This window comes from Cellulomonas sp. Y8, assembly GCF_008033115.1.
Classification (GTDB): domain Bacteria; phylum Actinomycetota; class Actinomycetes; order Actinomycetales; family Cellulomonadaceae; genus Cellulomonas.
The window spans coordinates 3890207-3947397 of the sequence record NZ_CP041203.1 but is presented as its reverse complement, the minus strand read 5'-3'; the positions used below and the strand labels follow the sequence as shown (position 1 = coordinate 3947397).

50 protein-coding genes and 1 other RNA gene (2 of these 51 running past the window's edge) are annotated in these 57191 nt (G+C 75.2%); 32 read left to right on the top strand and 19 right to left on the bottom strand.

From position 1 onward, the window contains the following. Positions 1–1052, top strand: the 3' portion of a protein-coding gene (locus tag FKM96_RS17885; RefSeq protein WP_147797208.1) for a MalY/PatB family protein. The gene continues 103 nt to the left of window position 1, outside the view; only the last 1052 of its 1155 coding nucleotides appear in the window; its start codon lies beyond the left edge, outside the window; the stop codon is at positions 1050–1052. A 15-nt stretch (positions 1053–1067) separates the two neighbouring features. Here FKM96_RS17885 and FKM96_RS17880 read toward each other — a convergent pair whose 3' ends face one another. Continuing rightward, positions 1068–3374: an alpha-L-rhamnosidase gene (locus tag FKM96_RS17880; RefSeq protein WP_147796385.1), complete on the bottom strand. Its 2307-nt coding sequence runs from the start codon at positions 3372–3374 to the stop codon at positions 1068–1070. Between the two features lie 259 nt (positions 3375–3633). On the opposite strand from FKM96_RS17880, the gene FKM96_RS17875 reads away from it, so the two are divergent. From FKM96_RS17875 to FKM96_RS17865, 3 genes are read left to right on the top strand one after another with little or no spacing between them, the layout of a single operon-like run. Next, positions 3634–4944 carry an ABC transporter substrate-binding protein gene (locus tag FKM96_RS17875; protein ID WP_147796384.1) on the top strand — a complete coding sequence of 437 codons (1311 nt, stop codon included), beginning with the start codon at positions 3634–3636 and terminating at the stop codon, positions 4942–4944. A gap of 4 nt (positions 4945–4948) precedes the next feature. Beyond that, entirely contained in the window at positions 4949–5875 is a 927-nt protein-coding gene (locus FKM96_RS17870; RefSeq protein ID WP_147796383.1) for a carbohydrate ABC transporter permease, read from the top strand. Beyond that, positions 5872–6696, top strand: coding sequence for a carbohydrate ABC transporter permease (locus FKM96_RS17865; protein WP_147796382.1), 825 nt, complete (start codon positions 5872–5874; stop codon positions 6694–6696). The genes FKM96_RS17870 and FKM96_RS17865 overlap by 4 nt, the downstream gene beginning before the upstream one ends. 15 nt (positions 6697–6711) lie before the next feature. Here FKM96_RS17865 and FKM96_RS17860 read toward each other — a convergent pair whose 3' ends face one another. Continuing rightward, a complete protein-coding gene (locus tag FKM96_RS17860; protein WP_147796381.1) occupies positions 6712–7737 on the bottom strand; it encodes a LacI family DNA-binding transcriptional regulator in 1026 nt (341 codons plus the stop codon). Positions 7738–7913: 176 nt separating this feature from the next. Here FKM96_RS17860 and rhaI point away from each other — a divergent pair, with 176 nt between their 5' ends. From rhaI to FKM96_RS17825, 7 genes are all read left to right on the top strand, one after another. After that, entirely contained in the window at positions 7914–9080 is a 1167-nt protein-coding gene (gene rhaI, locus FKM96_RS17855; protein WP_147796380.1) for an L-rhamnose isomerase, read from the top strand. 3 nt (positions 9081–9083) lie between these two features. After that, complete coding sequence (locus FKM96_RS17850) at positions 9084–10565, top strand: rhamnulokinase family protein (protein ID WP_147796379.1); 1482 nt, start codon at positions 9084–9086, stop codon at positions 10563–10565. Positions 10566–10815: 250 nt separating this feature from the next. Continuing rightward, on the top strand, positions 10816–12792 hold the full coding sequence (locus tag FKM96_RS21140; protein WP_210417302.1) for a DUF222 domain-containing protein: 1977 nt from the start codon (positions 10816–10818) through the stop codon (positions 12790–12792). Between the two features lie 228 nt (positions 12793–13020). Next, positions 13021–15063, top strand: a complete 2043-nt coding sequence (locus FKM96_RS17840; protein ID WP_147796378.1) for a bifunctional aldolase/short-chain dehydrogenase — start codon at positions 13021–13023, stop codon at positions 15061–15063. Between the two features lie 27 nt (positions 15064–15090). Continuing rightward, positions 15091–16302 (top strand): alpha-hydroxy acid oxidase, encoded by a 1212-nt coding sequence (locus FKM96_RS17835; RefSeq protein WP_147796377.1) that lies wholly within the window; start codon positions 15091–15093, stop codon positions 16300–16302. 224 nt (positions 16303–16526) lie between these two features. Beyond that, positions 16527–17669, top strand: coding sequence for a GNAT family N-acetyltransferase (locus FKM96_RS17830; protein ID WP_147796376.1), 1143 nt, complete (start codon positions 16527–16529; stop codon positions 17667–17669). A 58-nt stretch (positions 17670–17727) separates the two neighbouring features. After that, the gene (locus FKM96_RS17825) at positions 17728–18339 is read left to right on the top strand and encodes an N-acetyltransferase (protein ID WP_147796375.1); all 612 of its coding nucleotides are present in this window, start codon (positions 17728–17730) and stop codon (positions 18337–18339) included. Between the two features lie 16 nt (positions 18340–18355). Here the strand turns inward: FKM96_RS17825 and FKM96_RS17820 are convergent, their stop codons facing one another. Then, positions 18356–18763 carry a PPOX class F420-dependent oxidoreductase gene (locus tag FKM96_RS17820; RefSeq protein WP_147796374.1) on the bottom strand — a complete coding sequence of 136 codons (408 nt, stop codon included), beginning with the start codon at positions 18761–18763 and terminating at the stop codon, positions 18356–18358. A 180-nt stretch (positions 18764–18943) separates the two neighbouring features. On the opposite strand from FKM96_RS17820, the gene FKM96_RS17815 reads away from it, so the two are divergent. The 3 genes from FKM96_RS17815 to solA all read left to right on the top strand — a co-directional run bounded on the left by FKM96_RS17815 (position 18944) and on the right by solA (position 23413). After that, positions 18944–20785: an alpha/beta-hydrolase family protein gene (locus FKM96_RS17815; protein WP_147796373.1), complete on the top strand. Its 1842-nt coding sequence runs from the start codon at positions 18944–18946 to the stop codon at positions 20783–20785. Between the two features lie 90 nt (positions 20786–20875). Beyond that, positions 20876–22093 carry a S9 family peptidase gene (locus tag FKM96_RS17810; RefSeq protein ID WP_147796372.1) on the top strand — a complete coding sequence of 406 codons (1218 nt, stop codon included), beginning with the start codon at positions 20876–20878 and terminating at the stop codon, positions 22091–22093. Between the two features lie 141 nt (positions 22094–22234). Continuing rightward, positions 22235–23413 (top strand): N-methyl-L-tryptophan oxidase, encoded by a 1179-nt coding sequence (gene solA, locus FKM96_RS17805; RefSeq protein ID WP_168217034.1) that lies wholly within the window; start codon positions 22235–22237, stop codon positions 23411–23413. Between the two features lie 19 nt (positions 23414–23432). Here the strand turns inward: solA and FKM96_RS17800 are convergent, their stop codons facing one another. Next, complete coding sequence (locus FKM96_RS17800; RefSeq protein ID WP_147796370.1) at positions 23433–23630, bottom strand: hypothetical protein; 198 nt, start codon at positions 23628–23630, stop codon at positions 23433–23435. Positions 23631–23729: 99 nt separating this feature from the next. Beyond that, positions 23730–24296, bottom strand: a complete 567-nt coding sequence (locus tag FKM96_RS17795; RefSeq protein ID WP_147796369.1) for a dihydrofolate reductase family protein — start codon at positions 24294–24296, stop codon at positions 23730–23732. A 108-nt stretch (positions 24297–24404) separates the two neighbouring features. Between FKM96_RS17795 and FKM96_RS17790 the strand changes: the two genes are divergently transcribed. Further along, the gene (locus FKM96_RS17790) at positions 24405–26696 is read left to right on the top strand and encodes a bifunctional diguanylate cyclase/phosphodiesterase (protein WP_147796368.1); all 2292 of its coding nucleotides are present in this window, start codon (positions 24405–24407) and stop codon (positions 26694–26696) included. A 139-nt stretch (positions 26697–26835) separates the two neighbouring features. Here the strand turns inward: FKM96_RS17790 and FKM96_RS17785 are convergent, their stop codons facing one another. The 6 genes from FKM96_RS17785 to FKM96_RS17760 form a co-directional block, all read right to left on the bottom strand. Beyond that, positions 26836–27930, bottom strand: a complete 1095-nt coding sequence (locus tag FKM96_RS17785) for a hemolysin family protein (protein ID WP_147796367.1) — start codon at positions 27928–27930, stop codon at positions 26836–26838. Next, the gene (locus FKM96_RS17780; protein WP_210417301.1) at positions 27927–29330 is read right to left on the bottom strand and encodes a hemolysin family protein; all 1404 of its coding nucleotides are present in this window, start codon (positions 29328–29330) and stop codon (positions 27927–27929) included. The genes FKM96_RS17785 and FKM96_RS17780 overlap by 4 nt, the downstream gene beginning before the upstream one ends. A 164-nt stretch (positions 29331–29494) precedes the next feature. Then, positions 29495–30478: a glycosyltransferase family A protein gene (locus tag FKM96_RS17775; protein ID WP_168217033.1), complete on the bottom strand. Its 984-nt coding sequence runs from the start codon at positions 30476–30478 to the stop codon at positions 29495–29497. A 105-nt stretch (positions 30479–30583) separates the two neighbouring features. Continuing rightward, positions 30584–33172: a SpoIIE family protein phosphatase gene (locus tag FKM96_RS17770; protein ID WP_210417300.1), complete on the bottom strand. Its 2589-nt coding sequence runs from the start codon at positions 33170–33172 to the stop codon at positions 30584–30586. 128 nt (positions 33173–33300) lie between these two features. Next, positions 33301–34638, bottom strand: a complete 1338-nt coding sequence (locus FKM96_RS17765) for an oligosaccharide MFS transporter (protein ID WP_147796363.1) — start codon at positions 34636–34638, stop codon at positions 33301–33303. Then, positions 34635–35714, bottom strand: a complete 1080-nt coding sequence (locus tag FKM96_RS17760; RefSeq protein WP_147796362.1) for a family 43 glycosylhydrolase — start codon at positions 35712–35714, stop codon at positions 34635–34637. Before FKM96_RS17760 ends, FKM96_RS17765 begins: the two co-directional genes overlap by 4 nt. 141 nt (positions 35715–35855) lie before the next feature. On the opposite strand from FKM96_RS17760, the gene FKM96_RS17755 reads away from it, so the two are divergent. Then, positions 35856–37073 carry an AI-2E family transporter gene (locus tag FKM96_RS17755; protein ID WP_147796361.1) on the top strand — a complete coding sequence of 406 codons (1218 nt, stop codon included), beginning with the start codon at positions 35856–35858 and terminating at the stop codon, positions 37071–37073. Between the two features lie 52 nt (positions 37074–37125). Next, entirely contained in the window at positions 37126–37311 is a 186-nt protein-coding gene (locus FKM96_RS17750; RefSeq protein ID WP_147796360.1) for a hypothetical protein, read from the top strand. Positions 37312–37449: 138 nt separating this feature from the next. Here FKM96_RS17750 and FKM96_RS17745 read toward each other — a convergent pair whose 3' ends face one another. Both FKM96_RS17745 and FKM96_RS17740 read right to left on the bottom strand, forming a co-directional pair. Continuing rightward, positions 37450–40578: a bifunctional [glutamine synthetase] adenylyltransferase/[glutamine synthetase]-adenylyl-L-tyrosine phosphorylase gene (locus FKM96_RS17745; protein ID WP_147796359.1), complete on the bottom strand. Its 3129-nt coding sequence runs from the start codon at positions 40576–40578 to the stop codon at positions 37450–37452. 112 nt (positions 40579–40690) lie between these two features. Further along, a complete protein-coding gene (locus FKM96_RS17740) occupies positions 40691–42028 on the bottom strand; it encodes a glutamine synthetase family protein (RefSeq protein WP_147796358.1) in 1338 nt (445 codons plus the stop codon). A gap of 95 nt (positions 42029–42123) precedes the next feature. Here FKM96_RS17740 and FKM96_RS17735 point away from each other — a divergent pair, with 95 nt between their 5' ends. From FKM96_RS17735 to FKM96_RS17720, 4 genes are all read left to right on the top strand, one after another. Continuing rightward, positions 42124–43860 (top strand): NAD+ synthase, encoded by a 1737-nt coding sequence (locus tag FKM96_RS17735; RefSeq protein WP_147796357.1) that lies wholly within the window; start codon positions 42124–42126, stop codon positions 43858–43860. Beyond that, on the top strand, positions 43860–44702 hold the full coding sequence (gene panB / locus FKM96_RS17730; RefSeq protein WP_147796356.1) for a 3-methyl-2-oxobutanoate hydroxymethyltransferase: 843 nt from the start codon (positions 43860–43862) through the stop codon (positions 44700–44702). Before FKM96_RS17735 ends, panB begins: the two co-directional genes overlap by 1 nt. Positions 44703–44809: 107 nt before the next feature. Beyond that, a complete protein-coding gene (locus FKM96_RS21715; protein WP_246855052.1) occupies positions 44810–46228 on the top strand; it encodes an endonuclease/exonuclease/phosphatase family protein in 1419 nt (472 codons plus the stop codon). A 128-nt stretch (positions 46229–46356) separates the two neighbouring features. Then, positions 46357–47136 (top strand): M15 family metallopeptidase, encoded by a 780-nt coding sequence (locus FKM96_RS17720; protein ID WP_147796354.1) that lies wholly within the window; start codon positions 46357–46359, stop codon positions 47134–47136. A gap of 49 nt (positions 47137–47185) precedes the next feature. Here the strand turns inward: FKM96_RS17720 and FKM96_RS17715 are convergent, their stop codons facing one another. Next, on the bottom strand, positions 47186–47395 hold the full coding sequence (locus FKM96_RS17715) for an SPOR domain-containing protein (RefSeq protein WP_371300446.1): 210 nt from the start codon (positions 47393–47395) through the stop codon (positions 47186–47188). A gap of 33 nt (positions 47396–47428) precedes the next feature. On the opposite strand from FKM96_RS17715, the gene map reads away from it, so the two are divergent. From map to FKM96_RS17695, 4 genes are all read left to right on the top strand, one after another. Next, a complete protein-coding gene (gene map / locus FKM96_RS17710; RefSeq protein ID WP_210417299.1) occupies positions 47429–48301 on the top strand; it encodes a type I methionyl aminopeptidase in 873 nt (290 codons plus the stop codon). Beyond that, the gene (ppgK, locus tag FKM96_RS17705; RefSeq protein ID WP_147796352.1) at positions 48298–49095 is read left to right on the top strand and encodes a polyphosphate--glucose phosphotransferase; all 798 of its coding nucleotides are present in this window, start codon (positions 48298–48300) and stop codon (positions 49093–49095) included. Before map ends, ppgK begins: the two co-directional genes overlap by 4 nt. 93 nt (positions 49096–49188) lie before the next feature. After that, positions 49189–49614: a VOC family protein gene (locus tag FKM96_RS17700; RefSeq protein ID WP_147796351.1), complete on the top strand. Its 426-nt coding sequence runs from the start codon at positions 49189–49191 to the stop codon at positions 49612–49614. Positions 49615–49717: 103 nt separating this feature from the next. Beyond that, positions 49718–49891, top strand: coding sequence for a CsbD family protein (locus FKM96_RS17695; RefSeq protein ID WP_147796350.1), 174 nt, complete (start codon positions 49718–49720; stop codon positions 49889–49891). A 74-nt stretch (positions 49892–49965) separates the two neighbouring features. Here FKM96_RS17695 and FKM96_RS17690 read toward each other — a convergent pair whose 3' ends face one another. Further along, on the bottom strand, positions 49966–50286 hold the full coding sequence (locus FKM96_RS17690) for a hypothetical protein (RefSeq protein WP_147796349.1): 321 nt from the start codon (positions 50284–50286) through the stop codon (positions 49966–49968). Positions 50287–50399: 113 nt separating this feature from the next. Beyond that, positions 50400–50927 (bottom strand): GNAT family N-acetyltransferase, encoded by a 528-nt coding sequence (locus FKM96_RS17685; RefSeq protein WP_210417298.1) that lies wholly within the window; start codon positions 50925–50927, stop codon positions 50400–50402. An 81-nt stretch (positions 50928–51008) separates the two neighbouring features. On the opposite strand from FKM96_RS17685, the gene FKM96_RS17680 reads away from it, so the two are divergent. After that, positions 51009–51287: a hypothetical protein gene (locus tag FKM96_RS17680; protein WP_147796348.1), complete on the top strand. Its 279-nt coding sequence runs from the start codon at positions 51009–51011 to the stop codon at positions 51285–51287. Between the two features lie 15 nt (positions 51288–51302). Here the strand turns inward: FKM96_RS17680 and FKM96_RS20855 are convergent, their stop codons facing one another. Then, complete coding sequence (locus FKM96_RS20855) at positions 51303–51530, bottom strand: hypothetical protein (protein WP_168217032.1); 228 nt, start codon at positions 51528–51530, stop codon at positions 51303–51305. A gap of 297 nt (positions 51531–51827) precedes the next feature. Between FKM96_RS20855 and FKM96_RS17675 the strand changes: the two genes are divergently transcribed. The 4 genes from FKM96_RS17675 (at position 51828) to FKM96_RS17660 (ending at position 54222) form a co-directional block, all read left to right on the top strand. Then, positions 51828–52337, top strand: a complete 510-nt coding sequence (locus FKM96_RS17675) for a CAP domain-containing protein (RefSeq protein WP_147796347.1) — start codon at positions 51828–51830, stop codon at positions 52335–52337. Between the two features lie 101 nt (positions 52338–52438). Further along, positions 52439–53497 carry a type I restriction endonuclease gene (locus FKM96_RS17670; protein WP_246855051.1) on the top strand — a complete coding sequence of 353 codons (1059 nt, stop codon included), beginning with the start codon at positions 52439–52441 and terminating at the stop codon, positions 53495–53497. Positions 53498–53642: 145 nt separating this feature from the next. Next, positions 53643–54047: a hypothetical protein gene (locus tag FKM96_RS17665; RefSeq protein ID WP_147796346.1), complete on the top strand. Its 405-nt coding sequence runs from the start codon at positions 53643–53645 to the stop codon at positions 54045–54047. Then, entirely contained in the window at positions 54037–54222 is a 186-nt protein-coding gene (locus FKM96_RS17660; RefSeq protein ID WP_147796345.1) for a hypothetical protein, read from the top strand. The genes FKM96_RS17665 and FKM96_RS17660 overlap by 11 nt, the downstream gene beginning before the upstream one ends. 39 nt (positions 54223–54261) lie before the next feature. On the opposite strand, the gene rnpB is transcribed toward FKM96_RS17660, so the two are convergent. Next, positions 54262–54648: RNase P RNA component class A (gene rnpB, locus FKM96_RS17655), an RNA gene on the bottom strand. Between the two features lie 18 nt (positions 54649–54666). Further along, complete coding sequence (locus FKM96_RS17650) at positions 54667–55554, bottom strand: hypothetical protein (RefSeq protein WP_210417297.1); 888 nt, start codon at positions 55552–55554, stop codon at positions 54667–54669. A gap of 127 nt (positions 55555–55681) precedes the next feature. Between FKM96_RS17650 and FKM96_RS17645 the strand changes: the two genes are divergently transcribed. After that, entirely contained in the window at positions 55682–56467 is a 786-nt protein-coding gene (locus FKM96_RS17645) for a YaaA family protein (RefSeq protein WP_147796344.1), read from the top strand. Between the two features lie 169 nt (positions 56468–56636). Next, positions 56637–57191, top strand: the start of a protein-coding gene (locus FKM96_RS17640; protein WP_147796343.1) for a threonine/serine exporter ThrE family protein. Its footprint extends 1395 nt past the window's final position; the window shows 555 of its 1950 coding nt (coding positions 1–555); it begins with the start codon at positions 56637–56639; its stop codon lies beyond the right edge, outside the window.

The window sequence follows — 57191 nt, the reverse complement described above, 5'->3', positions numbered from 1 at the left end:
ACCCGCTCGCGCCCGCGATCACGGCGGCGCTCCGCGAGGCGCTGGAGCGCGGCGACACCGGGTACGTGCACGCCTCGGGCGGCGGCGCCAAGGAGGCGTTCACGGGGTACGCCGTCGACGCGTGGGGCTGGTCTCCGGACCCCGCGCTGATGCGCACGGCCACCGACGTCAGCGTCGTCATCGTGGAGGCCCTGCGGCGGCTGGTCGAGCCGGGCCAGGGCGTGGTCATCACCCCGCCGGTGTACCCGCCGTTCTTCGAGCTGGTCCCGGAGGCCGGCGCGACGGTCGTCGAGGTGCCCCTGCTCGACGACGGGACCACCCACCGGCTCGACCTCGACGGCATCGACACGGCCCTGGCGTCCGGCGCGGCCCGCGGCGTGCTGCTCTGCCACCCGCACAACCCCCTGGGCCTGGTGCACGACCGCGCCGACCTGGCGGCGCTCGCCGAGGTCGTCGAGCGGCACGGCGGGTTCGTGCTGAGCGACGAGATCCACGCGCCGCTCACCCACGCCGGCCGGACGTTCACGCCCTACCTGAGCGTGTCCGACGCGGCGCGCGCCCACGGGATCGCCGCGGAGTCCGGGAGCAAGGCGTTCAACCTCGCGGGGCTGAAGTGCGCGCTGGCCGTGGCCGCGGGCGGCCCGATGGCGGACCTGGTGCTCGGGCTCCCCGAGGAGGTCACCGGCCGCACCGGCCACTTCGGCGCGATCGCCACCCGCGAGGGCTTCGCGCACGGCCGGGACTGGCTGGCGGGGACCGTCGCCGCGATCGAGCACAACGCCGACCTGCTCGAGCGGCTGCTCGCGGAGCAGCTGCCGCAGGTGCGGTACCGCCGCCCGGGTGCGAGCTACCTCGCGTGGCTCGACCTCACGGCGCTCGGCTGGGGCGACGACCCGGCGGCGCGGGTGCTGGCGGACGCCCGCGTGGCCCTGACCAGCGGCCCGGACTTCGGCCGCCAGGGCGCCGGGTTCGCCCGCCTGAACCTGGGGTGCTCCCCCGAGGTCCTGACGGAGGCGGTCGACCGCATCGCCCGCGCGGCCGCCGCCGGTTGACGGCGACGCCCCGCCTCACCCCACCGGGACCGGCTCCGGGCCCGCGACGGCCGCCGTCACGCGGTGCGTCCCCGCGCCCAGGACCCGGTCCTCGGCCCCCGGGAGCCGGACGACCGCCTCGACGCCGTCGGGGACCTCGACGTCGACCGCGAGCTCGCCGTCCTCGTGCCGCCAGCCGACCGCGACCCGCCCGTGCCGGGTGTCGAGCGTCGTGCGTGCCCACTCCAGCCCGCCCCCGGGCACCGGCGCCACCAGCACCCGCGCGTAGCCGGGCTCCAGCGGGGCGAGGCCGCCCACGACGCGGTGCAGCCAGTCGGCGACGGCGCCGAGCGCGTAGTGGTTGAACGAGGTCATCTCGCCGGGGTTGATCGTGCCGTCGGGCAGCATCGAGTCCCAGCGCTCCCAGACGGTCGTCGCGCCCATGGTGACGGCGTAGAGCCAGGACGGGACTTCGCGCTGCATCAGCAGCCGGTACGCGGTGCCGGCGTGGCCGGTCGAGGTGAGGGCGTCGGTGACGAACGGGGTGCCCGCGAAGCCCGTCGAGATCCGGTGCCCGGCCGCCGCGACGAGCTCGGCCAGCCGGTCGCCCGCCCAGGCCCGCTCCTCGGCGTCGAGCAGGCCGAACTCGATCGCCAGGGCGTAGACCGTCGCCGCGTCGGACCGGACCCGGCGTGCGCCGGCGTCCACGTACGCCGCCCGGAACGCCGCGCGCACCCGCGCCGCGTGCGCCGCGAGCTCCGCCGCGTCCGCGTCCCGCCCGAGGACGGTCGCGATCCGCGCCGCGAGGTCCGCGGTCCGGTACGCGCACGCCGTGGCGACGACGCCCTTGTCGGCCTTCGCGGCGTCCGGGCGGTCCGGCGGGGCGTCCGGGTCGAGCCAGTCGGCGAACTGGAAGCCGGTGTCCCACAGCCCGCTCGGCGACAGCAGCCCGTCGACGTGCCGGACGTGGTCGAGCACCGAGTCGTACTGCCGCTCGAGGACCGCGCGGTCGCCGTACGCCTGCCACAGCGCCCACGGCACCCACACCCCGGCGTCGGCCCACACGGCGGTGGCGTCGGCGGGCTCGAACTCGGCGGGGCTCTCCGCCATCCGGCGCAGCAGGTCGGGGACGACGTACGGCACGTACCCGTCGGCGCGCTGCTCGGCCCACAGGTCGACGAGCCAGTCGGCGAGGAACCCGGACGCGTCGGCGAGGAAGCACGCGGTCGGCGCGAACGCGGCGATGTCGCCGGTCCAGCCGAGGCGCTCGTCGCGCTGCGGGCAGTCGGTGGGGACGTCGACGAAGTTGCCGCGCATGCCCCAGACGACGTTCTCGTGCAGCCGGTTCAGCAGCGGGTCGGACGTCTCGAACCAGCCGGTGCGGGTCAGGTCGGAGCCGACCACGACCGCCGTCAGCGCGCCGTCGCCGATCGCGTCCGGCCCGCCGGGCCAGCCGTCGACCTCCGCGTACCGGAAGCCGTGGGTCGTGAACGTCGGCTCGAACACGTCGTCGCCGCCGGACAGCGTGAACCGGTCGGTCGCCCGCGCCGCCCGCAGCGGCCGGACGCCGAGCTCGTCGTGCTCCAGGACCTCGGCGTGCCGGAGGGTGACCACGTCGCCCGCCGCCCCGCGGACCCGGACCCGCACCCAGCCGACCAGGTTCTGCCCGAAGTCGACCAGCACCTTCCCGGACGGGCTGCACCAGACCCGCTCGGGCGCGCGCTCCGCGAGCCGGCGCACCGGCGGGGCGAGGTACGGCGCGAGCCGGCCGGTGTCGAACGCCACCTCGTGCACGCCGCCCCACCGGGGGTCCGCGGGCGCGTCGCCGTCGAACGGCCCCGCCCAGCCCGGGTCGAGCCGCCGCGCGTCGACGTCCTGCCCGTCGTACAGCGAGTTCGCGGTCACGGCACCGGCCGCCGCGGACCACGCACCGTCGGTCGCGACGACCTGGACCGCACCGTCGCGGTAGGTGACCCGCAGCTCGGCGAACCCGGCGATCTCCTCGCCGTACGGGCGCGCGCCCTCGCCCCAGCCGAGCCGACCGCGCCACCAGCCGTCGCCGAGCGCGAGCCCGAGCGTGGTCGTGCGGCGCGTCAGCAGGGCCGTCACGTCGTGCCGCGCGTAGCGCAGCCGCTCCTCGTACGCGGACCAGCCCGGGGTGAGCAGGTCGCCCGACACGGGCTGCCCGTCGATCCGCGCCTCGACCACGCCGAGCGCGCTCAGCACGAGCTCCGCGGAGGCCACCTCGCCGGGGTCCTGGTCGAGCGTGAGCACGCGCCGGAGGAGCGGGGCGGCGTCGAGCGCGGCGTCGGGCGCGATGAAACGTGCCTGCCAGGTGGTCATGGGTCCGTGGGTCCTCTCGTCGACGTCGTCGTCGCGGGCCGGCGCCACCGTGCGGTGAATCGCTTCAACCCTCACCTGCGGCATCGTCACCCGCGGCGCGCGAGGTCGTCAAGGTCGCGGCGACGCAGGGAGACGATGCCAAGTCGTGATGCCTAGGACTCTTGACCCAGATACCCGCCTCCCCTAGCCTCGCCGCAGCAGTGAATCGGTTCAAACCACTGTCGGGGCAACGACGCCCGGCGCCTACGAGGAGGTAAGCGTGAACAGGACCCGATCCCTGACGGCCGGCGCGGCGGTCGTCGCCGCCGCGCTCGCGCTGACCGCGTGCGGTGGATCCGGTGACGGGGGCGGCGAGGGCGGCGACGCCACGTCCCTCTCCGTCTACATCGACAGCTCCCCCGCGTCCGTCGCCCTCTGGGACGGCCTCAAGGCCGCGTACGCGGAGGAGAACCCGGACGTCAACATCGAGGTCGAGACCCACCCCGCCGGCTCGGAGGGCGACAACCTCATCAAGACCCGCCTCGCGACCGGCGAGATGAACGACCTGTTCTGGTACAACTCCGGCTCGCTGTTCCAGGCGCTCAACCCCGACCAGAACCTGGTGCCGCTGGGCGACGAGGACTGGGTCGACACGATCGACGACAACTTCAAGACCGTCGTCTCGACGGACACCGACCTGTACGGCGCGCCGGTCGGCGCCTCGTTCGCGGGGGCGGTCATCTACAACAAGACGATCTACGCGGACCTGGGCCTGGAGGTCCCCACCACCTGGGACGAGTACATGGCCAACAACCAGGCGATCAAGGACGCCGGGCTGGTCGCGGTGGCGCAGACCTACGGCGACACCTGGACCTCGCAGGTGCCGGTGCTCGGCGACTTCTACAACGTCGAGGCGGCCGACCCGGGCTGGGCCGAGGCGTACACCGAGGGCGAGAAGAAGTACGCGGACCAGCCGGCGCTCGCCGGGTTCGAGCACCTGCAGGAGGTGTTCGACGGCGGCTTCCTGAACGAGGACTTCGCCTCGGCCGTCTACGACGACGCCGTGAAGATGCTCGCGGAGGGCGAGGCGGCGCACTACCCGATGCTCACCGGGAACGTGGCGTCGTCGATCGGCGAGAACTACCCGGACGCCGCGGACACCCTCGGCGTGTTCCCGCTGCCCAGCTCCGAGAGCGACGACAACGGCCTGACGGTGTGGATGCCCAACGGCATGTACATCCCGAAGTCGACCGAGGGCGCCCAGCTCGACGCGGCGAAGGCGTTCGTCGCCTGGCTCGTCACCCCGGACTCGTGCGCCGTGCAGGCGGAGACCACCGACGTCGGCGGCCCGTTCGTGGTCGACGGCTGCGACCTGCCCGACGACGTGCCGGCCCTGGTGTCCGACATGCAGCCCTACTTCGACTCCGGGGACACCGGCCTCGCGCTGGAGTTCCTGTCGCCGATCAAGGGCCCGGCCCTCGAGCAGATCACCGTCGAGGTCGGCTCCGGGATCCGGAGCGCCGAGGACGGCGCCGCCCTCTACGACGAGGACGTCGTCAAGCAGGCCCAGCAGCTCGGCCTGGACTGGTAGCTCCATGACCCTCGTGCACTCCGCCCTCGAGCGGACGACCGAGCGCCCGGCCCGGCGGCAGACCCGCCGGGCCGGCGCCCGGAGCCCGTACCCGACGTGGTTCTTCCTGCCGGCCGGCGTGTTCTACCTCGTGCTGTTCGTCGTCCCGACGGGCGCGTCGTTCTGGTTCGCGCTCACGCGGTGGGACCTGTACTCCGCCGAGTTCATCGGCCTGGACAACTTCCAGCAGTTCTTCCGGGAGCCGGCGCTGGTCAAGGGCTTCGTGAACACGTTCGTCTACGCGTTCCTCACCTCCGGCGCCAAGGTGGTGCTCGGCCTCGCGCTGGCCGTCCTGCTGACCTCGCAGATCATCGCCCGCGGCTGGCTGCGGTCCGTGGTGTTCTTCCCCGTGCTGGTCAGCACCATCGGCGTCGGCGTGATGTTCAAGGTGCTGCTCGACCCGTTCGACGGCGCGGTCAACACCGTCCTGTCCTGGGTCGGCGTCACCGGCCCCGGCTGGCTGACCGACCCGAGCCTGGCGCTGTTCTCCGTCGCGATGGTCGACGTCTGGAAGGGCGTGGGGCTCGCGACCCTGATCTACATCGCCGGCCTGGTGGCGATCCCGCAGGAGTACTACGAGGCGGCCCGGGTGGACGGCGCGAGCGCGTGGCAGAACTTCCGGAGCATCACGCTCCCCCTCGTGCGGCCCGCCACGGTCACGGTCGTGCTGCTGTCGCTGATCGGCGGCCTGCGGTCCTTCGACCTCATCTGGACGATGACGCGCGGCGGGCCGGGGTTCAGCAGCGACGTCATCGGCTCGGTGATCTACAAGCAGTACCAGGCCGGGTTCTACGGGCTGTCGACCGCGGGGAACGTGGTCCTGTTCGTCGTGATCGCGGTGATCATCTTCCCGCTGTCCCGGTGGCTGAACCGCAAGGAGGTGCCGCTGTGAGGCGCCGCGGGGTCGCCCTCGGGTCCGTCGCCGTCGTCGCGACCGCCGTCGTGTTCGTGGTGCCGTTCGTGTTCGTCCTGCTCACCGCGTCGAAGACCCAGCAGGACGCGCTCGACCTCGACTTCTCGCTGCCGACCCGGTGGGCGCTGCTGGAGAACGTCCGCACGGTGCTGGCGACCAACGACGGCCAGCTCGTCCGGGCGTTCTGGAACTCGACCGTCCTGACCGTGGCGGCGGTCGCGATCATGACCGTGCTCGCCGCGATGGTCGGCTACGTCGTCCAGCGCCGCCGCAGCCGGTGGAACCCGGTCGTCGACGCCCTCGTCCTGGCCGGTCTCATCATCCCGCCGGCCGTCGTGCCGACCATCTGGGTGCTCCAGGGCATCGGCCTGTTCAAGACGATGGCCGGCCTGATCGCGGTGCACGTGGCGTTCGGGCTGTCGTTCTGCATCCTGCTGTTCCGCGCCTTCGTCGCGACGATCCCGCGGGAGCTCGACGAGGCGGCGCTGATCGACGGCGCCGGGCCGAGCCGGCTGTTCTTCTCGGTGATCTTCCCGCTCCTCCGCGCCGTCGTCGTGACCGTCGTCGTGGTCCAGGCGGTGACGGTGTTCAACGACTTCACCTACGCGCTGTACTTCCTGCCCGGGGCCGACAACGCCACGGTGCAGCTCACGCTGTACAACTACCAGTCGCAAGGGCTGAACCAGTGGAACCTGCTGTTCGCGGACGTCCTGCTCATCACGATCCCGCCGCTGATCATGTACGCGTTCTTCAACCGGCAGATCGTCGCGGGCATGACCTCGGGCGCGGTCAAGGGCTGACCGGTGCCGAACGGGTCAGGCGGGGACGCTGGAGGACCGCACCACCAGCTCCGGCTGGAACACCTGGTGCTGGGTGGCGGGGACGCCGTCGCCGGACCGGGCGAGCAGGATCTCGGCGGCGCGGAACCCGAGGTCGTGCGCGGGCTGGCGCACCGAGGTGAGCGGCGTGGCGAGCTCGGCCGCCACCTCGATGTCGTCGTACCCGACGATCGCGATCGAGCCGATCAGGTCGGGCCGGCGCCGGCGGATCTCCCGCTGCACGCCGATCGCGACCAGGTCGTTCACGCAGAACACCGCGGTGGGCGGCTGGTCGCCCTCGAGCAGGGCCGCGAACACGGCGGCCGCTCCCCCGGCGTCCAGGGACGGCAGCGGCACCTCGCGGACGACGGCGTCCGGGTCCAGGCCGCGGCGCTCGACGGCCCGGCGCAGGCCGGTGAGCCGGTCCCGGCACGGGCGGATCGCGTGCGGGCCGTTGAGCATGACGACCGAGCGGTGGCCGAGGTCGAGCAGGTGCTCGCCCGCGAGCGTGCCGCCCGCGACGTCGTCCACCGCGACCGAGGACAGGGCGTCCGTCGGCGACGGACGGTCGAGCAGGACGGTGTGCACGCCGCGGGACGCGAGGGCCAGCAGCGGACCGAGGTCGTCGCCGGTCGGCACCACGAGCAGCCCCGAGACGCCGTGCTCCTCGAACAGCCGGAGGTAGCGCGCCTCGCGCTCGGGGTCGTCGTCGGAGCTCGCCAGCATGAGCGTGTGGTCGGCCTCCGCCAGCCGGTCCTCGATGCCGCGCGCGACCTCGGTGAAGAACGGGTTGCGGATGTCCAGCACGATCGCGCCGACGGTGGTGATCGTGCCGGCGCGCAGCTGGCGGGCCGAGGCGTTGGGGACGAAGGCCAGGCGCCGGATCGCGTCGAGCACCCGCTCGCGGGTCGCGGCCGCCACCCGGTCCGGGCGGTTCAGCACGTTCGACACGGTGCCCACGGACACGCCCGCCAGCCGCGCGACGTCACCGATCGAGCTGCGCCGGGTGGCCGAGGTCGACACCGCTCACCTCCGCTCCCGTCCGGTGCCCGCGCGGGTCCGCGAGCCGCGTCCCGTCCGGCGCAGCATAGCCACGCGCGGGGCCTGCATCGATTCACGACCCGCCCCGCCCGGGCACGGGCTTGCTCGTGCAGTCTCAGCAATGAAACGATTCATCCAGGTTCGTCGAAGGAGACACCATGTCGTTCACCCCCGCGCTCGCCGCCGCGCTCGACCGGCAGGCGATCGAGCTGCCCTCGTGGGCGTTCGGCAACGCCGGCACCCGGTTCAAGGTGTTCACCACCCCCGGCACGCCGCGCACGATCGAGGAGAAGCTCGCCGACGCGGCGCAGGTGCACCGGCTCACCGGACTCGCGCCCTCGGTGGCGCTGCACATCCCGTGGGACCTGGTCGACGACTTCGGCAAGCTCGCCGCGTACGCCGACGACCTCGGCCTGCGGCTCGGGACGGTCAACTCGAACACGTTCCAGGACGACGACTACCGGCTCGGCTCGCTCACCCACGCCGACCCGCGGGTCCGGCAGAAGGCGGTCGACCACCACTTCCGGTGCCTCGACGTCATGCACGCCACCGGGTCGCGGGACCTGAAGATCTGGCTGCCGGACGGCACGAACTACCCCGGCCAGGGCGACATCCGCGACCGGCAGGACCGGCTCGCCGACTCCCTGGCGCAGATCTACGCGCGGCTGTCCGGCGACCAGCGCCTCGTGCTGGAGTACAAGATCTTCGAGCCGTTCTTCTACACGATGGACGTGCCGGACTGGGGCACCGCGTACGCGCACGCGACCGCGCTCGGCGACCGGGCCGTCGTCTGCCTCGACACCGGCCACCACGCGCCGTCGACCAACGTCGAGTTCATCGTCGCCCAGCTGCTGCGGCTGGGCCGGCTCGGGTCGTTCGACTTCAACTCCCGGTTCTACGCCGACGACGACCTCATCGTCGGGGCCGCCGACCCGTTCCAGCTGTTCCGGATCCTCGCCGAGGTCGTGCGCGGCGGCGGGCTGGACGCGGGGTCGGACGTGCAGTTCATGCTCGACCAGTGCCACAACATCGAGGACAAGATCCCCGGGCAGATCCGCTCGGTGCTCAACGTCCAGGAGATGACCGCCCGCGCCCTGCTGATCGACCGCGACGCCCTGGCCGCGGCGCAGGAGGCCGGCGACGTCCTCGGCGCCAACGCCGTCTACATGGACGCGTTCTGGACCGACGTGCGCCCGGCGCTGGCCGACCGGCGGGAGTCCCGCGGGCTGCCGCGCGACCCGCTCGCCGCCTACGCCGCCTCCGGCTACGCCGAGCAGATCGCCGCGGACCGCGTCGGCGGGCAGCAGGCCGGCTGGGGCGCCTGACCCATGCCGCCCTCCCGGTCCCTGGTCGCCGTCGACCTCGGGGCGTCCGGCGGCCGCGTGCTCGCCGGACGGCTCGAGGCGGGGCGGCTCGTCACCCACGAGGCCGGGCGGTTCCCGAACCGGCCGGTGCGCGCCGGCGGCCGGCTGCACTGGGACGTCCTGGCCCTGTGGGCGGGCGTCCAGGACGGCCTGCGCGCCGCCGCGCGCTCGTCCGGCACCGTCGCGTCCGTCGGCATCGACACCTGGGCCGTCGACTACGGGCTGCTCGACGCCGACGGCGACCTGCTCGGCAACCCCGTGCACTACCGCGACGCCCGCACCGCCGGGGCGGCCGACGCGTTCGCCCGGCTGCTCGACCCCGCCGCGCACCACGCCGCCACCGGCAGCCAGGTGCAGCCGTTCAACACGGTGTACCAGCTGCTCGCGGCCGGCGGCTCCGCGCCCCTGCGCGCCGCCGACCGGCTGCTGCTCGTGCCCGACCTGCTCGGCCGGTGGCTGTCCGGCGCCGACGTCACCGAGGTCACCAACGCCTCCACGACCGGCATGCTCGACCCGGCCACCCGCCGGTGGAGCCCGGCGGTGCTCGACGCGCTCGCCGCCTCCCCCGCCGGCGACGTGCGGCGGCTGCTCGCCCCGCTGGTCGAGCCCGGCACCGTGCTCGGGCCCGTCCTGCTCGACGTCGCCGCGGACCTCGGCCTGCGCGGCTCCGTGCACGTGGCGGTCGGCTCGCACGACACCGCCTCCGCCGTGGCCGCGGTGCCCCTGGGCGACGCCCCCGCCGCCTGGATCTCCTCGGGCACGTGGTCGCTGGTCGGCGTCGAGCTCGACGCCCCGGTGCTGTCGGAGGCGAGCCGCGCCGCGAACTTCAGCAACGAGCTCGGCGTCGCCGGGACCGTCCGGTACCTGCGGAACGTCGCCGGGCTGTGGCTGCTCCAGGAGTCGCTCCGCGCGTGGGCGGACGCCGGTTCGCCCCAGGACCTCGGCGTCCTGCTCGCCGCGGCCGCCGACGTGCCCGCCCTGCGCACGGTGCTCGACGTCGACGACCCGGCCTTCGCCCCGCCGGGCGACATGCCCGGGCGGATCGCCGCCGCCGCCCGGAGCACCGGGCAGCCGGTGCCGGGGAGCCCGCCCGAGGTCGTGCGCTGCGTCCTCGACTCGCTCGCGCTGGCGTACCGGCGGGCGGTCCGGCAGGCCGGCGCGCTGTCCGGCCGCCCGGTCGAGGTCGTGCACGTGGTCGGCGGCGGCGCCCGGAACGCGCTGCTGTGCCGGCTCACCGCCGACGCCACCGGCCTGCCCGTCGTCGCCGGGCCGGTCGAGGCCACCGCGGTCGGCAACCTGCTCACCCAGGCGCTCGCGCTCGGCGAGCTGTCCGGGGGGCTGCCGGCGGCGCGCGCGGTCGTGCGCGCGTCGTCGGAGCTCGTGACGCACCGACCCCGGGAGCCCGAGGGGGCGTGGGCGCGGGCGGAGGAGCGGCTGCGGCCGTGACGGCCGGCGCGGCGCCCGCACTCCACGGCGGGACCTTCTCGCTCGGGGTCGCGTCCGGCGGGCAGGGGACGCTGCTGTCCTGGGAGGCCCCACTCGGCTGAGCGCGTCCCGGGTGCGCCTGCTCGCGCGGTTGCTCGTGCGGGCGCTCGTGCGGGCGCCGAGTCGTCCACAGGTGCGGTGGCCGTGCGTCGTCCCCAGGGCTCGGTCCGGGCGCCGGGGTCGTGTCGGTGGCCGTCGGTAGTGTCGTTCCATGGCATCTGACCTGCAGGAACACCCCGACGGCGACCCGGCCGCCGCCGTGGTGCTGCCGGTCTACGGGCCCGACGGGACCTGCTTGACGGACTTCGGCCCGGACCCCGTCGTGGCGGCCGGTGGTGCGCCGCGCACGGGTGAGCGGCGGCAGATCGAGGCGATCCGTTCCTGCGAGCCGGGGCCGGTGCTGGATGCCTGGTTGCGGGGGCTGGACCTGCGGGTGCTGTCCTCGGCGATCGTGGTCGAGGTGATCGCCGCGCAGGACCGGGTCGAGAGTCATCAGCACGCCCGCAAGCTGGCCATGATCGCCGAGCTCGCCTCCCGCGACGAGATGAGCCCGGAGTGGTCCCCGCTGGCCGGTGCCCCGCCGACGCAGGCGTGCGTGGCCGGCGACGAGCTCGCGATGCGCCTGGGCTGGCCCCGGGTCACGGCGACGAAGACCGTGCACCGCGCGCTGGTGCTCGACGGGATGCTCGGCGCGACCCGGGAGGCGTTGGAGGTCGGTCACCTCGACCCCGCGAAGGCCCAGGTCCTGACGGCCGGGTTGGCAGACCTGTCGTTCCAGGTCGCCCACGCTGTCGAGGACGCGGTGCTGCCGGACGCCGATCAGTGCTCGGTCGCCGAGCTCCGCCAGCGGGTGGCGCGGGAGATCCGGCTGGTCGACCCGGAGGGGGCCGCCGCCCGCCGGGAGCGCGCCCGGTGCACCCGCAAGGTCTCCCACCCCCGACCCCAGCCGGACGGGATGGCGTCCATGTGGTTGGTGCTGGACGCTGCGGACGCGTTGCGCGTCGACGGGGTGCTGACCCATGCCGCCAAGACAGCGAAGGCGCTGGGCGACGACCGGACCCTGGATCAGCTGCGGGCCGACGGCCTGCGCGACCTGGTGGTCGGGGACGTCCCCGCGTCGGACGGTCCGGCGTTCGAGGTCCGTCTGTCCCCGGGCCTGCCCGTGCCGCCGGAGCCGAAGCGCTCGTGGAACGGCGCGACCTTCACCGACCCGGACGGTGTCGTGCTCACCTGCCCGGTGGAGCCGATCCCGGTCGCCACCCTCACCCCGGTCGTGGGCACCGCCACGCGCCACGCTGGCGGTAGAGCGCACCCAGCTGCGCTGCTCAGAGCGCCAGACGCACCGATCGAGACCACCGACACCGAGACCGAGACCGCGGCCCGCACCGAGGTCGAGACCCGCACCGAGGTCGAGACCCGCACCGGCGTCGAAACTCGCACCGGGGCCGAGAGCCGCACCGGCGTCGGCACCGGCCGCGCGACCAGGACCAGCACCGTGGCGACCGCGCCGACCGCGCCGAGCGCGCGGGCCGAGGACACCGCTTCCGGCGCGTCGTCCGGAGCCACCGCACCCACTCTCGCGCCGAGCACCGTCGCGACCACACCCACGACTCCCCGTCGCGGCTGCACCCGCTGCTCCGGACGTCCTGGCGCCGAGGTCCGCATCACCATCCCCGCCTCGACCCTGCTCGGGCTGGACGACCAGCCGGCGCACCTCGACGGGCACGGCCCCATCGACGCCGTCCAGGCAAGGGCCCTGGCGATCGGCGGGGTCTGGCAGCGGGTCGTGACCGACCCGGTCACCGACCGGGTCCTGGACGTCGGACGCGAACGCTACCGACCACCCGCCGCCCTCGCCGACCTCATCCGCACCCGCGACAAGACCTGCGCCGCACCCGGGTGCAGGGTCCCGGCCTGCAGCTGCGAGCTCGACCACACCCAGGAGTTCCACCCTCAACCCGGTGGTGACCTCGACGCGCCCCTGGGTCGCACCGACGCGAGCAACCTCGGGCCGGTGTGCCACCGGCACCACCGCCTCAAGACCGACGGCGGCTTCCGACTACGGCAGATCAGCCCCGGGCTCTACGAGTGGATCACGCCCACCGGGCACCGGTACCTGACCCGACCCGGCACCGGGCAGTGCCACGACGCCACCGCCGACCCCTACGACGCACCACCCCCGTTCTGAGGCGAGAGCGTCCTGGGCGAAGCGAGAGCGTCCTGGGCGAGGCGAGGGCGTCCTGTGCGAGGCGAGGCCCCACACCTCGTGAGGCAAGAGCACGGCCCGTGTGTACACGGGCACCCCCCGGGGGTTTCGCGCGGCGCGCGGACCCCGGCGCCGGACCCGCCGTTGACGCCGGAGCGCCGGCGCCCCTAGGTTGTGAATCGATTCATCCCCCACGAGCCGGAGACGACGATGTCCCACCCCGCCGCCGACCTGATCGCGCGCTCGAACCGCCTGGGCGCCGACCCGCGCACCACCAACTACGCCGGCGGCAACACCTCCGCCAAGGGCACCGCCACGGACCCCGCGACGGGCCTGCCGGTCGAGCTGCTGTGGGTCAAGGGCTCCGGCGGCGACCTCGGGACGCTCACCGAGCGTGGGCTCGCCGTGCTGCGGCTGGACCGGCTGCGCGCACTCGTGGACGTGTACCCCGGGGTGGAGCGCGAGGACGAGATGGTCGCCGCGTTCGACTACTGCCTGCACGGCCGCGGCGGTGCGGCGCCGTCCATCGACACCGCGATGCACGGGCTGGTTGACGCGGCGCACGTGGACCACCTGCACCCCGACGCCGGGATCGCGCTAGCGACGGCGGCGGACGGCGAGGCGCTGACCCGCGAGGCGTTCGGCGATACGGTCGTGTGGGTGCCGTGGCGTCGCCCCGGGTTCCAGCTGGGCCTGGACATCGCCGCCGTCCGTCGCGCGCACCCCGAGGCGATCGGCTGCGTCCTCGGCGGGCACGGGATCACGGCGTGGGGCGACACCTCCGAGGAGGCCGAGGAGCGGTCGCTGCGGATCATCCGCACCGCGGAGGCGTTCATCGAGGAGCGCACGGCGCGGCTCGGCCGGCACCCCTTCGGGCACACCCGGCCCGGCTTCGGCGCCCTGCCCGAGGACGAGCGGCGCGCCCGGGCCGCCGCGCTCGCGCCCGTGGTCCGCGGGCTGGCGTCGACGGACCGGCCGCAGGTCGGCCACCTCACGGACTCCGAGGTCGTGCTCGACTTCCTGTCCCGCGAGGAGCTGGACCGGCTGGCCGCGCTCGGCACCTCCTGCCCCGACCACTTCCTCCGGACCAAGGTGCGGCCGCTGGTGCTGGACCTGCCCGCGGACGCGCCGCTGGAAGACACGGTCGCCCGGCTGCGCGAGCTGCACGCCGCCTACCGCGAGGACTACCGCGCGTACTACGAGCGGCACGCGACCCCCGACTCCCCCGCGATGCGCGGCGCCGACCCGGCGATCGTGCTCGTCCCGGGCGTCGGGATGTTCTCGTTCGGCGCCGACAAGCAGACGGCGCGGGTCGCCGGCGAGTTCTACGTCAACGCGATCAACGTGATGCGCGGCGCCGAGGCGATCAGCACCTACGCCCCGATCCCGGAGTCGGAGAAGTTCCGCATCGAGTACTGGGCCCTGGAGGAGGCCAAGCTCGCGCGGCGTCCCGCGCCGAAGCCGCTCGCCACCCGGGTCGCGCTCGTCACGGGCGCCGGGTCGGGCATCGGGAGGGCCATCGCGGAGCGGCTGGCGGCGGAGGGGGCCTGCGTCGTGGTCGCCGACGTGAACCTGGAGGGTGCGCAGCAGGTCGCCGCCGAGCTCGGCGGCCCGGACGTCGCCGTGGCCGTGCACGCGGACGTCACCGACGAGGACGCCGTCGCCGGTCTGGTCCGCGAGGCGGTGCTCGCCTTCGGCGGCGTGGACCTGGTGGTGAACAACGCCGGGCTGTCGATCTCGAAGCCGCTGCTCGAGACCACCGCCCGGGACTGGGACCTGCAGCACGACGTCATGGCCCGGGGGTCGTTCCTGGTGTCCCGGGAGGCGGCGCGGGCGATGATCGCGCAGGGCATGGGCGGCGACATCGTGTACATCGCGTCGAAGAACTCGCTGTTCGCCGGCCCGAACAACGTCGCCTACTCCGCGACCAAGGCGGACCAGGCGCACCAGGTGCGGCTGCTGGCGGCCGAGCTCGGGGCGCACGGCATCCGGGTCAACGGCGTGAACCCCGACGGCGTGGTGCGGGGGTCGGGCATCTTCGCGGGCGGGTGGGGCGCGCAGCGGGCCGCCACCTACGGCGTCCCCGAGGAGGAGCTGGGCGCGTACTACGCGCAGCGCACCCTGCTGAAGCGGGAGGTGCTCCCCGAGCACGTCGCGGCCGCGGTGTTCGCGCTGACCGGGCCGGACCTGGTGCAGACCACCGGCCTGCACGTCCCCGTCGACTCCGGCGTCGCCGCCGCGTTCCTGCGCTGAGCCGCGGGCCGAGGGAGGATCTGCGACATGACCGAGCGCCAGCTGCCGAGGTGGTCCGAGCTCCAGCCGCTGCTGCGGCCCAAGCCGATCCGCCTGGACCCCACGCGCCGCCGCCTGGAGGACGCGCTGACCATCGCCGACCTGCGGACCGTCGCCCGCCGCCGCACACCGCGGTCGGTGTTCGACTACACCGACGGCGCCGCCGAGGCCGAGATCAGCCTGCGCCGCGCGCGCCGCCTGTTCCGGGACCTGGAGCTGCGGCCGTCGATCCTGCAGGACGTGTCCGAGGTCGACACGACCACCGACATGCTCGGCACGCCCGCCGCGGTGCCGTTCTCCTTCGCGCCCACCGGGTTCACGCGGATGATGCACCACGAGGGCGAGCGGGCCGTGGCGCGGGTCGCCCAGCGCCGGGGCATCCCCTACGCCCTGTCGACGATGGGGACGACGTCGATCGAGGACGTCGCCGCTGCGGCGCCCGAGGCGCGGAAGTGGTTCCAGCTCTACGTGTGGAAGGACCGCTCGGCCGGCGAGGACCTCATGGCCCGGGCGAAGGCGTCGGGGTTCGAGGCGCTGCAGCTCACCGTGGACGTCCCGGTCGCGGGGGCCCGGCTGCGGGACACCCGGAACGGCTTCTCGATCCCGCCGGCCCTCTCGGTGAAGACGGTGCTGGACGCCGGGATGCACCCGGCGTGGTGGCTCAACCTGCTGACCACCCGGCCGCTGGAGTTCGCCTCGTTGCAGTCCTGGGGCGGCACGGTCGCCGACCTGCTGGACAAGCTGTTCGACCCGACGATGACGATCGCCGACCTCGAGTGGCTGCGTGCCTCCTGGGACGGGCCGCTCGTCATCAAGGGGATCCAGACCGTCGACGACGCCCGCCGGGTCGTCGACGCCGGGGCGGACGCGATCGTGCTGTCCAACCACGGCGGGCGGCAGCTCGACCGGGCCCCGGTGCCGCTGCGGCTGCTGCCGGACGTCAAGGAGGCGGTCGGCGACCGGGCGGAGGTGTGGCTGGACACCGGCATCCTGTCGGGTGCCGACGTGGTGGCCGCGCTCGCGCTCGGGGCCGACGCGACGATGGTCGGGCGGGCGTACCTGTACGGCCTGATGGCCGGCGGCGAGCGCGGGGTCGACCGGGCGGCGGAGATCCTGACCCGCGAGGTGCGGCGCACGATGGCGCTGCTCGGCGTGCGGAGCGTGGGCGAGCTCGGGCCGCAGCACGTGCGGCTGCCGTAGCCGCCGGGGTGCCGGGGCGCGATGCCGCCGGGCTGCTGGGGTGCCGGGCGACCGCGGGCTGCCGGGGGGCGGCTGGCTCGCCTCCCGTTTCCTGCCCCGCCCTCGCGGATCCGCGGGGGCGGAGCAGGAAGGCGTAGGCGCCGCGCTGGGCCGGTCGGGTGAGACCGCCCCAGTTCACCCGCGGACGAGGACAAACCGGGCAAAAACCGCCCTACCGTCGGCGCATGGACATCCGGCTCGTGCCGCTGGCCGACCTCACCGCCGACGACGCCCGCGCGTGGCAGCGGCTCGCCGCGGACGCGCTCGCGCCGAACATGTGCCTCGACCCGCGGTTCCTGCTGACCGCCCGCGCACGGCCGGACGCGCACGAGGTGCGGGTGCTCAGCGCGCGCGAGGGCGGCGAGTGGCTGGGCGCCCTGGCCGTGACCACCAAGAGGGTCGCCCCGCGGCTCCCGGTGCGGGCGCTGACCACCGGCGGGGAGTTCATGACCTCGCAGTGCGACCGGCACCACCCGCTGCTGCGCACCGCCCGCGCCCCCGAGGCCCTGGACGCCCTGCTGCGCGGCGCGCCGGACGTCGGGTTGCCGGGGCTCGCGCTGCTGCGCCGGTTCCCCGCGGAGGGCCCGCTCGCCGAGGTGCTCGACGGCGTGGCGACCCGCCGCCGGATGCGGGTGCACGAGCGCAGCAGGGACGTCGGGGCGTGGGCGCCCCGGGAGGCGTTCGACGTGCTGCCCGTGCCGGATCCCGTCGAAGGGGTCGTCGTGGACCCGCCGCTGTCGACCGCGCACCTGCGCACCGACGACGCCCGGAACGTCCGGCGCGTCGCCCGCGGGCTGGCCCGGGAGCTCGGCGGGCCGCTGGAGCTGCGCGACGAGTCGGACGACCCCGCCGCCGTCGACCGGTTCGTCGCGCTGCAGGCCGCGGGCTGGAAGGGCGACCCGGCGCGCGGGGGCGCGGCGCTCGGCCTGGACCCCGCGGACGAGCGCTGGTTCCGGGAGATGGTCGACGCGTTCCGGCGGGACGGCGACCTGGACGCGCTCCGGCTCACCGCGGGCGGCGAGACGATCTGGGCCGGGTTCCACGTCCGGTCGGGCGGCGCGTGGTTCGGGCTGCTCGACGCGTACGACGAGCGGTTCCGCCGGTTCAGCCCCGGGTCCGTGGGCCGGCTCGCCGCGCTGACCTACCTGCTCGGGACCACCGACGCGCCGTTCGTCGACCCCGGTTTCGGCTCGCACTACGCGGTCGGCGCGCGGCTGTGGCCCGCCGCGCGTCCGCAGGTCGACCTGCTCGTGGCGGCCCGTGGCCCGGCGGCGCACGCGGTGCTGCGCGCGGTCCCGCTGGCCCGGCGGCTGGGGGTCGCGGCCTGAGGGGCGCCGCGTCGGGGCATCCTGGGGGTCCCCGCCCGACCACCGGAAGGACCCACCCGTGAGCGTCGTCGTCGAGACCGCCCGCCCCGACGAGGCCGCCGCCTGCGCGCGCCTGCTCGCCGACGCGCTGGGCGACGACCCGGTGATCCGGGCGATGGTCCCCGGCGACCGCGACCGCACCGCCCGGCTGGTCGCGATGCACGTCGCGCAGCTGCGGTCCGGCCCGCTGCCGGGCGGCTCGGTCGACGTGGCGCGCGCCGAGCCGGGCGGTCCGGTGCTCGGGGTGGCGGTGTGGCACGCCCCGGGCCCGGGCGCCCCGCTCGGCGAGCGCCTGCGGCAGCTGCCGGCGGTCGTGCGGGCGATCGGGCTGCGGCACCTGCCCACCGCCGCGGCGCAGATGGCGCGGTACGAGCGGCACCGGCCCCGGCGGCCGCACTGGTACCTGGAGGAGATCGCCGTGGGGCCGGACGCGCGCGGGCTCGGCGTCGGCTCGGCGCTGCTCCGGCACGGGCTGGCGCGCGTCGACGCGGCGGGTCTGCCGGCCTACCTGGAGGCGACGACCGACGCGAGCCGCCGGCTCTACGAGCGGTTCGGGTTCGTGGCGACGGGCCCGGTCCCGGTGCGGGGCCCCCGCCCCTGGGCGATGCTCCGCGAGCCCGCGGCGGCCTGAGGCGCGAGCGCGGGCGTCAGCTCTGGTGGGCGCCCCAGCCGTGCCAGCGCTCGACCTCGACGACCGCCGAGAACCGCGGGTTCTCCCGGTCCGGGTACGGGTGCCCGGTGTAGTGCTCGGAGAGCGCGTCGATGCCCGACCGGTCGGCGTCCTCGGTGATCTCGACGACCCGCCCGACGAGGGTGACGTGCGTGTACCAGTCGTCCGAGTCCAGGACGGTGAGCGTCACCCGCGGGTCCCGGCGCAGGTGCTTCAGCCGGACGCGCGTGCCGTCGAGGTTGAGCAGCACCCGGCCGTCCTCGCGCCACAGGTACCAGGTCGCGGCGGACACCGGCGTGCCGTCCGAGCGCAGCGTCGCCATCACGGCGGGGTTCGGGCGGCGGAGCATCTCGACGGCGTCGGACGGCAGCGGGGGCGTGGCCACGGGTGGACCTCCTGGGAGCGCGGGTGGGGCGGGCCCAGTGTCGCCCACCTCGCGGCCGGGTGCGCGACCCACCCGCCGCGGGTCGCGCACCCGCGGCTCGGGTCTGGGACGATCGGGGCCAGACCGACGGCGACGGGCCCACCGCGCGCTCCCGCGGCACGCCAGGAAGGGACCCGCCCCATGACGCAGCCGGCAGCCAACCCGGCCCCGACGCCGGCCCCGGACCCGGGCCGCGGGACGGAGCCGGGCCCCGGGACGGAGCCCGACGCCGCGACCGCGCCGCCCGTCCCACCCGGCGCCGAGCCCGCGGCACCCGGCGCCGGGCCCGCCCCGGTCCGCCACCGGCACCGGCCCCGGCCGCCGAGCCCCGCAGGCGTCGTCGGCGGCACCCTGTTCGCGATGCTCGCCATGACCCCGTCGCTGCTCCCCCGCGACTGGCTGTTCCAGGCCCTGGTGTCCGGCATCTCGGCGGCGCTGGGGTACGGGCTCGGCGTCGCGCTCGCCTGGGCGCTGCGGCACGTGCCCGCCTGGCGACGTCTCATGGCGGCCGGTCGCCACCGGGTGCCGCCGCGGGTGCGGACGGCCGTGCTGCCGTGGCTCGTCCCCGCCCTCGCCGTCGCCGTCGTGGGCGGGCTCCTCCTGGCGCTGGTGAACGGCGCGCGGTGGCAGCGGGAGATGACCGCGGCGATCGGCATGCCCGGGCCGAGCACCGGCGACTGGCTCCGCGCCGGGCCGCTGCTGGTGCTGGTCGCGGCGGCGTTCGTGCTGCTCGCCCGCGGGCTGCGCTGGGTGGGCCTGCGGCTCGAGCGCGGGCTGCGGCGCTGGCTGCGGTTCCCGCGGCTGCTCGCCGGCGCGGTGGCCGTCGTGCTGGTGGCGGTGCTGACGGTCGTGCTGGTCAACGACGTGCTGCTCGGGCGGGCGCTGTCCGCGGCCGACGGCGCGTTCGCCCTCGCGAACACCCGGGACCACCCCGGCGTCACGCAGCCGGAGGCGGTCGAGCGCTCCGGGTCGCCGGAGTCGCTGGTGCCGTGGGACACCCTCGGCCGGGAGGGTCGCCGGTTCGTGGCCGAGGGCCCCACCGCCGACGAGCTGGCGGCCGCCTCCCCCGACGGCTCGACCACCACGCCGGTCCGGGTCTACGCGGGCCTGGACAGCGCCGACACCGCCGAGGGCCGCGCCGCCCTGGCGGTCGACGACCTCGAGCGCGCCGGGGCGTTCGACCGCGCGGTCCTCCTGGTCGTCACCACGACCGGCAGCGGCTGGGTCAACGACGCCGCGGTCTCCGCGCTGGAGCTGATGCACGGCGGCGACACCGCGACCGTCGCCACGCAGTACTCCTACCTGCCGAGCTGGCTGTCGTTCCTGGTCGACCGGTCCCGCGCCGCCGACGAGGCGCAGGCGCTCGCCGCCGCCGTCGAGGCCCGCGTGGCCGAGCTCCCCGCCGACGACCGCCCGGAGCTGCTGGCCTACGGCGAGAGCCTCGGCTCGTACGGCTCGGAGAGCGCCTACGACTCGCTCGCCGACATCCGTGCGCGCACCGACGGCGTGCTCTGGGTCGGCCCGCCGAACTCCAACCCGGTGTGGCACGCGCTCATGGAGCGGCGCGACCCCGGCACCACGTCCGCGGCGCCGGTGTACGCGAGCGGCCTGCTCGTGCGCTTCGCCGGCGACACCGACCAGATGGCGACCCCGCCGACCGCCTGGGAGGACCCACGGGTGCTGTACCTGCAGCACGCGTCCGACCCGATCGTCTGGTGGGGCCCGGACCTGCTGCTCAGTCGCCCGGACTGGCTCGCCGAGCCGCACACCGGCGAGGGCGGCCTGACCATGACCTGGTACCCGCTGGTGACGTTCTGGCAGCTGACGTTCGACCTGGTGAACTCCAAGTCGGTGCCGGACGGCCACGGGCACAACTACGACGCGCTCACGCTCGACGGCTGGGTGGCCGTCGCGGCGCCGGACGGGTGGACCGACGCGGACACCGCGCGGGTGCGGGCGGTGCTGGAGCAGCGCGCGGGCTGAGGCGGATCGACCGCGGCGGATGAGGCGGCGGGCCCCGGACCCGGAGGACCGTGGGGCGCGACCCGACCACCGCTCCCGGAGGGACCCACCATGCCCGGCCACCGCACGCACCCGACCCGGTTCTCCCCCGAGGCCGACCGCGACGAGGTCATCCGCAGCACGCTCGGCCGCGCGGTGCACGGCGCCGCCGACGTCGGCGAGGTGCTGGCCGCGGTCGCGGACGTGCACGCCAAGCAAGACCACGACGCGTGGTTCGCGGCGTGGCGGGACCTCGGCGAGCGCGTCGCCGCGCAGGGCGACGCGTCCGCCGCGGGCGGGCACCGGGTCAGCGCGGCCTCGGCGTACCTGCGCGCGTCGGCGTACCTCGCGGTCGCGGTGAACGCCGTGGCGGCGCTCGAGTCGGAGGACGACCTGCTGCCCACGTTCCGCGCGCACCGCCGCGCCTGGGACGCGTGGGTCGACCACGCCGACCTCGACGTCGTCCGGGTGTCCGTCCCGTACGAGGGCGACGCGCTGCCCGGCTACCTGTTCCGCGCGCCCGGCGACGGCCCGCGCCCGACGGTCGTGGCCGTCAACGGCAGCGACGGCTCGCTGACGTCGCTGTGGGTCGAGTGCGTCGCCGGGGCGCTCGCCCGCGGCTACCACGCGCTGGTGTTCGACGGCCCCGGGCAGCAGTCGCTGCTGTTCGAGCGCGGCGTGCCGTTCCGCCCGGACTGGGAGAAGGTGCTGACGCCGGTGCTGGACGCCGTCGTCGCGCGCCCCGAGGTAGACGGCGACCGGGTCGCCGTCTACGGCGTGAGCCAGGCCGGGTACTGGGTCGCGCGGGCGCTGGCCTTCGAGCACCGACCGGTCGCCGCGGTCCTCGACCCCGGGGTGGTGTCCGTCGCCGCGTCCTGGGAGCACGAGGTGCCCGGCAGCCTGCTCAAGCTGCTCGACAAGGGCGAGTACCACGCGTTCGACCGGGACATGGAGCTCGGCATGAAGCTGTCCCGGACGACCGCCCGGACCTGGCGGTTCCGCGCCCGGCCCTACGGCGCGGACGGCTACGCGGCGACGCTGCGGGAGGTGCGCCGGTACGACGTCGCGGACGTGGCCGACCGCATCACGACGCCGCTGCTCATCACCGACCCCGAGGGTGAGCCGTTCTGGCCCGGGCAGTCGCAGCGGCTCGCGGCGCTGACCCCGTCGGTGTCGACGCTGGCGCCGTTCACCGCCGCCGAGGGCGCGGACGGCCACTGCCAGCCGCTGGCCCGCGCGCTGACCGACCAGCGGGTGTTCGACTGGCTGGACGGCTACCTGCGGGGCTGACCCGCGGCCGGGGGCATCGTCGCCGGGTGCGGGTGCCGGCCCCGACCGGCGCCGGCGACGCGTCGACCGCCGCGGGCGGCTGGCGCGCGCCGCGTGGACGCCCCTCGCCCGCCGGGTGCCGCGCGGGCTAGCGTGCGGCGCGTGGCACGCACCTACTCGCACGTCGTCATCGGGGCCGGCGCGGTCGGCTCGGCCGCCGCCTACTGGCTCGCCCGCGCGGGCGCGGAGCGGGTGCTGGTCGTCGAGCAGTTCGACCTGGTGAACTCGCTCGGCTCGTCCGGCGACCACTCCCGGATCATCCGGCGGTCCTACCACCGGCCCGAGTACGTGCACCTGACCGACGCGATGTACGCCGCGTGGGACCGGGTCGAGCGCGAGTCGGGCCTGCAGGTCTTCACGCGCACCGGCGGTCTCGACCTCGCCCCGCCGACCGCCGACGGCGCCGACCGCCTCGCCGTGTTCCGGGACGCGATGACCGCGGCCGGGGCGTCCTTCGAGGACCTGTCCACCGCCGACCTGCGCGCCCGCCACCCCCAGTGGCAGGTGCCCGACGGCACCACGGCGCTGCACCAGGCGGACGCGGGGCTGATCGACATCCGCCGCTCGGTCTCCGCGCACACGTCGCTGGCGCTGGCGGCGGGCGTCGAGTTCTGGCCGCACACCCGGGTCACGGGGGTCGACGTCCGGGACGGCGGCGTCACGGTCCGGACCTCGGCGGGCGACGTCGAGGCGGGCGGCCTGGTCGTCGCCGCGGCGTCCTGGCTCGGCGACCTCATGCCGGACCTGGGGCTCGACTTCCGGCTCACGCTGTCCGAGGAGCAGGTCGACTACGTCGCGTCCTCCCGGCTGACCGACTTCACGCCCGACCGGTTCCCCATCTGGGTGTGGCACGGCGACGAGGTCATGTACGGCTTCCCCGTCTACGGCGAGGCCGCGGTCAAGATCGCCCGGGACATGCGCGGGCATTTCGTCACCAGCGAGGGCCGCACGCACCGCGCCGACCCGGCGACGACCGAGCGGTCCCGGGAGTTCCTCGCCCGGCACCTGCCCGCCGCCGCGGGCCCCGCCCTGCGCAGCGCCGTGTGCGTGTACGACATGCCGCCGGACCGGGAGTTCGTGCTGGACACCGTGCCGGGGCACCCGCACGTCGCGGTGTTCAACGGCGCGGGGCACGGCGGCAAGTTCGCGAGCCTGGTCGGGTCCGTGCTGGCGGACCTGGTGACAGCCGGGTCCACACCGCACGACATCGGGCTGTTCTCCCTGACCCGGCCGGCGATCACCGACCCGGCGTACGCGGCCGACTTCGGCCTGCACGCCTGAGGAACGGGCGCGCCGGGGCTCAGGCCGGGCCCGCCCCCGGACCCGCCGTCCCGCCGAGCCCCAGCACGGCCAGACCGCTGCCGTCGCCCTGCTCGAACACGGGCCGGTCGCGCCCGCACCGCGCGCAGACTTCGTACAGCGCCTGCGCGCCGCCCTTCTCCGGGTTCCGCCGCACGCGCCAGGCGTGCCGTCCGACCGTGCACCGCAGCGACCGCATCGTCGCCCTCCTCCCCTGGACCGGCGCGACCACGGTCCCGCGGGCGCGACCGGGCGTCAAGCACCCGGCCGGGTCACCGGGCGTGCGGGCCGCGACACCTCAGCCCCGGCGCACCGCGTAGCGCAGCCACAGCGTCCCGTTGCCGAACCCGCGCTGCTCCAGCAGCTCCAGGTCGAGCGGCACGCCGTCCGGCCAGAACCGCAGCCCGCCGCCCACCGACACCGGCGCGAGGTACGGCTGCACCTCGTCGACGATGCCCGCCCGCAGGGCGTGCGCCGCGAGCGTCGGGCCGTCGACGGTGACGTCGTGGTCGAGCCCCGCGACCCAGGTGCGCACGGCCTCGGGGTCGAACGAACGCTCGACCGTGGTCCGCGCCGTGGTCGGCTCCGCGAGCGTCGAGGAGTAGACGACCTTGTCCGCCGCCTGCCACACCGCGGCGTAGGTGCGGACGAACTCGGGCGGGTCCGGTGCCTCCAGCGCCGTCTCCCAGAACGACATCGTCTCGTACATGCGGCGGCCGTACAGGTACGTCCCGACGGACCGCGTCTGCTCCGAGATGAAGTCGTGCAGCGCCGGGTCCAGCGCGCCGCCCCAGTCGCTGCTGCCGGACGCGTCCGCCGCGTAGCCGTCGAGCGAGGTGAACATCGAGTAGATCAGCCGCCCCATCGCCCTACCGTAGGGGCGGCCGCCGCGTGGGCGCGAGGGTCTGCGGGGGGCGGGTGAAGTCGTGCGCCCCGGCTCGGGTGCCGCCCCCGGACGCCGATGGTGTGGGTGATGCCCTCCTCGATCACCCCGCCGCGACGACGCGTCCTGCCGCCCGGCCCGCTGCTCCTCGGCCCGGCCGTGCTCGTCGCCGCGCTCGCCGTGGTCGAGCACCTGACCGGCGTCGCGGGGCTGACCGCCGCCGGCGGCACGCTGGCGGCGCTGTCGGCCGGCGTCGTGCTGCGGCAGCAGGTCCAGCTGCGCTCGCTCGAGGAGCGCGGGCTGTGGCGGTGGTGCGGGCGGTCGGTCACGGCCGTCGCCGCGGGCCTGGCGGTGGAGGCGCTCGTCGACCTGACCGTGCGCGGCCCGGCCGCGGCCGACCTGCGCGGGGCCGCGCTGACCGTCGGTGGCGTGGTCGCCGTGATGTGCGCGCACCAGGGCATGCTCAGCTGGAACCGGTTCCGGACGTCGGCCGTGCACCCGGTGGACTGGATCAACTTCGTCGGCTCGACGCTGGGCGCCCTCGCGCTGCTCGTCTGGGCCGTCGCCGTCGGCGTCCTGCCCGGGGACGCTCCGGGCTGGGCCGCCGAGGGCCACCTGGTGCGGGCCGCCGCCCTCGGGGTGCTGGCGGCGATGACGCTTGTCGTCACGGTGCTCGGCGGGCTGCGGGACGACCCGCGCGCGTGGCTGCTGCTGGTCGGCCTCGGGGCGATGGCCGTGGTCGAGCTGGTGCTGCTGCCGTGGCTCCCGGCCGACGGCGCGCCCGCCCTGCCGGTCGTCGTCAGCTGGACCGCGCTCACCCTGGTGACCGCGCGCGCGGGTGCGATCAAGCCGCCGCCGCTGCGCGGGCACTTCGCTTCGACGCTGGTGGTGACGACGTGCGCGATGGTCGCGATCGCCGCGAGCACCGCGGTCCTGGTGCTGGACAGCCTGCGCCCGGCCGGCACCCCCGTCGTCGCCCTGCTGGCCGCCGCCGGGGTCGCGGGCGGCTGCGCGCAGCTGCTCCGGACCGCGAGCGAGCTGGCCGCGCTGGCCGCCACCCGCAAGGAGGCCCGGACCGACCCGCTCACCGGCGTCGCCAACCGCCGGGCGATGCTGGAGGTCGCCGACCGGTTCGCCGCGGCGCGCACCGGGGCGGCCCTGCTGGTCATCGACCTCGACCGGTTCAAGGACGTCAACGACCGGTACGGCCACCCCGCGGGCGACGCCGTGATCCGGACGGTGAGCCGGCGGCTGCAGGCCCGGCTCGACGGGGGCGCGCTGCTCGCCCGGTTCGGCGGCGACGAGTTCGGCGTCGTGCTCGACCACGACGACGTCGAGCGCGCCACGGTGGTCGCGCACGCGCTGCACGAGGCCGTGCGCGAGCCGATCGACGTGACCGGCCGGGTGGTCCGCCTCGACGCGAGCATCGGCGTCGCGAGCACCGCGTTCGGCGACCACCACGACGGCGAGCTGGTCCGCTGGGCCGACACCGCCATGTACGCCGCCAAGCGCGCGGGCGGCGGGGTGCGGGTGTACGACGAGGCCGCCGACGCGCGGGACCGCGACGAGATCGCGCTGGCCGACGAGCTGCGTGCGCTGCTGTCCGCCCCCGAGGGCGACGCGCGGCACGGCGCCCTGGAGCTGCACTACCAGCCGCAGCTCGACTGCGCGGACGACCGGGTCGTCGGCATGGAGGCGCTGGTCCGCTGGGCGCACCCCGAGCGCGGCCTGCTCCCGCCGGGGGCGTTCATCGACCTGGCGGAACAGACCGGCTCGATGTTCGCGCTGACCGAGCGGGTGCTCGCGCAGGCGACCCGGACGGCGGCGCGCTGGCAGGCCGAGGGCCGCGACCTGCCGGTGGCCGTCAACCTGTCGACGTCCTGCCTGGGCCATCCGGGGCTGCTGCCCTCGCTGGACGGCGCGCTCGCCGCCGCCGGCCTGCGCCCGGAGGGGCTGGTCGTCGAGATCACCGAGACGACGCTCATGCACGACCCGCGGCACGCCGTCGCGGTGACCCGGGAGATCGCGGACCGCGGCATCGGCCTGGCGATCGACGACTACGGGTCGGGCTACTCCTCGCTGACCTACCTCAACGAGCTGCCCGCCGGCGAGCTCAAGCTCGACCGGTCGTTCACGATGCGGCTCACGTCGGACGACCGCACCCGGGCGATCGTCTCGGGGACGCTGGAGCTCGCGCACCACCTCGGCCTCCGGCTGATCGCGGAGGGCGTCGAGGACGCCGAGACCGCCGAGGCGCTGCGCGGCATGGGGTGCGACCGCACGCAGGGGTACCTGCACGGCCGGCCGATGCCGCTGGCCGACGCGGACGCGTGGCTGCGCGCCCGGGACGAGGTGGGGCGCGCGGCGGGGGTCGGCGCGTAGCGGCGCGCGCGGCCCGGCATCCGGCGCCCCGCGAGCCCCGCGAGCCCCGCGAGCCCCGCGAGCCCCGCTGATTCTCGCGAAGCCACCCGATGGATCGGGGGGCCTCGCGAGAATCAGGTGGGGATCAGGGCCGGGCGCGTCAGCCCGCGCCCGCCCCGGCCCCGGCGCCCGCGCCCGCGCCGGCCCCCGCGCCCGCGCCCGCGCCCGCGCCCGCGCCCGCCGCAGCCGCCTCCGGCGCCGCGAGCGGGAACAGCCGCGCCAGCACGTCCGCCAGCGTCACCACGCCGAGCGTGCGCCCGCCGTCGAGCACGAGCGCCAGGTGCTGCCGCTGCTCCCGCATCTGCGTGAGCGCGCCCGACACCGGCGCGTCGGCCTCCAGCCGCAGCACCGGCCGCGCCAGCGCCCCGACGGGTGCCTCGTCCGGGTGGGCGAGCGTGTCGCGCACGTGCACGACCCCGTCCAGCCGGTCGCCGGCGCCGACGAGCACCCGCAGGTGCCCCGAGCCCTTCGTCGCGGCCCGCACGTCCGCCATGGTGGCGTCCGGCGCGACCGCCGTGGGCGAGCCGCCGGCCCGCACCAGGTCCCGCACGGTCAGGGACTGCAGCTCCAGGGCCCCCGTCAGCTGCCGCGAGTAGGACACGTCCAGCGCACCCACGTTGGTCGAGTGCTCGACGAGGTGCCGCAGGTCGTCCGGGTTCTGCCCGGTGGCGACCTGGTCGGCCGGCTCGACCCCGACCCGCCGCAGGCACCAGTTCGCCGCCTCGTTCAGCACGCGCAGCAGCGGCCGGGTGAGCCACATGAACGCGCGCATCGGGGTGGCGAGCAGGATCGCGGACGTCTCGGGGTGCGCGATCGCCCACGACTTCGGCGCCATCTCGCCGACCACCAGGTGCAGGAAGGTGACGATGACGAGCGCCAGGACGAAACCGGCGACGTCCGCGAGCCAGAGCGCGACGCCCCAGCCCTCGAACAGCGGGGTCAGCCAGTGGTGCACCGCGGGCTTGGTCACGGCGCCGAGCGCCAGGGTGCACGCGGTGATGCCGAGCTGGGACCCGGCGAGCAGCACGGTGAGCTCGGTCGAGCTGCGCAGCGCGGCCCGGGCGGACCGGCTGCGCGGCGCGGCCTCCTCGAGCCGGTACCGCTTGGCGGCGAGCGCCGCGAACTCCACGGCGACGAAGAACGCCGACAGGGCGATCAGACCGACGGTCACGATCACCACGACGAGCGGGCTCATCGGTTCTCCTCCTGGTCGCGCTCGACGGCGTCGGCGCGCTCGTCCTCGGTGGGCGGCGGGTCGGCGGGCACGGTGACCCGCACCAGGGCCGGGACGTGCCGCTCGATCTCCAGCACGTCGACCCGCATCCACACGGGGTCCGGCTCGCCCGCGTGCGCGAGCTCGCCCGGGTCGTCCGGCAGCAGCACGACCACGCTGGTCCCGGCCGGGGGCAGGGAACCGTGCGCCGCGATCACGAGGCCGCCGATGGTCTCCCAGTCGCCGGCGGGCAGGTCGCGCCCGACGGCGCGCTCGACCTCGTCGACGTGGACGTCGCCGGCCATGGTCCAGGCGCCGTCGTCCTCCGCGAGGGTCGGCGCGTGCACGCCGGTGTCGTGCTCGTCGGTGATCTCGCCGACCAGCTCCTCCGCCAGGTCCTCGAACGTCAGCACGCCGGCGAAGCCGCCGTACTCGTCCAGCACGCACGCGAGCTGGTTGCGCCCGGCCGCGAGCTGCCGCAGCGCGTCGGGCAGCGCCATCGACGTGGGCATGAGCTCGGGCGCCCGCATGAGCCGCTCGACGGGCTCGCCCGGGTCGGTGGCGACCAGCACGTCCTGCAGGTGCACGACACCCAGCACCTCGTCGTCCGCGGACAGCACCGGGTACCGGGAGTGCCCGCTGGCCATCTGCTCGCGGACGTCCGCGACGGTGGCGCCGGTGCGCACGACGTCGACCCGCGACCGCGGGATCATCGCGTGCTCGACGTCCTGCTCCGGGAAGTCCAGGATCCGGTCCAGCAGGACGGACAGCTCGCGCGGCAGGTCCCCCGACTCGGCGGACTCGGCGACGATGTGCTCGAGGTCGCGCGCGGTCGCGGAGTGCTCCACGTCGTGCACGGGCTCGATGCGCAGCACGCGCAGCAGCGCGTTCGAGGCCGAGTCGAACACCCGGATCAGCCAGCCGAACACCGTGAGGTAGGCGGTCGTCGACGACGCGAGCTTCACCGCCACGGGCTCGGGCCGGGAGATCGCGAGGTTCTTCGGGAACAGCTCGCCGAACAGCATCTGCACGAGCGTCGACAGCAGCAGCGCGAACACCGTGCCGACGGCCACGCCGACGGCCGTGGGCACGCCGACGCCGCCCAGGGCCTCGCCGAGCGCGTCGCCGATCAGCGGCTCCGCCACGTACCCGACCAGCAGGCCCGTCACGGTGATGCCGAGCTGGGCGCCCGACAGCATGAACGAGGTGCGCCGGGTCACGGACAGCGCGCGGCGCGCGCCGGCGTCACCGTCGGCGGCGCGGGCGTTGAGCCGCGACCGGTCGACGGCCATGTACGCGAACTCCTGCGCGACGAAGTACCCGGTCGCGGCGGTGATCGCCAGCACGACGAGCACGCCCAGGAGCAGGGACAGCACCCACATCAGATCTCACCCCCCGTCGCCGTCTCGCACGGGCGCAGGGGGTCGGTACTACTGTCGCCGTCCATCTCTCTCCAGGTCGGGGGCACGATCGACAGCCTCAACGCGCCGGGTGCCGCCCGGGTTCCCGCGTTCCGGGACCAATGTCCCGCGGCCGGGTCGGCGGGTCAGACCCAGTACCCCGACGACGCCGAGTAGGCCCCCTGGTACTGCCCGCGCCGCAGCCGGATGGCGTTCCGCTTCACGTCGTACGCCAGCAGCCGCCACTGCGGCACGGTCCAGCGTCGGGCGACCGAGGCGAGCGCCCGCGCGCGGTCGACGAGCGGCAGCGGGGCCGCCAGCGGCTCGGCCATCATCCGGTAGGCCAGGTACCACTGCGGGAACGCCACCGGCCGCCGGAACGCCGGGTCGTAGCTGCGCACCTGCACGATCGGGTCCGCCCCGACGGCCTTGCTGTTCTGGTTGTCGTGCCGCCGGCACCGGAACAGCGGCTCCGGCACCACGACCCACTCGGCCCGCAGCGCCGACCGGATGCCGAGCACGATGTCCCCGCCGAAGAACCGCGGGTGCCCGCCCATCGCCCGCAGCGCGTCCGTGCGGAGCACCCCGCCCCAGGCGATCGCCTGCCAGGACTGGCGGCGCAGCAGCTGGTCGACCCGCTCCGCGGGGGCCAGGCCGAGGTACTGCAGGTCCTCGTCGTCCATGGAGCCGACGACGTCGCCCGCAGCGTCCACGAGCGTCACCCGCGGGAACGCGATCTCGGCCTCGGGGTGGGCGAGCAGCGCCTCCCGGCAGCGGACCAGGTGCTGCGGCTCCACCACGTCGTCGGCGGCGTTCCAGAGGAACAGCGGGGCGCGGGCCAGGTCGAGCACCCGGTTGAAGTTCCACGGCACGCCCCGGTTCTGCTCGGAGCGCACGTACCGGAACCGCGGGTCGGCCTCGGCGAAGGCGCGGGCGATCTTGCCGGTCTCGTCGGTCGAGCCGTTGTCGGAGACGATCACCTCGATGTCGCGCAGGTCCTGGTCCCGCAGGGCGGTCAGGGCCTCCTCGAGGTAGAGGTCGCCGTTGTAGACCGGCACGCCGACGCTCACGAGCGGCGCGGGACGGTCGTCGGCCGGCCGCGCGGGCACGGCGTCGTCGGGCAGCTGCACGGGCGGGCCTCCTCTGACGCACCCGGGCCGACGGCGCTGCCTGCCCGAAATGTGGCATTTGCCCGGGATGCTACGCCCGATTCACCCGTTCGCGCGCGTGCATGCTCACCCGTTCGTGCCGGCGCCGTCCTGCAGCCCCAGGTGCACGACCAGCAGCGCGATGTCGTCGTCGGGGGCGTCCCCCGCCGCGCCGCGCGCGAGCACCGCGTCCGCCAGGAACCCGGCGTCCAGCGTCGCCGCGCCGGTGGCCCGGGCCTGCGCCTCGGGCGCCAGCTCCGCGACGAGCTCCGCGAGGGCGTCGATCCCCTCCTGCAGGTGCGCCCCGCGCCGCTCCACCAGGCCGTCGGTGTAGAGCAGCACGGTCGAGCCGCGCGGGAGCTCCACCACCGAGTCCGTGCGGGCGTTGTCGGGCGACACCCCGAGCACCAGCTCGGGCCGGGGCGCCCGCAGCTCGCGCACCGTGCCGTCCGGCGCCACCAGCAGCGGGGGCAGGTGGCCCGCGTTGGTCCACCGGAACCGGGTCGTCCCCGCGGCGCGCTCCTCGGGGGTCTGCTCCAGGCGCCCCACGACCGCGGTCGCCATCGCGTCCACGTGGAGCGTGTCCAGCGCCTGGTCGAGCGCCCGCAGCACCTCGGCCGGGGTCCCGCCGGTGGTCGCCGCGATGCCGCGCAGCAGCGTGCGGACCTGGCTCATCACGGCCGCCGCGTGCCGGTCGTGCCCCATGACGTCGCCGATCACCACGACCGTCGACCCCTGCGGCTGCAGGAAGGCGTCGTACCAGTCGCCGCCGACCTGGGCGGCGCGGGCGGCCGGCACGTACCGGACGGCGACCTCCAGGTCGTCGGGCTGGGCGGGCGCGGACAGCAGCGCGCGCTGCAGGGTCTCGGCCATCCGGCGCTGGCCCTCGTACAGCCGGGCGTTGTCGAGCGCGAGCCCCGCCCGGTCGGCGACCTGCACCAGCAGCGCGAGGTCCTCGTCGGCGAGGTCGGGGTGCCCGTCGTCGAGGAACAGCGAGATCGCGCCGACCGTGCGGCCCCGCGCGCGCATCGGCAGGGCGTACCCGGTGCGCGGCGCCAGGGCGGCGAACACCTCCCGCGCCTCGCCGGTGAGCAGCGGCAGCACGGCCGCCGTCGCGTCCGGGATCACGACGGGCTCGCCCGAGCGCAGCGCGCGGTGCAGGAACGACGTCGGCGACAGCGAGGCGAGCCGGAGCTGGGTGTAGCGCGCCACCGCCCGCCGGCGCGCGGGATCCGCGTGGTAGCCCGCGATGTCCCGCAGATGCCGGCCCTCGTCCCACAGCGTCACGAGCGCCCAGGAGCCGAAGTGCCGCACCACGTGCCGCGCGAGCCGTCCGACCGCGTACTCGGTGTCCAGGGTCGCGCTCAGGTCCTCGCTGACCGTCGCGAGCAGCGCGAGCCGGCTGGTCGCCGCGTCGGCCTCGGCGAGCGCGGCGGTCCACCGCTCCTCGAGCCGGCGGCGCTCGGTGATGTCGTGGAAGTACACCGACAGCCCGTCGGGGCCCGGGTGCGCCCGCACCTCGTACCAGCCGTCGAGCGGCGGCGGGTAGTACGCCTCGAACGACCGCGCGGCCCCGGACTCGACCGCGCCGCGGTAGTGCTCCTCGAACGCCGAGCCGACCGACAGCGGGAACAGGTCCCAGATGACGCCGCCGAGCAGCTCGCCGCGGGTGCGGCCCAGCACGCGCTCCGCCTCCGCGTTGACGTAGGAGAACCGCCACGCGTCGTCCAGCAGGAAGAAGGCGGTCTGCATCGTCTCGAGCACCCGCGCGATCCGGGCGTCGGCCTCGCGCTCGGTGGTCGTGTCGTACGCCGCGCCGAGCACGCGGACCGCGGTGCCGTCCGGACCGGGCAGCGCCATGCCCTTCGCCTTGACCCACCGGACGGCGCCCGAGGGGTGCACGACCCGGTACTCGGCCGTGTACTGCGCGACGCGCTCGATCGCGTCCTGCAGCGCCGCCGCGACCCGCGCCCGGTCGTCGGGGTGCAGGCAGGCGTCGAACGCCTCGATAGTGCCGCCGAACGTGCCCGGCTCCAGGCCGAAGATGGCGTGCAGCTCGTCGTCCCAGGCGAGCGCACCGGTGACGAGGTCCCAGTCGAAGCTGCCGACCTCGCCCGCGGTCACCGCGAGCTGCCAGCGCACCCGGTCGGCCTCGTACTCGACGGCGAGCGCCGACAGCTCGAGCTCCGCGACGGCCGAGGCGGCCAGGTCGGTGAGCACCAGGACGTCGTCCGTCGACCACGCCCGCACCTGGGCGTCGTACACGCACAGCGCGCCGACGACTTGGCCGTCCTTGCCGACCAGCGGGACGCCCAGGTACGCGCGCACCCGGCCGTCGGCGACGACGTCCAGGTCGCGCAGCCGGTCGTCGGCGCGCGCGTCCGCGACCACCAGCGGCTCGCCGAGCGAGGCGGTCACCGCGCACACCTGGTCCTGCAGCGGGCTCCGCAGGCCGGTCGCGCCGACGACGGGTCCGGCCTCCGGCGGGGCGGGCGTGCCGTCGTCGGCCGTCGGCACGTCGGCGAGCAGCGAGACCTGCGACGACGGGGCGGCGAGCAGGCGGGAGGCGAGCTGGGCGAGGCGCTCCAGGGCGGGGTTGCCGACCGACGCCAGCAGCCGCTGCACGGCGGCCCGCGACGACGGCTCCGCCGGGCTCCCCTCGGGATGGTCGGGCACAGGTCCCTCCATCTGTCGCGGCCTGGCTGCAGCATAGGCGAGCCGGGTGGTGCCGCAGGCGCGATCGGCGCCCGGCACGGCGACGGGGGCGGCGCGCCGTCGCCGACGCACCGCCCCCGTCGGCCGGCTCAGGACGACGCGAGCACGTGCGTCGGCGCGCCGCCGTCCGCCCGGTCGGTCGGCTCCCCCGGCGCGACGCGGTCCCGGTCGTCGGCCATGAGGAACCGCGCCACCAGCGTCACGGCGAGGATCACGCCCGCCATGATCAGGTACGAGTGCGCGAAGCCGATCGCCGCGTACGAGGCGCCGAACACCGACGCGAAGATCGCGATGCCGATCTGCTTGGCGAAGTTGAAGCCCAGCATGTAGGCCGTAGCGGAGATCCGGACGTCGAACATCCGGGTGATGTACTTCATCACCGACACCAGCAGGAACGGCATCTCGATCGCGGCCAGCAGGCGCCAGGCGATCAGCAGCCACTCGTGCGTGAAGAACGCGGAGCCCAGGACGCGCACGAGCAGGATCGCCGCGAACACCATGAGGCCCTTCCGCGCGCCGATCTTGTTCACGATGAACGGCGCGGCGACCATGAACGCCGCCTCGGCGAAGATCTGCACCGCCACGACCCGGGAGAACAGCACCTCGGGGTCGCCGCTGGCGACGAACGTGGCGAAGTAGTTCGGGAACTGCTGGTCGAACACGTCGTACAGCGCGGCGGTGCCGAACATCAGCACGACGAAGCCCAGGAAGTTCCGGTCGCGGAGCAGCGCGAGCACGGTCTCCTTCGAGACCTTGGTGCCGCCCGACCCCGCGTCCGCCTCGGCGCCGGCGGCCGCGGCCGCCCCGTCGCCCCGCGGCACCCGCGCGACGAACAGCAGCGTGCCCAGCACGATCGCCGACACCGAGCCGGCCCACCAGATGCTGTCCGGGTTCGCGGCCCAGATGAACCCGCCGACCAGCGCCGCGGTGCCGCCCGCGAGCGAGCCGAACAGCCGGGCGTGGCCGTACTCGTAGCCGTTGGCGCGGCTGGCCCGCTCGCTGAACGCCTCCACGACGCCGACGCCCGAGTTCAGGCACAGGCTGAGAAACACGCCCCCGACGACAGCGGCCAGGTACTCGTTCACGCCGATCAGCGGCTGGAACACGAACACGAAGAACGGGCCCATGAACGCCGCGCACAGGACGACGAACGCGAACAGGTACTTCTTGAAGCCGAGCCGGTCCTGCAGGAACCCGTAGACGGGCTGGAGGGCGAGCGCCGTGATCGCGGAGACGGTGCTGACGACGCCGATGGCGCCGGTGCCCATGCCCTCGCGCGCCAGCCACAGCGGCAGGAACGTGAACGCGAGCTGCCAGATGGCGAAGTAGAAGAAGAACAGCCCGCCGTAGTTCCAGAACACGCCGCGCTTCAGCGACTCCAGGGCGCTCGGGCGCTGCTCGGCGGCGGGGGTGGTGCTGGTGGTCACTGCGGGTCTGCGGCGGGGCTGAGGACCTCGGTCGAGGTCGGGGTGGGGCGGGTGTCGGGCACGGGGGTGCCCCACAGCGGGTTGCCGTCGGCGTCGAACGGCAGGACCTGGGCGCGGGCGTGCCGGTTGGGGTCCTGCAGCGGGTCGCCGACGATCTCGGTGTAGGTGCGGGCGTGGTAGACCAGCACCGGCGTGCCGTCCGCGAGCTCGGTGAACGAGTTGTGCCCCGGCCCGTACTGGCCCGCGGCGGGGTCCGAGACGAACACCGGGGTCTCGCTCTTGGTCCACGACGCCGGGTCCAGCAGGTCCGACCCGAGGTCGGCGGTCAGCACGCCCATGGCGTAGTCGATGCCGGTCGCGGCGCCCGAGTACGTGAGGAACACCCGGCCGCTGCGGACCAGGACCGAGGGGCCCTCGTTGACCCAGAACCCCCTGACCTCCCAGTCGAACTCCGGGCGGGACAGCTCCACGGCCGGCCCGGCCAGGGTCCAGGGGTTCGCCATCGGGGCGATGTACAGGTTGGAGTGCCCGCGCACGTCGAACGCCTGCTGCGCCCAGATCAGGTACTGCCGGCCGTCGATCACCGCGGACGTGGCGTCGAGGGCGAAGGACTCCCACCCGGTGTCGACCTGACCGCGCTCGACCCACTCGCCCTCGAACGGGTCGGCCGCGGTGTTCTCCAGCACGTACACCCGGTGGTTGAACGTCTCCGCCGTCCCGGGCACGTCGACCGTGCCGTGGTCGTCCGGCGCCGCGGCGTAGTACACGTACCAGGCGCCGGCGACCCGGTGGATCTCCGGCGCCCAGATCAGGTGCGACTGCGGACCGGACGCGTGCCGGGTCCAGATCGTCACCTCCTCGGCCGCCTGGAGGTCCTCCAGCCGCTCCGCGCGCCGCAGCACGATCCGGTCGTACAGCGGGTGCGACCCCGTGAAGTAGTACTGGCCCTCGTGCCGCAGCACGCACGGGTCCGCCCGCTGCAGCACGATCGGGTTCACGCCCACGCCGGCGCCGACGTCCGTCACTGTCGTCTCCTCGTCGAGAGCGCCGGGCTCGTTCCCGGCGGACTTCTCCATCGTTGTATGTTAACGCTCACACAGGCTACGCCCCGCTGTCCAACCGGCGGCCGGGACGCTGGTCCCGGCGCGTCCCGGACCCGGGCACCGCCCGCCGGTAGCCTGTCCGGCGCACCGTCCGCCGACCACCCGGAGCCCCGCATGCCCGCGCCCGACCCCGCCCCGCGCCCGGCGCCCGCCGCCGGCGGCGCCCGGTTCACCCCGGGCGCCCGCGACTCGCGGATCCCGCCGCGGTGGCTCCCCCGCGCGCTCGCGATGGCCGTGGCCGCCGCGTTCGCCGGCATCCTCATCTGGCGCGCCGCCTCGATGCTCGGCAACGTCATCACGATCATCGTGATCTCGTGGTTCGTGGCCCTGGCGATGGAGCCGATGATCCTCTGGCTCGGCCGGCGCGGCGTGAAGCGCCCGCTCGCCACCGGCATCACGATGATCGGCGCGCTGGTGCTCGGCATCGCGGTGCTCGGCCTGCTGGGCGGGCTGTTCGTCAACCAGCTCGTCGACCTCGTGCAGTCGATCCCCGGCTACTACGCGGACCTTCGGTCGATGGCCGCCGACAGGTTCGACATCGAGCTGCCCCGCACCGACGAGCTGCTCAGCAACGCAGGCGACTACGTCGGCAGCATCGCGCCCGGCGTCATCGGCGTCGGCACCTCGATCGCGGGCGGGCTCTTCACCGCCACCGCCGTGCTGCTGGTCGTCTACTACATGGCCAGCGCCGGCCCGAAGTTCCGCGCGGCCGTCTGCCGCTACCTCGCCCCGCACCGGCAGCGCGAGGTGCTGCGGCTCTGGGAGGTGTCGCAGGACAAGGTCGCCGGGTTCATCAACTCCCGGCTCGTGCTCGCCGCCATCTCCACCGTGGCGACCTGGGCGTTCCTCGCGCTGATCCAGATCCCGTACGCGCTGCCGCTCGCCGTGTTCACCGGCCTGGTCTCGCAGTTCATCCCGACCGTCGGCACCTACATCGGTGGCGCGCTGCCGGTGCTCGTCGCGCTGACCGTGTCGCCCCTGCGGGCCCTGGCGGTCCTCGCGTTCATCATCGGGTACCAGCAGATCGAGAACCTGGTGCTCACGCCGAAGGTGTCCCAGCGGTCGCTCGCGCTGAACCCGGCGGTCGCGTTCCTCTCGGTGATCGCCGCCGGGGCCGTGTTCGGGGCGCTGGGGGCGTTCCTCGCGCTGCCCGTCGTGGCGACCATCCAGGCCGTGCTGTCGACCTACCTCCGCCGGCACGAGCTCGTCGACCCCTCGCTGCTCCAGGACGAGAACGTCGGCCGGCGCAAGGAGGGGGACCGCGCGGACGCCGACGTCCCCGGCGAGGGCGAGCTGCGTCCCCCGGTCGCGTCCCCCGGCGACCCGGCCTAGCGTCGGGCGCACCGGCGCCGCGAGGGCGCCGGACCCGACCCGAGGAGGACGCGTGACCGACTCGACCGACGACTGGATCCCGGACACCCCCGGCGAGGACCCCGACGCGCCGGACGCCGAGCCCGAGCGGGACCTCGGCGGTGTGGACCGCGGCGACGACGTGGCCCAGGACCTCGAGGAGAACCTCGAGGACGGCGCGCTGACGGCGAGCCCGGACCCGCTCGACCCCCCGGACTGAACCGCTCCCGCGCTCGCTCTCCGACACTGGAAGGTTGTGACGGACACGCCGTCGGCGTGTCCGTCACAACCTTCCAGTGTCGGAGCGGCCACGACCTCCCCTGTCGGGGGCGGGCCGGGCAAGTGGGCTCGCTCGCCCTCAGGCGTAGAAGACGTCCTCGACCGCCTGGCGGGAGCGGCGGGAGGCCCGCAGCCACGCGTCCTCCAGGTCCTGGCCCGAGCCGGACGGGTACCCGAGCACCGCGGCCAGCCCGGTCAGCACCTGGCGGTCGTGCGGCAGGACGTCGGCCGTGTCGCCGGTCCGGCCGGTCCACAGCACCAGCGCGTCCCGGAGCCGCGACGCCAGGTCCCACGCCTCGGCCAGCACCGCCGCGTCGTCCTCGGACACCAGCCCCGCCTCCCGGGCCGCGGCCAGCGCGTCGAGCGTCGACGTCGTGCGCAGGCCGGGCACCTCGTGCGCGTGCCGGAGCTGCAGCAGCTGCGCGGTCCACTCGACGTCCGCGATCCCGCCGCGCCCGAGCTTGAGGTGCCGCGTCGGGTCGACGCCGCGCGGCAGCCGCTCGGACTCCACCCGGGCCTTGATCCGCCGGACCTCGCGCACGCCCGCGGCGTCCAGCCCGCCCGCGGGGTACCGCAGGGGGTCCGCCAGCGCGACGAACCGCTCCCCCAGTGCCGCGTCGCCCGCCACCGGCCTGGCCCGGAGCAGCGCCTGGCTCTCCCAGACCAGGGACCAGCGGGCGTAGTACTCGGCGTACGCGTCGAACGAGCGCACCAGCGGGCCGTTGCGGCCCTCCGGGCGCAGGTCGGCGTCCACCTCCAGGGCGGGCTCCGGGCCGACCGCGCCGAGCAGCGCGCGCAGCCGGGTGGCGACACCGGTGGCGAACTCCTGGGCCAGCACGCCGTCGACCCCGCCGTCCGCCCCGCGCACCGGGTCGTGCACGAACAGCACGTCGGCGTCCGACGTGTAGCCCATCTCGCGTCCGCCCAGCCGCCCCATCGCCACGACCAGCAGCGCCGTCGGGTCGGCGTCGAGCCCGCGGGCCGCGCGCTCCTCCCACGCCGCCACCCGCAGCGCGCCGGCCAGCAGCACGTCGGCGGTCGCGGTGAGGCTGCGGGACGCCCGGGTGCCGGTCACCACCCCGAGCACGTCGGCGACGGCGGTGCGCGCGAGCTCCCGGCGTCGCAGGGCGCGCAGGGCGGTCGCCGCCGGCACGGGCTCGGTGGCCCGGGTGAGGATCGCGTCCGCCTCGGCGGCGAGCCGGTCCTGGCTGCGCGGCTCCAGCTCGGCGTCGTCGTCCAACCACGCCACCGACTCGGGCGACCGGGCCAGCGCGTCGGCGACGTACCGGGACGTCGACAGCGCGCGGGCCAGCCGCTCGGCGGCGGTGCCGGAGTCCCGGAGCATCTTGAGGTACCAGTGCGTGCCGCCGAGCGTCTCGGACAGCCGGCGGAACGCCAGCAGCCCGCCGTCGGGGTCGGGCCCGTCCGCGAACCAGCCGATCATCACCGGCAGCAGCTGCCGCTGGATCGCCGACCGCCGGGTGACGCCCTCGGTCAGCGCCGCGATGTGCCGGACGGCGCCGGCCGGATCGCGGTAGCCGACCGCCGCGAGCCGCTCCCGCGCGGCCTCGGGCGCGAGGCTGACCTCCTCGGTGGACAGCTGCGCGGTCGCCGGCAGCAGCGGCCGGTAGAACAGCGCCTCGTGCAGGTCGCGGACCTCGCGCCGCACCTGCCGCCAGCGCTCCAGCAGCCCCTCGGCGCCCTCGGCGCGCATCCCGAGGGACCGGGCGAGCCGGCGCAGGTCGGCCTCGGCGGTCGGCATGAGGTGGGTGCGGCGCAGCCGGTGCAGCTGGATCCGGTGCTCGATCGCCCGCAGGAACCGGTAGCAGACCGCGAGCTGCCCGGCGTGCTCGCGCCCGACGTACCCGGCGGCCGACAGCGCGGCCAGGGCGGTCAGCGTGTTGCCGCTGCGGATCTCCGGGTCGGCGCGGCCGTGCACGAGCTGCAGCAGCTGGACCGTGAACTCCACGTCGCGCAGGCCGCCGACCCCGAGCTTGATCTGCCGGTCCGCCTCCGCGGCGGGCACGTTCCGCTCGACCCGGCGGCGCATGGCCTGGGAGTCGGAGACGAAGTTCTCCCGGCGGACCGCCTGCCACACCATCGGGTTGGTCGCCTCGACGTACGCGCGGCCGAGCCCCGGGTCGCCGGCGAGCGGCCGGGCCTTGAGCAGCGCCTGGAACTCCCAGGTCTTCGCCCAGCGCTCGTAGTACGACCGGTGCGAGTCGAGCGTGCGGACCAGCGGGCCGTCCTTGCCCTCCGGGCGCAGCGCGGCGTCGACCGGCCACAGCGCCGGCTCGCCGGACGGCGCGGCGCACGCCCGGGCCAGCGCGGTCGCGAGCCGGGTCCCGGCGGCCAGCGCCTCCGCCTCGTCGGCGCCCTCGACCGGCTCGGCGACGTAGACCACGTCCACGTCGCTGACGTAGTTGAGCTCGCGGCCGCCGGTCTTGCCCATGCCGATGACGGCGAGCCGCACCGAGGCGCCGTGGTCGTCGAGCTCGGCGCGGGCCAGGGCCAGCGAGGCCTCCAGCGCCGCGGCGGCCAGGTCGGCGAGCGCGGCGGCGACGCCCGGCAGCCGGGTCAGCGGCTCGCCGGACGTGAGGTCGGTGGCGGCGATCCGCAGCAGCCGGCGCCGGTACGCGCGGCGCATGGCGTCGACGCCGTCGGGCCCGGTCACGCCCGCCACGGGGACCGCGGCACCGGGGTCCGCGCCGACGGCCGTCAGCAGCTCCCCGCGCACCTCGCCGACCGGCACGCCCGTACCCGGGGCGTCGTCCAGGACCACGTCCAGGTGCTCGGGGTGCGCGCTGAGGTCGTCGCCCAGCGCGACCGACGCGCCCACGACGGCGAGCAGCCGGTCCCGCGCCGGGCCGTCCTCCGCGAGCGCGGCGGCGAGCCGGTCGCGGCGCGCGGCGTCGGGCTCCACGGCGCCGGCGATCTTCGCGAGCGACAGCAGCGCCTGGTCGGGGTCGGCGGACTCGGCGAGCGCGGGGACGAGCGCCTCGGACGCGAGCGGCGCGGCAGCGGGGAGGCCGTCGGGGCTGGGTGCGGCGCGCGGCGCGTCCTCGTCCGGGACGGCACCCTCGCCGCCCACCAGCCGCAGCAGCGCGGCGTCGGCCAGCAGCCGCTCCGCGCGCGCGACGTCCGCGAACCCCGCGCGGGTCAGCCGACCCGCGAGCGTGCTGCCCCGACCGACCGACGTGCTGCTCACGCCCTCACGCTACCGACCGCCACACCCCCGGACCGCCGAGCGGGCAGTCGATGTCGCCTCCCGGACCCGGGAAGGGACATCGACTGCCCACTCGGCGAGACCAGCACCCGGGTCAGAGCATCGGGAGGAAGCGGCGCAGCTCGTAGGGCGTGACCTGCGAGCGGTACTCCTCCCACTCGCGCTTCTTGTTCTTCAGCACGAAGTCGAACACGTGCTCGCCCAGCGTCTCGGCGACCAGCTCGGACCGCTCCATGACGGCGATCGCGTTCTCCAGCGTGGCCGGCAGCGGCTCGATGCCCAGCGCGCGGCGCTCGGCGTCGGTCAGCTCCCACACGTCGTCGTCGGCGCCCTCGGGCAGCTCGTAGCCCTCCTCGACGCCCTTGAGGCCCGCGGCCAGCAGCACCGCGAACGCCAGGTACGGGTTGGTGGCCGAGTCGACCGCGCGGTACTCGATGCGCGCCGAGTTGGACTTGCCCGGCTTGTACATCGGCACCCGGACCAGCGCGGACCGGTTGTTGTGGCCCCAGCAGATGTACGACGGCGCCTCGGCGCCGCCCCACAGCCGCTTGTACGAGTTGGTGAACTGGTTGGTCACCGCGGTGATCTCGGCGGCGTGCTTGAGCAGGCCCGCGATGAACGACCGCGCCGTCTTCGACAGCTCCAGGTGGCCGCCCGGCTCGTGGAAGGCGTTCCGGTCGCCCTCGAACAGCGACAGGTGGGTGTGCATGCCGGAGCCCGGCTGGTCGGCCAGCGGCTTCGGCATGAAGGACGCGAACACGCCCTGCTCCAGCGCGACCTCCTTGACCACGGTGCGGAACGTCATGATGTTGTCCGCGGTGGTCAGGGCGTCGGCGTACCGCAGGTCGATCTCGTTCTGGCCCGGGCCGGCCTCGTGGTGGGAGAACTCCACCGAGATGCCCATGGACTCCAGCATCGTGATCGCGGCGCGCCGGAAGTCGTGGGCGGTGCCGCGCGGCACGTGGTCGAAGTAGCCGCCCTGGTCGACGGGGACCAGCGGCTGCGTCGGGTCGGCCGGGGCGTCGAACAGGTAGAACTCGACCTCGGGGTGCGTGTAGAAGGTGAAGCCCTTCTCGCTCGCCCGGGCCAGCGCGCGCTTGAGCACGTTGCGGCTGTCCGCCAGCGACGGCTCGCCCTCGGGGGTGAGGATGTCGCAGAACATGCGCGCGGTGCCGTGCCGCTCCCCGCGCCAGGGCAGCACCTGGAACGTCGTCGGATCGGGCTTGGCGATCATGTCCGCCTCGTAGACCCGGGTCAGGCCCTCGATCGAGGAGCCGTCGAACCCGATGCCCTCCGAGAAGGCCGCCTCGAGCTCGGCCGGCGCGACGGCGACGGACTTCAGCGTCCCCAGCACGTCGGTGAACCAGAGCCGGATGAAACGGATGTCGCGCTCCTCCACGGTGCGGAGGACGAACTCCTGCTGCCTGTCCATGGGGGACATCCTGCCTGATCCGTGTGTCCGCGAGGTGACGCACGCGCCGGGCCTCGTCGCGCCGGGCCCCTCCCGGCCGGAATAGGCTCACCGGTATGCCTGACCAGACCGGACTCCGCGTCGCCCTCGCCCAGATCGACACCTGCGTGGGCGACCTCGCCGGCAACGCCGACGCCGTCCTCACGTGGGCCCGGAAGGCCGCCGAGGCCGGCGCCGACGTGGTCGCGTTCCCCGAGATGACGATCACCGGCTACCCGATCGAGGACCTGGCGCTGCGCGCCTCGTTCCGCCGCGGCGCCGAGCGCGCGCTCGCCGACCTGGCGCGGGCGCTGGACGACGCCGGCCTGGGTGACCTGACCGTGGTCGTCGGCACCGTCGGCGAGCGGACGCAGCGCGAGCACGAGGACGCCCCGGCGCGCCCCACGAACCAGGCGGTCGTGCTCCAGCGCGGCTCGGTGCACCAGCGGTACGACAAGCACCACCTGCCGAACTACGGCGTCTTCGACGAGTTCCGCATCTTCACGCCCGGCGGCGAGCCGACGGTGGTCGAGGTGGCCGGGCGCCGCATCGGCCTGCTCATCTGCGAGGACATCTGGCAGGACGGCCCGGTCGCCGAGCTGTCCGACGACGACATCGACCTGCTGCTCGTCATCAACGGCTCGCCGTTCGAGGAGGGCAAGGGGCACATCCGCACCGACCTGGCCGCGCGCCGCGCCGCCGAGGTCGCCGCGCCGCTGGCCTACGTGAACATGGTCGGCGGCCAGGACGACCTGGTGTTCGACGGCGGCTCGTTCGTCATCGGCCCGGACGGCACGCTTCTGGCGTCGGCGCCGCAGTTCGTCGAGCACCTGCTGGTCTGGGACCTGCCGGCCCGCGGGGCGGCCCTCGAGCGCGGGACGACCGCCCAGCCGCTCGACCCGGACGAGGAGATCTACCGCGCGCTCGTCACCGGCCTGGCCGGCTACGTCCGGAAGAACGGCTTCCGGTCCGTCGTGCTCGGCATGTCCGGCGGCATCGACTCCGCGCTGGTGGCCGCGATCGCGGCGGACGCGATCGGCGGCGACAAGGTCGTCGGCGTCTCGATGCCGTCGCGCTGGTCGTCGGACCACTCCAAGGACGACGCGGCCGACCTGGCGAAGCGGGTCGGCGCCGACTACCGGGTGCAGGCGATCAAGCCCATGGTCGACGCGTTCGAGGGCGAGATGGCGCTCGACGGCGTCGCCGCGGAGAACCTGCAGGCGCGCGTGCGCGGCGTGATCCTCATGGCGCTGTCCAACGCGGAGGGCCACCTGGTGCTCGCGACCGGCAACAAGACCGAGCTCGCGGTCGGCTACTCGACGATCTACGGCGACGCCGTCGGCGGGTACGCCCCGCTCAAGGACGTCGACAAGTCCCGGGTGTGGGCGCTCGCGCGCTGGCGGAACAACCACGCCCTCGACGCCGGCGACCTCCCGCCGATCCCGGAGAACTCGATCACCAAGCCGCCGTCGGCGGAGCTCCGTCCGGGCCAGGTCGACCAGGACTCGCTGCCCCCGTACGACCTGCTGGACCAGGTGCTGGACGCCTACGTCGAGCACGCCGAGGGCCGCGCCGAGCTGCTGGCCCGCGGCTTCGACCCGGAGATCGTCGACCGGGTGCTGCAGCTCGTCGACCGCGCCGAGTGGAAGCGCCGGCAGTACCCGCTCGGCCCCAAGGTCACGGCCCTGGCGTTCGGCCGGGACCGTAGGCTGCCGATCACCACGCGCTGGCGCGAGCCCGTGGACACCGCCGCCTCGGCGGGGACCACAGCGCGCGCGACCGGCACGACCACCGACACCGTGGAGCAGCACTGATGTCCGAGCAGCCGACCCCGGCAGCCACCCCCGCACCCGCGCCGCGGCGCGTCCGCGTGCACCACCTCGCCGAGGCGAAGGCCCGCGGCGAGCGGCTCACGATGCTCACCGCCTACGACTTCGCGACGGCGCGCATCTTCGACGACGCGGGGATCGACCTGCTGCTCGTCGGCGACTCGATCGGCAACACCATGCTCGGCCACGCCTCGCCGATCCCGGTGACGGTCGACGAGATGATCCCGCCGACCCGCGCCGTCGTGCGGGCGGCCCGCCGGGCGCTCGTCGTCGCGGACCTGCCGTTCGGCTCCTACGAGGCCGGCCCGGCGCAGGCCCTCGCGACCGCCGCGCGGTACCTCAAGGAGGCCGGCGCGCACGCCGTGAAGTTCGAGGGCGGCGTGCGGGTGGCCCCGCAGATCCGCGCCCTCACGGACGCCGGCATCCCCGTCGTCGGGCACCTGGGCTTCACCCCGCAGTCGGAGAACACGCTCGGCGGACACCGGGTGCAGGGCCGCGGCGACGAGGCGGCCGAGCGGCTCGCCGAGGACGCCCTGGCCGTGCAGGAGGCCGGCGCGGTCGCGGTCGTCCTCGAGATGGTGCCGGCGCCGGTCGCCGCGCGCGTCACCGAGATCCTGCGCATCCCGACGATCGGCATCGGCGCGGGCGCCGAGTGCGACGGCCAGGTGCTCGTCTGGACCGACATGGCCGGCATGGGCGAGTGGTCGCCGCGGTTCGCCAAGGCGTTCGCCCCGGTCGGCCAGCTGCTGGGCGAGGCCGCCCGGGCGTACGCCGCCGAGGTGCGCGGCGGGCAGTGGCCCGACGCCGAGCACTCGTTCCTCAGCTGACCGGGTCGGGCGCGACCGCGGGCGGCCCCGACGGCGGCCGTCCGGGCGGTGGCCCGGCCGGCGGTGGCCCGCGCGGCCGCCTCCGGCGGGGCTCGGCCGTCCGCGCGGTGCTCGCGGCCGGGGTCCTGCTGCTCGCGGCCGCGGCCGTCGTCGTGCTGCTCGCCCCCGACCGGCTCGGTCTGGCGGACCGGACCCCCGTCGCCCAGCTCGTCGCGCTGCGCGGGCTCGTCGCGTGCCTGCTGGTCGGCGGGGCCGTGCTGCTGGTGGGGGCCGTCGCGGGCTGGCGGCAGGTCGCCGGGCGCGCGGGGGTGCGCCGGCCCGGTTGGCGGCTGCCCCTGGCCCTGGCAGGCGTCCTGGTGCTGGGCGCCGCCGCGCAGGCGGCCGTGGTCGTCGGTCGCGGCGTCGACGGCTCGGGCGCGGGGCCGGCCGCCGACGGCGATCTGGTCGTGCTGTCGTTCAACACCTTCGGGGTCGTCGAGGCCGACGACCTGACCGCCCTGGTCGAGCAGCAGGACGCCGACCTGGTCGTCCTGGCCGAGACGTCCGCCTCGACCGCCCGCGCCGTGGCCCGCGCGCTGACCGACGCCGGCCGCCCGACCACCGCCCTCGCCGCGGACTCGGAGAGCACCCGGGTCGAGGGCGTCGCCCTCCTGGTCCGGGACAGCCTGGGCGGCTACACGCAGACGTCCGCGGGCCTGCCCGCCACCGAGCTCGGCACCTTCGCGGCGGTGCGCGCCGGCGGTGCGTCCACCGCGTACCCCGCGAGGAGCGACGTCCCTTCCGACAACGCGTACACCGCGTACCCAGGCCGAGGCGACGTCCATTCCGACAACGCGTACACCGCGCACCCCCGCCGAGGCGACGTCCCTTCCGACGGCGCGCACACCGCACCCACCGCGTACCCGGTGGACGCCCACGCAGAACAAACCCCCGCCTCCCCGGGCGACACCGCGTACCCGGTGGACACCCGCGCAGAACGAACCCCCGCTTCCCCGGACGACACCGCGTACCCGGTGGACACCCCCGCAGAACACACCCCCGCCTCCCCGGGCGACACCGCGTACCCGGTGGACACCCCCGCAGAACACACCCCCGCCTCCCCGGGCGACACCGCGTACCCGGTGGACACGGGCTCGGCCCGGACGACCCCGCCCGCGCCCGACGTCGTGGTCGCTGCCCACACCCGCGCGCCCTCCGCGGAGTCGTCGATGCCGGACTGGCGCGCGCACGCGGTCGGGATCGCCGAGGTCTGCCGGAGCACCCCCGGCGCGATCGTCGCGGGCGACCTCAACGCGACCCTCGACCACCCCGGCCTGGACGACCTGGGCCCGTGCGTCGACGCGGCCGCCGAGGTCGGTGCGGCCGGCCTGGGGACGTGGCCCGCGGACGTGCCCCGCGTGCTGGCGGCGCCGATCGACCACGTGCTCGTCGACGGGCGGGCCTGGCGGGTGACGGCGTTCGGCGTGCTGGACCGCGTCGGCGCGAGCGACCACCGGCCCGTCGTCGCGCACCTCGCCCGCCGCTGATCACGCCGCCCGCGCCGTCGGTCCCCCGGCGCGCTCCGATCGCTCCCCCGCCGCGCAGCGTCGTCCCGCACCGTCTCGCGTCGCGCGTGCTGCACCCGGTCGGCCCCCGGGCCCCCTACGCTCGTCGCATGCGCCGCGACTCCGCCGTCCAGCAGCCGGCCGCGGCGCGCTCCATGTCCCCTGCGGGGTCCTCCGCCCCGCGCTCGTCGGCACCCGGGTCGTCGGCCCCGCGCGGCCCGCGCCCGCCGGCCCGGCAGCCCCGGCTGCGCCTGACCCGGCGCGGCGTGGTGGTCCTCGGGGTCGCGGCGGCCGTGGTGATCGCCCTCGTCGTGACCCTCGTCGTCGCCGTCGTCCGGCTCCTGGGCGGACCGGAGCCCGCCGCCGAGCCGGACCCGGTGCCGGTCGCCGTCGTCGACGCCTCGTGCGTGCCCGACGCGACGACCTCGCAGAACTGCTGGCCCGCGTTCGACGACGGCGCCGACCCCCAGCTCGAGATCTCCCCGTGGGTCACCGGCCGGCTCCGCGGCGGGGACGTCCGGTTCGTGCTCGAGCACGTGGCCGCGAGGTTCGACGCCGAGGTCGAGCCGGTCGACCCCGCGAGCTCGTGGGGCTGGGGCTACCGCACGGTGCGCGGCGAGGAGGACGAGGCCGGCGACGGGCTGTCGAACCACGCCTCGGGCACGTCGATCGACCTCAACGCGACCGAGCACCCGCTCGGCGCCCAGGACACGTTCGACGACGACCAGGTCGCGGCGATCCGCGCGATCCTCGCGGAGGTGCACCCGGCGGTCGCGTGGGGCGGCGACTTCGACGGCCGGCGCGACGAGATGCACTTCGAGATCGTCGGCTCCCCCGAGGTCGTCGCCGAGGTGGCCGCCCGCCTGCGCGGCGAGGCGCCGGCGGGCTGACCGCCCCGGGTCCGGCCAGGTCCGGGGCAGGGTCGCCCGGGGCCGCGGCTCAGCCGTCCCGGCGGTCCTCCTCGTCCCACGCCTCGGTGCGGGACCGGGCCTTCTCCAGCGCGTGCTGCGCCGCCTCGCGCGTCGGGTAGGGGCCCATCAGGTGCGACCACGTCGACTGCTTGCCCTGCTCGACCTGCCCGGTCTCGGTGTTGTAGTAGAACTCGTCGGCCACGGGTCCGTCCTCCTCGTCCTGGGCCGTCCGGCTCACCCGGCACGACCGCTTCTTCGTAGACTGCCAGGCATGACGTCCGTGCACGCGCCGAGGCCGGCGCTGGTCCCGGGCACCGTGAGCCCCCGGCGACCGGTCCCCGCCTCGATCCCCCGCCCCGAGTACGTCGACCGGCCCGCGCCGACCCCGTACACCGGCAGCGACGTCGTCGCCCCCGAGGTCGTCGAGCGCATCCGGGTGTCCGCGCGGATCGCCGCGCAGGCGCTGCAGGAGGTCGGCCGGCACGTCGCGCCCGGGGTCACCACCGACGAGCTCGACCGCATCGGCCACGAGTTCCTGCTCGACCACCACGCGTACCCGTCGACGCTCGGCTACCGCGGCTTCCCGAAGTCGGTCTGCACCTCGGTGAACGAGGTCATCTGCCACGGCATCCCCGACTCCACCGTCCTCGAGGACGGCGACATCGTGAACCTCGACATCACCGCCTACGTCGACGGCGTGCACGGCGACAACAACGCGACGTTCCTGTGCGGCGACGTGGACGAGGAGTCCCGGCTGCTCGTGGAACGGACCGAGGAGGCGCTGGCGCGCGCGATCAAGGCGGTGCGCCCCGGCCGCGAGGTCAACGTCATCGGGCGGGTCATCGAGAAGTACGCCGCGCGGTTCGGCTACGGCGTCGTGCGCGACTACACCGGCCACGGCGTCGGCGAGGCGTTCCACACCGGGCTCGTCATCCCGCACTACGACGCGGCCCCGATGTACGACCGGGTCATCGAGCCCGGGATGGTGTTCACGATCGAGCCGATGCTCAACCTGGGCACCGCCGACTGGACGACGTGGGACGACGGGTGGACCGTGGTCACCGCGGACCTGCGCCGCAGCGCGCAGTTCGAGCACACCCTGCTGGTCACCGACACCGGAGCGGAGATCCTCACACTCCCATGAGCAACCACCACGGCAAGAACGAGCAGACGGCGTTCGGCATCGACATCGGCGGGTCCGGCATCAAGGGCGCGCCGGTCGACCTGGCCACGGGCGAGTTCGCCGCCGACCGCGTCCGCATCCCCACCCCCCAGCCGGCCACCCCCGCCGCGGTCGCGGAGACGGTCGTCGAGCTGGTCGAGCGGTTCGACCTGCCCGAGGACGCCGCCATCGGCGTGACGTTCCCGGCGGTCGTCCAGCACGGTGTCGCCCGGTCCGCCGCGAACGTCGACGGCTCCTGGATCGGCACCAACATCGAGCACGTCCTCGGCGACGCGCTCGGCCGGCCGGTCCTCGCGGTCAACGACGCCGACGCCGCCGGCTACGCCGAGACCCTGTACGGCGCCGCGCGCTCGACCTCCGGCGTCACGTTCATCTGCACGCTCGGCACCGGCATCGGGACCGCGATCGTCGCCGACGGCGTCCTGGTGCCGAACCTCGAGCTGGGGCACCTCGAGATCGACGGCCACGACGCCGAGTCGCGCGCCGCCGACTCCGCGCGCGAGCGCGAGGACCTCGACTTCCCGCAGTGGGCCGAGCGGCTCCAGCGGTACTTCGGCGTCATCGAGGACCTGTTCTGGCCGGACCTCATCGTCGTCGGCGGCGGCGTGTCCAAGCACCACGAGAAGTTCCTCCCGCTGCTGCACCTGCGCGCGCCGATCGTGCCGGCGCAGCTGCGGAACGCGGCCGGCATCGTCGGCGCCGCCGCGCTCGCCGCCCGGGCCGGCACCCCCGTCGCGGGGGTCAAGGGCGACTGACGACCGGGCCCGGCACGCGGTCCGCCGCGCGCCGGGCCCGATCCGCGCCCGGGGGGTCTGGTGCGGCGGCCCGCGGCGACCTACCGTCGCGCCATGGGACTCGCCGTGGCGCAGCTGTGCATCGACTCGCACCACCCCTCGTCGCTCGCCCGCTGGTGGGCCGACGTGCTGGGCTGGCGCGTCGTCGAGGAGGACGACGACGAGGTCGACCTGGAGCCGCCGCCCGGGGTCTCCGCGTCGCCCTGGCTGTTCCTGCGGGTGCCGGACGCCAAGCGCGTGAAGAACCGGCTGCACGTCGATGTGCGGCCGCCGGACGGATCCGACCAGGCCACCGAGCTCGAGCGGCTGCTCGCGCTCGGCGCGGTGCAGGTCGACATCGGTCAGGGCCCGGACGCCACCTGGCACGTGCTCGCCGACCCGGAGGGCAACGAGTTCTGCCTGCTGCGCTCGACGCCGTCCGAGCTCGCGGCGCTGCTCGCCGCGGAGGCAGCCGGGTCGGCGGAGGCCGCCGCACCCTGACCTGGGGGTTCGCCCTCCGCCGATCGGGTCGTTCCGGATGCGGCGGTGCGCGGCCGGGCTTAGCGTCGGGAGCACGACGTACCGGTCCGGAGAAGGAGGACGTATGGGACTCGACGACAAGATCGCCAACGCGGCTGAGAAGGCTGCCGGCAAGGCCAAGGAGGCCACCGGGCGCGCCTCGGACGACGAGGGCCTCGAGGCCGAGGGCCGCGCCGACCAGTCGAAGGCGGACCTCAAGGGCGCCGGCGAGAAGGTCAAGGACGCGTTCAAGCACTGAGCCGCTCCATCGGCTCGCGCGCCCCGTCCCGGGCACCCGGGGCGGGGCGCGCTGCTGCGCGGGGAGGGGCGTCGCTACGCGGGCGGCGGCGTGGGCCGGACGGCCGCCCGGAACCGAGCCCCGCCGGCGCGGGTGCTGACGGGCTCCCACTCCCCCGCACGCACGAGCCCGACGACGTCGAGGTGCACCTGCGCGATGTCGGCGAGCGGCAGCGGGAAGTCCGGCGACGTGGTGCGGCTCTCGGCGAGGGGGATGCCGCCGCCGTCCAGCAGCGTCAGGGTCCAGGTCAGCGCGTCCGTGCCCGCGGGCACGGGCGAGTGCACGTCGACGTGCCGCGCGAGCGCGGCCTCCGGGCCGCTGAGCGCGGCGATCCGGGGCAGGCGTCGACGTGTCATCCGAGCCCCCTGCGTCGTGCGCGGGGCCGTCGTCCCCAGCCCCGGGGCCAGCCTGGGGCCTCGCGCGCCGTTTGACCAGGACCTTCGTCCCTGGCGACCCTGCGGTCCGGGTGTCAGAGACGGCGCTCCAGCAGCACGACGTCGCGCCACTCCCCGGCCAGCGGTCCGTGCGTCATCCGGGCGATCCGCTCCCGCCGGCCCACCACCCGGAACCCCGCCGCGGCGTGCAGCGCCAGGCTGCCGGCGTTCTCGGGGAACACCGTCGACTGCACGGTCCACACCCCGCCGACCTCCGCCGACGCGAGCAGGGCGTCCATGAGCGCACGCCCGACCCCGCGGCCGCGGGCGGCGGCCCCGACGTACAGCGACGCCTCGACCACGCCCGCGTACACCGCGCGACGGGACACCGGGGAGGCGGCGACCCAGCCGAGGACGGGGCCGGCGGGTGCGCTGGGGGCGGCGTCCAGCGCGACGAAGCGGTGCTCCGGCAGGTGGGAGGCGTCGAACTCCGCCCAGGCCGGCGCCGCGCTCTCGAACGTCGCGTGCCCGGTCGCGATCCCCTCCGCGAACACCGCGAGCACCCCCTCGGCGTGCTCCGCGGTCATCGGGCGGAGGGTCAGGGCGGGCTGCACGCCGGCCATTCTCACCCCGCGCGCGGGCGGTGGGTGACATCACCCACGACCACCCGCGCGTCGGCGAGGGCGACGGCGCACACTGCGGTGGTGAACCTCGCGCAGACCGTCCCGGGCGGCCTGTCCCGGCTGCGCGCCGCCGTCCCGCTGCTGAACGCGCGGCCGGTCCCGCCCGGCGTGCACCACGACGTCGACCGCCCGATCCCGGTCACCGTGACCCTCCGGTGGGAGTCCGGCGTCGAGCCGCTGGACACCGTCGCGGTCGAGTGGACCGCGACGCTGGTGCGGGTGCGGATCGTCGACCTGCGGGTGATGACGGGCGCGGTGTGGGTGCCCGCGTCGGACGTGCGCCGGCGCGCGTGCGCGTAGCCGCGTGGACGGCCGTCAGGCCAGGCGCTCGACCTTGACCGCCGCGTGGTGCTCGCGCGGCGCGCCCGGGCGGGCGCCCCACGACACGACGCCCTGCGCGACGGCGCCCACCTCGGCCGGCACCGCGCCCACGTAGTGCGCGCTGGGGTCGTGGGTGAGCCGCTCCGCGAGCTCGGTGAGGCTGCGGCTGTCGGCGGCCTCGTCGGCCGCGAGCCGGGTCATCCTGAAGCGTGCGTCCGTCATGACGGGCCCCCTCGCCGGTCTGGTCCCCCCCAGGATACGAGCGGGGTCGCGCACGCGCGGCGGCCGGGAGCGCGAACGGCGCATACCGGGCCAATCGCGACATAGGCCATGTTGCGTCAGGCACCGTGCACGGACTTTCACGGTCGCCTCGGACCGGGCGGCCACCTGCGCCGACAGCCTCGGCACGGAGGTCGGCGCCGCGTCCCGGCGCGACTCCCCCGGCCGTCCGTGCTTACGGTCGAGGCGATCGGAGCACCCCTGATCGACGCACCTCACGAGGAGTCCAGGAGGAGTCCCATGACCCAGCGCCTGTGGATCACCAGCACCGTCACGGCCGGCCTGCTGCTCGGCAGCACCGCCCCCGCGCTGGCCGCCGACGCACCCGCCACCGCCGGCACCACGACGACCACCGCCGCGGCGGTCGTGCCGCTCGCGGCCGCGGACGTCGAGGCCGCCGAGCAGGCGATCCTCGACCGGACGAACGCCCTGCGCGCGACCGAGGGCAAGCCGGCGCTCGTGCGCAACGCCCAGATCGACGCCGTCGCGGCCGCCTGGGCCGAGCACATGGCCACGACCGGCCAGTTCCAGCACAACCCGGACTTCTTCCGGCAGATCCCGGCGGGCTGGCGCACGGCCGGGGAGAACATCGCGATGAACTCCTACAACCCGGTCGCGCTCTACACGCAGTGGCAGAACTCGCCGCCGCACCGCGCCAACATGGTGAACCCGGCGTTCGACCAGATCGGCATCGGCGTCGTCGAGCACGACGGGCTGTACTACGGGGTCCAGGTGTTCGGCGGGTACTGATCCCGACGAGACGGACCCCCAACGACGCATGGCTCCCGGCCCTCGGACCGGGGGCCACGCGTCGTTGTCCACGTGCTCCTTTCGCTTCGTTGGCGAGCAAGGTGCAGCAGCAGAAGGCGTCCATCCAGACCGAGGAGGCGACGAAGAACGCGTTCGTCATGCCCTTCATCGCACTGGTCCTCGGGTACGACGTCTTCAACCCGCAGGAGGTCGTCCCGGAGTTCACCGCCGATGTGGGCATCAAGAAGGGCGAGAAGATCGACTACGCCATCGTCAAGGACGGCGAGGTCCAGATGCTGATCGAGTGCAAGACCGTGGGCGCCCCGCTCTCGATCAACCACGCGTCACAGCTGTTCCGCTACTTCGCGACCACGAACGCCCGCATCGCCGTCCTCACCAACGGCGAGCAGTACCACTTCTTCACTGACCTCGACCGCCCCAACCGGATGGACGAGAAGCCCTTCCTGCAGCTCGACCTCGCCGACCTCGACCCCTCGGTGTTCCCTGAGGTCGAGAAGATGGGCAAGGAGTTCTTCGACCTCGACTCGATCGTGAACGCGGCCGAGGAGCTGAAGTACGTCGGCGCGATCAAGCGCGTCCTGGGAGCCGAGTTCCGCGAGCCCGACAACGACTGGCTGCGCCTGCTGATCACCCGGGTATACGACGGTTCGATCACCCAGAAGGTCCGTGACCAGTTCGGACCACTCGTCCGCAAGGCGTCGAAGCAGTTCCTCGCCGACCAGGTCAACGAGCGGTTGAAGGCCGCCCTCGGGACGCAGAACGGTGCGTTCACCGCATCGCCGGAGGCGCTCACGGGCGAGGTCGCCGCTGAGGAGAGCATCGCCGAGGCGGAGAACGCCCAGGATCGGGGTGTCGTCACCACGCTGGAGGAGCTCGAGGCATTCCAGATCATCCGAGCGATCGGGTGCAGCGAGATCCCCGCCTCCCGCATCGTCGCCCGCGACACCAAGTCCTACTTCGGGGTCCTGATCGACGACAACAACCGGCGCCCGGTCGCCCGCCTGCACTTCAACACCAGCCAGAAGTACCTCGGGTTGCTGGACGAGGAGAAGGTCGAGTCGCGCCACGCGATCGACGCTCTGGAGGACATCTACCGGTACTCCGACGAGATCAGGGAGGCCGTCCGGCGCTACAAGTAGGAGGAGTTCGACCCCCCTCGGGACCGGCACCGCTGAGTAGGTGCCTCCGGTCGGTGCTGCGTGCGCGCCGCGCGCCACACTGCGGGCACACGTCCGGACGGGAGGGAACGATGCGCCACTCGATCTCGGGTAACGGCTTGCGCTGATGGTGCCCGCCGCGATCTCTGCCCTCCTCACGGCGGCGGCGGACCTCGAACCGCCTCTGCCGATGTCGGTCCGCGTCGTCTCCGCGCTCGGGCCGGCACTGCTGCTGGCGGGCGCCGTGTTCGGTGCCGTGCTCGCTGCGCTCATCACCTGGCGGTCGAGCCGACGCGACCGCTGGTGGACCAAGACGCAGTGGGCGATCGCGCGGGTCCACTGCACCACGAGCCACGAGCAGGACCTGGGCATCGCGATGCTGAGCGTGCTCGTCGACCAGGCGCCCTCTCGTGAGGAGTCCGCGCTGATCGGCGAGGCGATGGAACCGATCCTGGCGCGATTCCGAGCGAGAGCCCATGATGAGGACGAGGCGGACTATCGACTGCGTGAGGAGATCGATCGTGACGACTGACGAGACCGAGGCGCGACGCCGGGTCGTCGAGGTCACGCCGACCGAGAAGCGCGCCGCGCAGGTGCGAGTCAAGGCAGATCAGCGGTCCGGCCGTGTGACGCCGAAGGCGATCAAGGCGGTCGCGCAGGCGAGGGCGCTGTCGGCGGCCACGAAGGACGCGAGCGACGTGCGCTGACGCACGTGCTCCCGACCCGCTGGGTCGGGATGCTGGATGCGGATGAGCTGGCCGGTACGCCGGGTTCTGTCCCCGCGCGCGGTTACCCCCGCGCGGGTGGCGACCATCCATCTACGACGCACGTTGCCGTACGCCTCCAGCGGCCTACCCGGGAGCTCGGACGAGCAGCCCTCGAACGCTCCCTGTCTGGCCTTGCTCCGGGTGGGGTTTACCGAGCCGTGCCGGTCGCCCGGCACGCTGGTGGTCTCTTACACCACCGTTTCACCCTTACCACCGTCCGGCCCGAGAGCCGTGCGGTGGCGGTCTGCTTTCTGTGGCACTGTCCCGCGGGTCACCCCGGGTGGGCGTTACCCACCACCCTGCCCTGTGGAGCCCGGACGTTCCTCGGCGAGCCCGAGGGCTCGACGCGGCCGCCTGGCCAGCTCATCCGCGCCGGTCAGCCTACTACGCCCCGGCGCGCCGCCCGCGCTCCCCGTCCTCGTCGACCGTCTCCGTCAGCCGGTAGTGCAGCCGCAGCACCGGGAGCGTGCCGAGGCGCAGGTCGTGGTCGGTGCGGAGCACGCCCTCGTCGTCGACGAACACGTAGAACCGCTCGTGCACCGGGATGCGCCGCGCCCAGCACCCGCCCGGCCGGTCGACCACCAGGTACGCGCCGGGGTCGCCCCAGCCGCCGGCGCCCGACGTCAGCACGAGCCCGCCGCGCGCGGTGGCAGTCGGCCGGAGCAGGACGACCAGCCGCCCGCGCGGCAGCGGGAAGGTGACGCGGACGGCCGGCTCGGCAGAGCCGGGCAGCCGGACGACGCCGTAGAGGCCGCTGAACACGATCCGCCCGGTCGCCCGCAGCCGGCGGAGCCACAGCGCGCCGACCTGGTCGCCGTCCCGGACGAGGGGCGTGACCGCGCTCGACATGCCGTGCGCGGGGTCGAGCGACCGCATCGGCAGCGCGAGCTGGTCGAGCCGGCGGGCGAACAGCGCCGCGACCGCCCAGCCGAACGGCCACGCCCACGGCGCCCACCCGACCCAGGCGTCCAGCCGCCAGCCGGAGGTGCACTCGTAGAACCGGCGCACGGGGGCGGCCAGTGCGTCGGCGGCGAAGTCGGTCCGGTCGAGGTCCGCCATCGACCCGAGCAGGCCGCTGGTCCCGGCACCGGGGTCGACGGACCCACCCACCGTCGCACCCAGCCGCGCCGCCTCGCCCGGGAGCCACGCGTCGCCGACCCGGTCGACGTCCCCGACCGGCCCCTGCAACCACGGCGTCGTCGCCAGGTCGACCCGGCGCCCCGTCGCCCGCACCCAGAGCCGCGTCGCCCCGTCCATCCCCCGCGTCAGCACCCGGCGATGGTCGCACCGCGCGGGCCGCCCGCGCGGGCGATCAGGGCAGCGACCTCGGCGGCCACGTGGCGCACCGCACGCCCGACCCGCCCCTGCTCGGCGCCCCGCGCCGCCTACAGTTCAGCGCGTGCTCATCCTGCTCCCCCCGTCCGAGGGCAAGACCGCGCCGGTGCGCGGCGCCGCCCTCGACCTGGCCGCCCTGTCCGCCCCGGCCCTGACGCCGACCCGCGAGCGGGTGCTCGACGCCCTGGTCGCGGCGAGCGCCCGGCCGGACGCCGTCGAGGTGCTGGGCGTGGGCGCGGGCATCGCCGACGAGGTCGCCCGCAACGTCGACCTGCGGCACGCGCCCGCCGCCGAGGCCCGCGCCGTCTACACGGGCGTGCTCTACGGGGCGGCGGGGCTCGACCGGCTGACGACGGCGCAGCGCCGCCGGGCGGCGGAGAGCGTGCGGGTCGTGTCCGGGCTGTGGGGGCTGGTCGCCCCCGAGGACCGCATCCCGGCGTACCGGCTGTCGATGGGCGTGGACCTGCCCGGCGTCGGGCCGCTGGCGGCCGCGTGGCGGGAGCCGCTGCGCGCCGAGCTCGACCCGCGGGCCGAGGCGGGCGAGCTGGTCGTCGACTGCCGGTCCGCGACGTACCTCGCCGCGTGGAAGCCGCCGCGCGCCGCCCACGGGTCGTGGGTGCAGGTGCGGGTGCTCCGCGAGGTCGACGGGAAGCGCTCCGTGGTCTCGCACCACGCGAAGCACACCCGGGGCGTGCTGACCCGGCACCTCGTCACCCGGCGGGGCGCGGCACCCACGACGCCCGAGCACCTCGCCCGGGCGGCCCGCGAGCTGGTGGGCACCGAGCTGCTCGCGGTCGAGCTGGACGCCCCGGCGGGCCGCGCAGCCACGCTGTCGCTCGTCGTCGCCTGACCCCGGCGGACCCCAGACGCGACCCGCGGGCCCCTGCACCGGGCCTTCACCCGGCGCCCACCCGCCGCCCACCGTCACGGCACGCCCCGGGCGAGCGCCCGGGCTAGCGTGGTGCGGGTCCGGGCGGCCGCCCGACGACAGCGACCGGCAGGACGGGGACGGCAGCAGCATGCGACGCACGGGCACCGCGCGGATCGCGGCGCTGCTGCTGGTGCTCGTCCTGGCACTGGCCGGCGTCCTCGCGGTCGCCGGCGGACCCGCGGGCGCGACGACGTCCGGCGGCGGCTCGTCCGCGGAGCGCGGCGGCGCGACCGTCCCCGGGACGACCACCGGCGACGGCCAGGACACCGGCACGGGCACCGGCGACGCCGCGGTCCCCGCCCCGTCGCCCACGGTGTCGCCCGCGCAGCCCGTCCCGACCCCGGTGCCGACCCCGACGCCGACCCAGCAGGTCCCCGTCCCGGTGCCGACGACCGAGCCGGAGCCGGAGCCGGCGCCCACCCCGACACCGACGCCCGAGCCCTCGTCGACGGGCACCCCGTCGCCCGCTCCCACCCCGACGCCGACCGACGCGGGGGTCGGTGGCTCGCAGCAGTTCAGCCGCCCGCCCGCCGTCACCACGTCCTCGACGCCGTGGGCCCAGCTGCTCACGGCCCTGGTGGTCGTGGTGGCCGGCGCGGTCGCGGTCGTCGCGATCTCGGCCCGGCGTGCCCGGCTGGCCGCC

Excerpts from the sequence above, each read along its gene's own strand:
- map (WP_210417299.1), top strand. The coding sequence starts at position 47,429 with ATGACGTCCGTGCACGCGCCGAGGCCGGCGCTGGTCCCGGGCACCGTG.
- FKM96_RS17675 (WP_147796347.1), top strand. The coding sequence starts at position 51,828 with ATGACCCAGCGCCTGTGGATCACCAGCACCGTCACGGCCGGCCTGCTG.
- FKM96_RS17700 (WP_147796351.1), top strand. The coding sequence starts at position 49,189 with ATGGGACTCGCCGTGGCGCAGCTGTGCATCGACTCGCACCACCCCTCG.
- FKM96_RS17665 (WP_147796346.1), top strand. The coding sequence starts at position 53,643 with ATGGTGCCCGCCGCGATCTCTGCCCTCCTCACGGCGGCGGCGGACCTC.
- FKM96_RS17755 (WP_147796361.1), top strand. The coding sequence starts at position 35,856 with ATGCCCGCGCCCGACCCCGCCCCGCGCCCGGCGCCCGCCGCCGGCGGC.
- FKM96_RS17790 (WP_147796368.1), top strand. The coding sequence starts at position 24,405 with ATGCCCTCCTCGATCACCCCGCCGCGACGACGCGTCCTGCCGCCCGGC.
- FKM96_RS17880 (WP_147796385.1), bottom strand. The coding sequence starts at position 3,374 with ATGACCACCTGGCAGGCACGTTTCATCGCGCCCGACGCCGCGCTCGAC.
- panB (WP_147796356.1), top strand. The coding sequence starts at position 43,860 with ATGTCCGAGCAGCCGACCCCGGCAGCCACCCCCGCACCCGCGCCGCGG.
- FKM96_RS17785 (WP_147796367.1), bottom strand. The coding sequence starts at position 27,930 with ATGAGCCCGCTCGTCGTGGTGATCGTGACCGTCGGTCTGATCGCCCTG.
- ppgK (WP_147796352.1), top strand. The coding sequence starts at position 48,298 with ATGAGCAACCACCACGGCAAGAACGAGCAGACGGCGTTCGGCATCGAC.
- FKM96_RS17690 (WP_147796349.1), bottom strand. The coding sequence starts at position 50,286 with ATGACACGTCGACGCCTGCCCCGGATCGCCGCGCTCAGCGGCCCGGAG.
- FKM96_RS20855 (WP_168217032.1), bottom strand. The coding sequence starts at position 51,530 with ATGACGGACGCACGCTTCAGGATGACCCGGCTCGCGGCCGACGAGGCC.
- FKM96_RS17760 (WP_147796362.1), bottom strand. The coding sequence starts at position 35,714 with ATGGAGAAGTCCGCCGGGAACGAGCCCGGCGCTCTCGACGAGGAGACG.
- FKM96_RS17840 (WP_147796378.1), top strand. The coding sequence starts at position 13,021 with ATGTCCCACCCCGCCGCCGACCTGATCGCGCGCTCGAACCGCCTGGGC.
- FKM96_RS17870 (WP_147796383.1), top strand. The coding sequence starts at position 4,949 with ATGACCCTCGTGCACTCCGCCCTCGAGCGGACGACCGAGCGCCCGGCC.
- FKM96_RS17695 (WP_147796350.1), top strand. The coding sequence starts at position 49,718 with ATGGGACTCGACGACAAGATCGCCAACGCGGCTGAGAAGGCTGCCGGC.
- FKM96_RS21140 (WP_210417302.1), top strand. The coding sequence starts at position 10,816 with ATGGCATCTGACCTGCAGGAACACCCCGACGGCGACCCGGCCGCCGCC.
- FKM96_RS17720 (WP_147796354.1), top strand. The coding sequence starts at position 46,357 with ATGCGCCGCGACTCCGCCGTCCAGCAGCCGGCCGCGGCGCGCTCCATG.
- FKM96_RS17740 (WP_147796358.1), bottom strand. The coding sequence starts at position 42,028 with ATGGACAGGCAGCAGGAGTTCGTCCTCCGCACCGTGGAGGAGCGCGAC.
- FKM96_RS17685 (WP_210417298.1), bottom strand. The coding sequence starts at position 50,927 with ATGGCCGGCGTGCAGCCCGCCCTGACCCTCCGCCCGATGACCGCGGAG.
- FKM96_RS17835 (WP_147796377.1), top strand. The coding sequence starts at position 15,091 with ATGACCGAGCGCCAGCTGCCGAGGTGGTCCGAGCTCCAGCCGCTGCTG.
- FKM96_RS17830 (WP_147796376.1), top strand. The coding sequence starts at position 16,527 with ATGGACATCCGGCTCGTGCCGCTGGCCGACCTCACCGCCGACGACGCC.
- FKM96_RS17810 (WP_147796372.1), top strand. The coding sequence starts at position 20,876 with ATGCCCGGCCACCGCACGCACCCGACCCGGTTCTCCCCCGAGGCCGAC.
- FKM96_RS17815 (WP_147796373.1), top strand. The coding sequence starts at position 18,944 with ATGACGCAGCCGGCAGCCAACCCGGCCCCGACGCCGGCCCCGGACCCG.
- FKM96_RS17800 (WP_147796370.1), bottom strand. The coding sequence starts at position 23,630 with ATGCGGTCGCTGCGGTGCACGGTCGGACGGCACGCCTGGCGCGTGCGG.
- FKM96_RS17780 (WP_210417301.1), bottom strand. The coding sequence starts at position 29,330 with ATGTGGGTGCTGTCCCTGCTCCTGGGCGTGCTCGTCGTGCTGGCGATC.
- rhaI (WP_147796380.1), top strand. The coding sequence starts at position 7,914 with ATGTCGTTCACCCCCGCGCTCGCCGCCGCGCTCGACCGGCAGGCGATC.
- FKM96_RS17850 (WP_147796379.1), top strand. The coding sequence starts at position 9,084 with ATGCCGCCCTCCCGGTCCCTGGTCGCCGTCGACCTCGGGGCGTCCGGC.
- FKM96_RS17735 (WP_147796357.1), top strand. The coding sequence starts at position 42,124 with ATGCCTGACCAGACCGGACTCCGCGTCGCCCTCGCCCAGATCGACACC.
- FKM96_RS17795 (WP_147796369.1), bottom strand. The coding sequence starts at position 24,296 with ATGGGGCGGCTGATCTACTCGATGTTCACCTCGCTCGACGGCTACGCG.